Here is a 57,671-nt window from a genome sequence, read left to right as displayed (position 1 = left end):
TAACTTATCTTTAGCGTGATTAATCTTGATTCTCTGAATATATGCCATTGGTGTTTCATTTGTTGCGGCCTTAAATCTGCGCTTCATTTGCCGCTCACTTAAATGACATTGCTTAGAGCATTCAGCAACGCTTAGCTGGGTTACGTCCTGGCTGTGCATCCAGTCTTGCAGCTTAAAAATCAGGGCATCGCTGTGCTGTTTGTAAGGCCTGAAGGTATTATCGCCGTCATGTTCAGGAACCACATCTTTTCCGTAGAAATACTGTTCGCATAGCGTCTTGTGCTCACATCCCCACAGTCCTTCAATAACAGCAAGGATTGCTTTGTCGTGTGAGTGAATGCCTGAAGTGCACAGTACATTATTATCCTGGGTGAAACATTGATCTGTCACCAATGTCGCTTTGGGATAGTTGTCGCGAAATAGATCAGTATACATCCAATGTGTTGTGGCAGTTCGGTAGTTCAGAACACCAGCTCTGGCCAGCAAGAAAGCGCCAGTACAAATGGAGATAGTAAACTGGGCCTGTTTGCTAAGTGAATTTATCCACTCAAACGTCGCGTTGGTGCATTTATCGATATGTTCATTGGGATCGCCAATCGCGCTGATCAGCAAAATATCTGTGTCTTTTACATCAGTAATTTTTGATGTCGGGTGTAAAGTCAGTCCCCCAATGCCCTGCACGTCAGAATCATCAACGGTGACGATAGTGATTTCCGGTGGGGATAATTTTGCCAGTTGGCAAGCGGTGGATAACATTTCCAATGGACCTGTTAGTGAGGTCATCGGAAATCCCGGAAATGCAAGAGCAGTAATGTGTAATGGTTTTTCAATATTGTTATTGTGATTTAGTCCCAAGGCTTTTTCCCCTCATAATAACGCCATTTGATAATGAAAAAACGCAGGGGTAAACACCAATCATGTTTTATCAACTTTTCTAAAATTTCCAATACAATATCACGCTCAGTTTTAAATATGATGAAATAACAAACACGGCAGTGAAAAGGATTGCACTATTGTTAGCGTAATCGCTTATATTTAATAAACAGATACATATAGTAGATTAATTACTCTAATTTGGGGTTTTTACCAATTCTGTGTATTGATTATTAGATTGATTACTCTATTGTTGGGCCGCGATTTTTAGTGAGTTTTGTAATAAAGGTGGGGGTGGGGAATCCTTATAAGCCGTCTCATTATCTTGCGCATTGAGAACTCTCTTATAGAGACTTATTACATTCACTGAGCTTGATAATCATGGTTGTGTCTGTAAATTCAACAACCAATCTTAACCTCCAATAAGAACGGTTGGCATACCCATTACAATAGTACCGCCGTGAGCGGTCAGGTCTCCCATTCGAGCGGCAGGTTTATTATTTATCAGAACCGTTGCACTTCCTTTTACGACGCTGTCAGGCGGGCCGACACAGACGCACATTTGTCCCATAGTGGCTGCCGGTAAATTGCCAATCAGTACTGTTGTCGGCATAGGGAGTAGTGGACCACCCACATGGGGAATAGGAACCACAGCCGGGGTTTGCATCGGGCACATATGCATGTCAGTGGCGCGTGCGGCAGGTAACATGTTCTCTCCTAGATTTGTCCGTTTCCGCCCATGGCGATATTTAAACCAATGTCGATAAAGTTGCTGTAACGTTCTTTGGCTTCTTCACCATCCGGTAATACTGCTGTTAGGTTAATGCAGCCTGCGACGGCCTGTGCGTAAAGGTATTCAGGTGGAGGGACAACTGGCTCTTCTGGCTTGGTCATACTGCCGCCACTCCAGAAGGCTGCCTGAGCACTCCATCCTGCTCCAGATTCCAATCCGGCGATTTCTGCCATCTGTTCAGCAAATCGACGACTGGTTTCATCCGGCGTATGTACCCATGCTTTAGCTGCCCGGATAGCATTCCATTCATCTTCCTTCCAGTCATTCCGGCTTGCAGCACAACAGCAGGCCCACCATACTGCTTCACGTACCGGTAATGCGTGGGCAAGGTAAGTAATGGCATCTGCAAACAGCTCAATTGCCATTGCGGCTTCAATCAACGCCTGCGGTGTTGTGCTCTCCTGTGCCAGTTCACAAAAAGGTGCGTTTGGCGCATACAGTTTTAAGATGTCCTGGGCATTCTGATAAGGGACTTTAAGTAATTTCATTAGTTGATCTTTGCAATTGCACCTTGAATTTGTACCATGGCTCCGGCTTTAACCTGGGTCATTGCGCTGCCATTAATTGTTACCATCGCGCCTTTCAAATCGGCTTTACCCTGACCTTCAACACTTACCATTGCGGCTTTCATTTCGGCTTTGCCCTTACCATTAATAGCGATCTGTGGTGCATCGATTTTGATCCCGCTGGCGCTGATTTCGATCTTGCTGGCACCAACTTTCAGCTCGATTTTACTCTTGCCGGTAATCGATACTTTGCTGCCATCAACAGTGACAGAAGATTTCGCTTTCAGCGCCATATCGGAACCTGCCTCAAGCTCCAGATTCTTATCACTATTGGCTGACAGATTGTCTTTGCTGCTCGCTTTAAAGGTTTTCTCAGTGCTGACCGCAATATCTTCTTTGGCTGTCAGTGTGGCCGTTTTTTCAATTTTGGTTAATGTCTTACCTTTTACCGTTGCCGTGCAGTCATTATTGATATCGAGTACCAAATCTTTCTCGGCATGCAGAAAAACCTGCTCTTTGTCTTTTTGATCCTCAAACCGCAGCTCATTGCCCTGTTTACTGCTGCCCTTCGGTGTTGAGCGGGTTTTGAGCCCACTTTGTGTTGCCGCCGAGTAGGGGGCTGCGTTTGCCTTGTTGTAGATTGAGCCGACAACAACCGGACGATCCGGATCTCCATCAATATATTGGACTAGTACTTCGTCCCCGACCCGAGGGATAAACTGGATGCCGAATCCTTTACTGGCAAGCCCCTGAGAGACTGGAAGCCAGCAGGATGTGTTTTCATCTTTCTTGCCCAGCCTGTCCCAGTGGAACTGAACTTTAATTCTACCGAGCTTATCGCGGTAAATTTCTTCGCCTTTCGGCCCAGTTACCGTAGCGGTATGGACACTATGAACTCTCGGTTTGATGATCGGAGTTGGTCGATAAGGGGAAGATGCAGGCAGGCACTGAAAATGATTTTTATAAAGCACCTGTTTGCCTGACTCTTCGCAGACAATGGAATGTGTGATTTGCGTGACCACATATTCTTGGTTGAAGCTACTGACCGGGTGCTTCGCAAGTTTGAATTTTTTCCCGCTGGACAGGGCGGCGATATGAGAGCTGGAACTGGCCGTACTTTTATCGACATCCATGGCTTCCATTTGGCGCTTTACCGCAGAGCGGATTTCACTCTTATCTTCAAAACCATTGCCGAAATGATAAGCGCTCAGGCCGGTCGGGGAGTGATTGAAGGCACTTTTTCTTTCGCCACTCTCGAAGACTTCAGCCAGCGCCTGGGTATGATCGGCCAGCGAGACTTTAGCTGTACCGATACTGGCTTTTTTCGTCCATTCGCTGACAACTCTCGCTGTATCGCCAGAGCCGTCGAGGTAGTGAATCGTACTACTTTTAATTGCATCAAAAGATTGGTTTGAATCTGCAATGACAATGACGGGCTTACTTCCCTTATTATCAAGATGGTAGTGCCAGCCTTCGGATGCTAACAGTCGTTGTACGAATGCCAGATCGGTTTCATCAAGTTGTACACAGTATTCATGTTTGCTGCCGTTACCGGAAACCGAGAACTTGAAGTGGCTTTTAAAATCAGACTCACCCAACAGTTTTTCAATGATCTGGCGGGTTGTCATCTTCTGGAATATCTGGCGGTTATGGCGAAAAGCCAGTAATGAGAGTGGATCGGCAGCCTGAATACTATAGAAGAACAACTCTTTCTCTATGCTATAGCCGATGAGTTCGAGGCTGGTTACCAAACCAGGGAAATGTCGGGTTTCGGTAGCTTGTTCAAAAGTCACGTTCATGACTTTACCCAGCACTTTGTCGCCAATTTCATCGTTTGACGCAACAGATAGAGATAAATGCGTACCGTGTGAAATTGATTCTTTGCACTCAAGCTGGGTTACGACATAACTCTTGTTATCTGCGAGCTTGACGGTCAAAGGACGAGATTGATAAAGCAATTTGCTATTGGCCATATTCGTCGTAATTCCTATCTGTAAAACACAGTCAATGTTTCTAAATTAGCTGTTGCCATTAAGAAACCTGCTCGCCAATAAACACTCTGTTGAGTAATGAAATATGACATGAAAGGTGTAGTAATTATCTTAATCCAGTACAGGTCTAAATTAATTAGGGCTGATTGCGTAATTAATCTATTTCCTGTTGCAATTAAATTCAAGAAATATCGATGTGATTTCTATTCAGCCTTTAGATTAAGTTAAAAGTTACTAAAGATATATTTAAATGGCAATTTAAAGTAGAGCAAAAGTTCTAATTCGTAGCTTGAACAAGTGGTAACCCTAAAGTGGTATGTGAGTGTTTAAATATATATGCATCATTGTTTAGTGCTGCGTGTTGATTTGCTTGTATGACAAAATAATGCGTCAAAACTGACACCCTTAGATGGCATAAATGCCCCCTTTTTAATGCTTGGGTGATAGATATAATCGTGGTGAATCAACAATTCGTAATGATACGTTTCATCGGATTACATTCAGAACAATTAAAGCTTAAACGTGTCGGAAATATGTCTTTGCAGTTGTCCGCTTCATTTAATTCGTAAAATAAGATCGAAGTGAACGTTATTGTATAAGCATTAAAAATATGAATTATTAAAGCCTTGCTAAATTAGCAAGCCCTAACGTTCTTTTATTTGGCTATAAGTCATGGTGACTCGAACAAATATTTTTAGCGTAGATAATTTATCCTGATTGGAATGACATTGGACTCTGAATTAAATAAAACCATTACACGTGCAGAGTTGATGTGGTAGCAGCCTTTTTTATCCCAAGGAAATTTCATCTGAAACATTATTCAGGTGATATAAGAAGAATAACAAAGCAGGTCCGAATGCTTTTCTCACAGCAATATATTTCTGAGTTACTGACTCCGATTAATGAGGCGTCAGCATGTGGCGTTTATTTGAAAGCGGATCGGGGAGCCTTCCGACCACTGAGAAACGAATTTAACGTTGCGCAAACATCTTTACGAAAGTTAAGCCAAAACCCGAGCAGCGAAGAAATTGAACAGCTGCAGGAAGAAAACCTGCAGAACTGGAATGTGCTGTCGGAAAGCCTGATGAATAATTTTCGTCATGTTACCAGAGATATTGAACTAATCGCCTGGTTCATTGCCTCGCAGGTGGTGCTGGATAACTCCTTAGACAGTACAGCTAACAGCCTTAACTGGCTGGCGGATCTTATTGAACAAAACTGGGATGAGTTAAACCCGGTTTTACCGACCGCCAAGCTGAAAAGTGACAGCGAGTCCGGTCAACAGGCTGAGCAGGCAGAAGCAAAGGTTAAAGCATTCTTCCAGTTAGCGGGAGAAAGTGAAGAGAGTACTTTGTTGTATGCGCCTTTATTACTGTTGTCATTGATCGGCGATGTAAGCTTCTTTGATTATCAAAGTGCTGAACGTAAAGGCGAAGTTAGCCAGCTTAAGCAACAGGTTAGCAGCATGGTTGCTCATGAGCGCAGCGCAATTCAGAACAAGCTGGAAAATTCAGCTCGCTGCCTAGAGCAAATCGAACGTCTGGGCAATGTTGTCAGACTTAAAGCTCAGGCTGCTGGTGTTCAGGCCGCAAATTTCACCTTCCTGAAAACACTTTTCACCAAGTTCGACAATGCACTTCAGCAGTTGTCGGGAATGAAAGTTACCCCGAAAACGGAGAGTCCGGTGGCAGAGCAAAAGACCGAAGCTACGACGGTTGAATCTGTTCAGCCTGCGCCGACGGCCGAAGTCGCTACGGTGAATACAATGGCTAATGCGGTGGTTAATATGGTTCCTGCCGAGCAGGGTACGCCACTGACACTCAGCGCCGGCAATCTTTCTCAAATCGCACAAGCGAACAATATGAATCGCGATCTGGCCTTTCATTTGTTGCGCGAAGTGTCTGATTTCTTCCGTCAAAGTGAGCCACACAGCCCAGTTTCCTTCCTTCTTGAGAAGGCGATTCGCTGGGGTTATATGTCATTGCCTGAGTTGCTGCAGGAAATGATGGCAGAACAGGACGGTGACAATTTAAGCAATATTTTTAATGCCGCAGGGCTTAACCATCTCGATCAGGTTTTGTTACCGGATGTCGGGATTCCCGCTGCTGACATTAGAAACTCTTCAGCGCCTGCTGAGGCTCAGCCTGCTCCTGTGGAGGCAAGTGTTGAAGCTCAGGTATCAGAATCTTCCAGTGCTGATACTCCATCAAAACAACAAAGTGACAACAGCACATCATCAGGCTTAACAGCTCTGAGTTGGTGAGTATCTTTGTGAGAAATTAAGGAAAGAAAATTATGGCAAGTATTTACATGCGTGTTGACGGTCTTGACGTTAAAGGCGGTGCAACAATCGAAGAGCTGCAAACTGAACAGGGTAAAAAGGAAGGCTGGTTTGCAATCAAATCTTACTCATGGGGCGGTGTACGTAACGTAGCGATGGATATCGGTAACGGTAACAACGCTGACTCAGGCATGGTTGCTCTGAGCGAAGTTAACGTATCTAAAGAAGTTGACGGTGCGTCAGAAGACCTGCTGTCTTTCCTGTTCAACCCAGGTAAAGAAGGCCGTACTGTTGAGATTGCATTCACTAAGCCTTCAAGCGACGGCCAGGGCGCAGACGTTTACTTCCAGGTAATGCTGAAGAATGCTCGTCTAGTGTCTTACAACGTAAGCGGTTCTGACGGTTCTCAGCCATACGAAAGCCTTTCTCTGTCTTACGTAGATATTTCTCAGAAGCACCACTACGAGAAGGAAGGTGGTGAGATGGTTTCTGGCGGTATCGTTACTTACAACCTGCCGACCGGCAAAATGACTTCAGGTGCTAAATAACACCTTTGGCACACCACCTCGTGTGGTGTGCCTGTTTAGCGATAGAAAAATTCTTAACTAGGACACCGTTATGGCATTGAACTCACAACATAAGCGCGTCAGCAAGAACCGCGTCAGCATCACTTATGATGTTGAAACGAATGGCGCAGTAGAGACGAAGGAACTGCCGTTTGTCGTAGGCGTGATCGGTGACTTCTCGGGCCACAAACCAGAATCTGAAAAAGTGGATCTTGAAGAGCGCGAGTTCACAGGTATCGACAAGGACAACTTCGATACAGTGATGGGCCAAGTCCATCCGCGCCTTTCATACAAAGTCGATAACAAGCTGGCGAATGACGACAGTCAGTTTGAAGTAAATCTGAGCTTCCGCTCGATGAAAGACTTCCACCCTGAAAATCTGGTTGAGCAGATCGACCCGCTGAAGCAACTGGTGGAAACCCGTAACCAACTGAAAGTGCTGCTGAGTAAAGCGGATCGCTCCCGTGATCTGGAACGCCTGCTGAAAGAAGTACTGCAAAGTGCTGATGCTATTCAGGGTCTGGCTGAAGAGCTTGGTCTGAACAAAGAGGGAGCTGAATAATGTCTACTGAACAACAAACTGCTGCCCAGGGCGCAGCAGAAGCTGAAGCGTCACTGAGCTTTCTTGATCGCGCCATTACTGCAACGGCTCAAACACCGGTAGATACAACCAAAGAGCTGCTGAGCATTCTGACGTCTCAGGCGCTTGACGGTACGGTGACCTGGGATAAGAACCTGACCCTGACGATTGAACAAGCTATCAGCGCAATCGACAGCAAAATTTCAGAGCAGCTGTCTGCCGTTCTGCAAAACGGCGACTTCCAGAAGCTGGAAGGTACCTGGCTGGGAATGCAGAAACTGGTTAAGAACAGCGAGCTTGGCCCTGATCTGAAGATCAAGATGGCCGACTACACCAAGGATGAGCTGCTGGAGCAGTTCGAAGATGCGCCAGCAATCGACCGCAGCCGTTTCTTCACCATGGTATACCAGGAAGAATTCGGTACAGCTGGCGGTCAGCCATACGGTGCCCTGATTGGTGACTACGAATTTGGCTACGGTGACGAAGACGTTGCCCTGCTTCGCTACATGGGTGAAGTGGCTTCAGCGTCACATGCTCCGTTTATCGCTGCAGCAAACGCTAGCATGTTTGATTTCAACTCATTTGCGACATTCGCAGATGGTAAGCCTGTTGCTGCCGGTTTTGATTCTCCTGCATATGCAAGCTGGAATGCTTTCCGTGAAAGCGATGATTCCCGCTATGTTGCTCTGACGCTGCCTAAGACAATTGCTCGTCTGCCATATGGCTCTGCAACTGTGCCTGTGAAATCTTTCGACTTTGAAGAGCTGAAGACTCGTGAAAACGGTCAGCAGATTGTTAGCTCAGACAAAGATTTCGTTTGGAGTAATGCTGCTTATGAATTCGGCCTTCTGCTGACTCAGGCATATACCAAGTACGGTTGGTGTACTGCAATTCGCGGTACTGACAACGGCGGTAAGGTAGAGAACCTGCCTAACTTCACTTACTACTCGGATGCCGGTGATCTGCTTCAGCAGTGCCCGACAGAAGTGAACCTGACTGATGAGCGTGAAAAAGAGCTGAGTGACCTAGGCTTCCTGCCGCTGGTTCACTACAAGAACACCAACTACGCAGTGTTCATGGGTGCTCAGACGACTCACAAACCAAAGACTTATACCGATCCTGATGCAACGGCGAACGCAGCAATTTCTGCACGTCTGCCATACACCATGGCTAGTAGCCGTATTGCACAGTACCTGAAGGTAATGGGTCGTGACCGTATCGGTTCAAACCTGGATCCAAATGACGTTGAAAAAGAACTGACTACCTGGATTGACCAGTACGTGAACCCGAATGCGATCGGTAACGATGCAAAAGCTAGCCATCCTCTGGTTGAAGCGAAAGTGACAGTTGAAGAGCAGGCGGGTCGTCCGGGTGCTTACTCTGCTGTGGCATACCTTCGCCCATGGCTGCAAATGGAAGAACTGTCTACCTCTCTTCGGATGGTGGCAAATATTCCTGGTTAATACGATTCGGGGATGTATGTCCCCGAATGGTTTTGAATTGGACCGTCGATGCATACTCATAATCAATCAACGTCGATTTCAACTTTGCTTGCTGAGTTACCCTGGCATGAGCTGCTGTCGCTTGCCCGGGGGGATTCGACGATCCAATTCAAAGCGCTTTTGACCAAACTGATTGCCGGTCTGGATTCGGTGATTAGCGAACAGCTGTCGGAAGTGATTCAACATCAGCATTTCAAACAGCTGGAAGCCAGTTGGCTTGGTCTGGCGTCCCTGACTTCACTGCCTGTTTCCCAGCGTCGAGTAAAAGTAAAGCTGCTGGATCTAAGTTGGCTCATGGTATCGAACGACTTGAATTACTCGTTTGATATCAAACAGACCGCGCTGTTCAAAAAGTTGTATTCCAACGAATTTGATACTGCCGGTGGTACGCCGTTTGGCTTGGTGTTAGTTGATCATAAAGTCACCTCAGATTACGGCGAGGATGCAGATCACGACGATCTCTATACGCTGCAACTGCTTTCAGAACTCGGTGAGATGTCCTTATGCCCGGTAGTGATGGGCGTGGATGAGTTTTTCCTCGGCGATGATCCTAATCGCCAGCTTCATGACGATGCTCGTGCCGAACGTATTCTTGAAAGCCGTGACTTTCTTTCCTGGCAGTTGCTGCGAGATAAAGCGTCAGCGCGCTTTCTGCATCTGGTGTTGCCTGAATATTTGTTACGAGAGCCATACCAGCAATACGCAGCCGGCTTTTTGTTCAATGAACTCAATAAGCGTGAAAACGCTTTGTGGGGAAACAGTGCTTACCTGTTGGCTGCCAATGTGATCAGTGAGTTTGACCGTATCAGTTGGTTCGGTTTCCTGCGTTCTTACGACGAATACGGCTCGCATGGTGCCATTGTCCGTCAGTCTGATTTGACAGCCAAAGTCGATATTTACAGCGAAGAAGACGGATTCTGGTCTGAACAGGGTTTTGTACCGCTTTGTAGTTTGTATCTCAGTGGTCAGAAGGGGTTCTTCAGTAATCAATCGGTTTGGAAAGCACCGGATGAGGCTTCCCAGCTGCTGGGTATGTTGCAGACCAACTTAATGGCATGCCGCTTTGGTCATTACATCAAGTCACAGATCCGCGATCAGATTGGTCGTTATGACAGTGTGGATGATTGTAAACGTAGCCTGGAACGCTGGCTGCAGAACTATATCAGTGAAGTGGATTATGGCGAAGATGCCATCATGGCGCGCTATCCGCTGAAAGCGTGTGAAGTGCGTATTGAAGAAGCGCCGCATGATAAGACCCGTTATATGTGCCAAATCATGCTCCAGCCTCAGTACCAGTTTGAAATGATGGATGCGCAGGTGGTGCTGACCACCGCGGTATCCGGTGAGGAAGTGGGGCAGGCGTCATGAGTTTGATTGCAAAACTAACCCGGACTTGGAGCGACGATGTGGATAGTGCGCGAGATGCCATTATCGACAACGTTTGTTCGTTGATCTCATGCCGTGCCCCGATCTGGCCGCAGGGTGCCGGGGATGAGACCGGAGTCTCTGACACTATTGCACACCTTGGGATCCGTAACGTGACCCGTTCACAAAGTAAATCGAGCAGTGATGTGTTGGTGGCTGAAATTACCGATCTGATCCGCCGTTATGAACCGAGGCTAAGTCAGGTAGAGATTGACGTTCAGGAATCGTCTGAAAGCCACAATCAGCTTCGCTTTCGTATCTCTGCGGTTATGGAAACCCGGCAGGGTGATGAAGCGATCGTGCTGGATTCTTTTCTCGACCTGAGCAGTAACAAATTAGATGTAAGGAAGTCGAATCTTGTCTGATACTTTTCTCTCTTATTTTGAGCAGGAGCTGCGTTTCATCCGGGAAGAAGCCTCGCAATTTGCCGAGCGTCATCCCGGTGCAGCCCGTTCACTCGGCATCAGCAAGGACAGTATCGACGATCCTCAGGTTGCACGCCTGATTGAGAGTGTGGCACTGCTTAACGGTAAGCTGCAGCACCGCCTGGATGAATCTTTTCCTGAGCTGACCGAAAGTTTGATCAGCCTGTTGTTTCCCCATTACCTGCGTCCGATCCCGTCATACAGCATGCTTGATTTTGAGATGAATGATGATGCAAACGCCGTTCACCAAATCCCGGCCGGTACAGAATTTGAAGTTCGTGATGAGCAGGGCGAAAGTGCGGCATTCCGCACGACTGAAAATGTTGATCTGCTGCCTCTACAGATCGAGCAGGTCAGTGTGGCTTTTGCACCGTTTGAGCAGGCAAAGCCACGCGGGGCGGAAAACGCCAAAGCTCTTATTGAGCTTTCTATTTCTGCAATGGATGAAGGTATTGAGCTGTCTGAGCTGCCAATCGACATGCTCAAACTACACCTGAAAGGAGAAACTCATTTTGCACTGCGTCTTTATGATCTGCTTTCTCAGGGCGTTTCTCAAATATGTTTATGTGCCAACGGTGAGTGTACAGAACTGGGACGCCAGGCTATGCAGCCAATCGGTTTTGATGTGGAAGAGACTATTCTTCCGTATCAGGCCGCGAGCTTTGGCGGCTTTAAGCTGCTGACTGAATTTTTCATGTTCTCTGAGCGTTTCAACGGCTTTCGCTTCGAGCTAGGTCAGGCGCTGAAGCGTGTGACCGGGCATCAGTTTAAGTTACAGATCTTCGTTGATGAACTCAGTGTTGATCTGGCACGCAGTCTTTCAGCTCAGCACTTTTCCCTGTTTACGACGCCGCTGGTGAATCTGCACCAGATGGTGTCGGATCCGGTAGAGATCGACTTTTTCAAGAAGCAGTACCCTATTGTCCTTGATGCCAATCAGGGCAGTGTTCTTGAGCTGTTTGCCGTCGATCAGGTGTTGGATGTTACCGATGCAGAGCCAATTGAGATCCCGCAAATCTATGGCGAAAAATACCGTGGAGCCAACAGTGGTTTGCGCTGGCAACTGATGCAGACAATGCATGAACGTGGTGTGCTCGACAGTGGGCTGAAGGTGGCTGACCTTAGTCATATCAGTGCTGACAGTCAGCCGCGCACCTGGGTCGTTAATGCCACAGTGACTAACGGTATTAAAGCAAGCCACCTGCCAGTGACCAGCGAAGTCGAATGTCGAGAATCCTTGACGATTCCTGCAACAATGCAGCTGCTTCGCCGACCGTCACTGCCTGTGCGTAGTAAAGATTCCAATAAGAATGTCTGGGCGCTGCTATGCCATTTGCATTTCAACTACCACGCAATTCTTGGAACTGACGATCCAAAGTCGACGCTGAAGAATGTTTTTGATCTTTACAATCATAGTCAGAGTTCGCAGAACCATGTCTATATCGAGTCGATTGTCGGTATCGATCAGGAACAGGTAGTCGCGCCGATCCGCGTGTCGGGAAAAACCTGTTTTGCTTACGGCACAAAAATCACAGTGACACTGGATCCGACGAATGTGAACGGCGGCATTGCCCTGTTCAGTCACCTGCTGGATCACTTCTTTGCTTATTTCGCCGGCTTCAACAGTTTTACCCAGGTCGATATCCGGCTTGAGGGTCAGGACGGTCTGTATATGGCTTTCCCAAGGAGAACCGGATGCAAGAATCTGCTCTGAATCGTCTGGCGGGCACGCAGTACAAGGCTGAACTCAGCAGAGCCTGGCAGCTTTTTAAGCACCGGGCTGAGCGTGCAGGTATCCGTCCGTCGGTACGTTTCAGTGCTGAGTTGCTTCCGGCTCACTACCGTACAGAGGTGACTCAGGTTTTTGCTGGCCAGGGGCAGGAATATGTACTGAAAACGCCGTTGACCGCACTGACAGGTAATCAGGGCGTTATGCCACGGGCTATGTTCCGTCAGGCCCTGAGTGCGAAGTTCGATTTGGGTGATGAAGCACCGATCGATTTCTTTGACACCTTTAATAACCGCTATTTCAGGTTGTATTGCCAGACTGAGCTCAAGCATGACCTCACTGCTCAGCTGGAAGAAGAGACATTCAACTGGAATCGCCATCAGCTGTCAGTTTCAGAAATGCTGTCGAGTCTGTGCGGACTGGGTGAAGGCACCAATGCTTTGCCTAAGCAACACATGATCCAGTACACCGGTTTGCTGGGCCTAAAACTGACTTGTCCGATGGCGCTTAAATCGCTGCTTGAAGATTATTTTGAAGCCGAGTTTGAGATTGACCGCAGTGAACTTGAATACCTGCCTCTGACGCCCTGTTCACTGAGTCAGCTGGGACCAGGTGGGCAGAACAATCAGTTAGGGATGGGCGCACTGCTTGGAAAAAGCACACCGATGGCCGGGCAAAAGCTGAACATCAAAGTGTGTCCTCGTGATTACGGTCATTACCTCAGTATTCGTAATGACCAAAAGATGATCCGAGCCATTGAGCATATGGTTCGTAGCTACATGGGTGTGAACACCAAATTCAAGCTCTACATGAAGGTTAACAGTCATTACCTGCCACGTGTCAGGCTGACCAGTGACAGTAATCACGGCCTTAAAGTGGGGCAGTCTGCATGGATGAATAACCAGTCCGGTGCCAAGCAATTTGTGGAAATGCCACTTACAGCAAGTTAGGAAACGTCATGATAAATATTGAATTACAAAGCCTTGTTAAAAGGTTGACGCCAACCCTGAAAACATCTCTTGAAGCAGCAGCCGGAGAGTGTGTCAGCCGTGGTCATTTCTCAATTGAACCTGAGCATTGGTTCATTCAGTTGTTGCAGCAATCCGGCTGGCAAAAAGCAGTTGAGCAGGTATCAATGGCGAATGAAGCCCTCATCGAGCGATTGAGTGATCATCTGTCAGGTCTGCCGCGAGGTAATGATGCCGCTCCATCGTTGTCTCCGCAGCTGGTTGAGTTGCTGAAAGACAGCTGGATGGTGGCTTCGCTTAATCACAAGCAACTGGCTGTGAATGAATTCCACCTGCTGATGGTGCTGAAACAGCGTATTGAGCAGGGTGCTTATAACGGTGTACTTAGCCAGTGGATCAATGCACTTTCTTCAGAATGGTTGCGTAGTCAGGCGGTTGCGCAGACAACACCCAGTGAAATCCCGGCAAACGCTGCCCAGGGCATGGTCAATGCCGAAACCGGTGACATCAGCACACCAGCGTTGGATAAGTACTCGCAGAACCTGACTCAGGCGGCGCGAGACGGTGAACTTGACCCGATTTCCGGCCGTGGTGATGAAATCCGCAAAGCTATCGATATTCTTTGCCGCCGTCGTCAGAACAGCCCAATCCTGGTCGGTGATCCTGGTGTCGGTAAAACCGCTATCGTAGAAGGTCTGGCACAACAGATCGTCGCAGGCAATGTTCCGCCGTCACTGGCGAACGTTGAGCTTCGCAGTCTGGATCTTTCTTTGCTTCAGGCTGGAGCAAGCATTAAAGGTGAGTTTGAAAACCGCCTCAAAGATGTAATTAGCGAAATCAAACAGTCGCCGACGCCGATCATCATGTTTATCGATGAAGCTCATACCCTTATCGGTGCTGGTGGTGCAGCTGGTCAGAATGATGCAGCGAACATCCTTAAGCCAGCGCTGGCGCGTGGTGAGTTCCGTTCTCTTGCTGCAACGACCTGGGCAGAATACAAGCAGTATTTTGAATCAGATGCGGCCCTGACCCGTCGCTTTCAGGTGGTAGCAGTCGGTGAGCCGAATGAAGAAGATGCGGTTCACATGCTGCGTGGTGTGAAGAAAAGCCTTGAGAAACACCACAACGTTAAAGTGATGCAAGAAGCAATTGATGCGGCGGTATCACTGTCTGTCCGCTACTTGCCGGAGCGTAAGCTGCCGGACAAGGCTATCAGCTTGCTGGATACTGCATGTTCACGTATTGGCCTGAGCCAGAGCGCAACACCACGCCAGCTGGAATCCATCGCCGAGCAGATCCGTTATGTCGAGAATGAAATCGAGACTCTGACTCATGAAGCGGCGCTGTGGTCGATTGAAGATGGTCGCACAGATGAAGCGAAGCAACGTCTGGAAGATCTCAAACAGCAGCATGATGAGCTGGAAACTCGCTGGGGACAGGAAAATGCGCTGGTAGCTGAAATCATTGAGTTACAGACGCAACTGGATAAGCAGTTCCTGGCTGGTGAAGACCTGAGCCTGAACGAAGAAAAAGCACAGCTGGCTGAAAAGATGGCACAGCTGCATGAGATGCAGGGTGAACAACCGTTGGTGTTGCCGCAGGTAACACAGCAGACAATCGCGGAAGTGATCTCACTGTGGACCGGAATTCCGGTGGGCAACATGCTTAAGCAGGAAGTTGAGCGCCTGATGCACCTTGAAAGCCATATTGGCGAGCGTGTTATTGGTCAGGTAACGCCGATTGCCGAGATCTCACAGGCGATCCGTATGTCTCGTGCCGGTCTGACCGATCCGCGTAAACCTGTCGGAGTATTCCTGATGTGTGGTCCGAGCGGTGTGGGTAAAACTGAAACGGCCCTGGCACTGACTGATCTTCTGTATGGCGGTGAGCGCAATATTACGACCATCAACATGACTGAGTTTAAAGAAGAGCACAAAGTTTCCATGCTACTGGGCTCTCCGGCCGGTTATGTCGGTTACGGTAAAGGTGGTGTGCTGACTGAGGCTGTACGCAAGAACCCGTACTCTGTTCTGCTGTTGGATGAAATGGAAAAAGCACACCCGGGCGTGCATGACATCTTCTACCAAATCTTCGATAAAGGCTCGATCTCTGATAGTGAAGGTCGCGAAATTGATTTCCGCAACACCATTATCATCATGACATCGAATGCGGCAGACAGCGCGGTGGTAAATGGTTGTGCAAATGGCCGCCCTTCAGTACCAGAGCTGACACAGGAGATTTTCCCTGAGTTGCAGCGTTTCTTTAAACCGGCATTCCTGGGCCGCGCGACTATCGTACCGTACTTCCCGCTTAACGATGAAGAGATGGCTCAGATTGCACGCTTGTCGCTTGGTCGGATCGAAAAACGTGTCCGTAGCCATTACGGTGCCAGCTTCTCGTATAGCGAAGAGTTAATCGAGCACCTGATTGGCCTGAATCACTCTCCGGAAACTGGTGCTCGTGCTATCGAGCAAATCATTAATCGAACCCTGATGCCAGAGCTGGCAACTCAATGCATTGTTCGTATGAGTGAGGATAAGCCTGTAACGAACATTACTGTCACTATTTGTGATGGCTCGATTCAAACCACCATTAATTAAGAAAACTGGCAGAAGCGTGGCTGTACATCTTTGTTAAGACGCTTCTGCGGGATTTCTACCTACGTGAGGATATTTTATGCATGAGAATTTAAGTAAAGCTTATGACTTTGGTAAAGGAATCAATGATTTTGCTGGTAGCGAGGGTAAGTTAAAAGATCGCGTAGACCTTGCCGGTAATGTTGTTGATTTAACAACAAATATTGTTGATTCAACGCCGCTATCTGAGGTTTTGAAAAAACCTATGGCTAAGCTTGATGAAAATGCCGCCAAGCTTGAGCGAACCAAAATTGTCCAGAATGTAAAAGATAAGTTTTCATCGAATATCAGCCGAGTTGTTGCTCAGAAAATGCACGCATCAACAATGGTTAAAGCCACTGCTTGTGATCGTGTTGGTTATATGATGAACGCCCATTCTGCTCAAGATTTTATGGATCAGACTTCGGCCACTTATTCAAAATTCCAGCAATCTCGTGGATATAAAACACGACGGAAACTACATGATCAGTTCCGCGTTGCTAAGAAGAACCCTCAAAAAATTGCAATGCTTCCTTTAGGCCTGATTCCAGATGGTGGCATTACCAAAAAAGTAGTTGGCGGTCTTGTTTATTTAGGTGGTAAAGGGACAGAAGCTCGCAAAGCTCGTAAGAAGAAAGAGTACTCATCAGGTAACAAAGCGGTACTTGAGCAGCAAATGGGTGCAAGGGAAGCTCAACGTAAGGTTGCAAAATGGCAAGCGAAAGACATCGCAGAGCTTGGTCCGAAACTTCAAAGGAATCTGTATAAGTTAAAGCAGTCCATTGCAATGCTCGAATCCCGGGAAGCCGATGTGAATGCTAAACGTGCCCACGCAGCATCAATTCCGTCAGCAGCGGCAGCAGCGGGTGCTCTGGGTCAATTGCAGGTTAGTAATGTTGATTTGGCAATGAGTTTTCACGAAAGCAAGCACTACATTGAAAAAATAACCCAGATGTGTGAAGTGATGGAAAAAACAGCTTTCGAAACTCGTGCTCATATGGCTTTTCTTGAGGAGCTTCTTGAGCAGACCGAGACTACGATTAGGGCTAATGCCGAGGCTCTTTATGATTAAGTAGCCTGCTCGAAAACCCTTTTCTCCCTCTTTTTAGTAATAAATAAAAAGGGGGAGATAGGTTTGTTGCTAGTTTTAGTAACAGTTTTCGGTTTGAGTTGTTAATAACGAAAGAACTGAAAAACGATTTGATGTGCAACTAAATATAAAAAACAAGAACGAACTTAAGCGCATATTAAAAAGCAGTAATTATATTGAATTTATGATTTGAGTACGATAGTGAAGAAAAATCCATTTACACCACAGCAACTTCAATGGTTACGAAGTTCACTTAAAATTGCAGTTGTTCACGGTGGCGAGAAAACAGAACCTGATAATTTTATCTATGAAAATTTAAGCCCGCGTTCAACCAAAACTTACGAGCCGGTTGCTCACGATATTGCCAATGCATTGCGTGAGTCCGGTTTTTGCCACGTTGATGTGCTGCCGGAAGATATCCAGTTGGCACATGCTCTGCGTGAAAAGCAGATTGATTTAGTAATTACTAACAGTGGTGGTTTGCAGGGTTTTGACTCCATGTGCCACCTGCCTTCTACGCTGGAAATGCTCGGTGTGCCTTATGTCGGTCACTCACCGATGACAGCGGGTATTCTGGATAACAAGCACCTGTTTAAACACGAAATTAAATCAGCCGGTTTGCCAACCGCACCTTTTGTCACTGTCGGCATTGATGAAGATTTTTCCAGTGAAAGTAAGCAACGCGCTATTGATGAGATCGAAGCCCGTTTTACGGAAGGTTTTATTGTTAAACCGGTATCCGGTCGTGCGTCGATTCATGTTTACCCGGTATTTGATCGCAGCGAGTTGGCATGTGTCGTTGAGCAGGTTCGTAAGGCTACCAACAACACAGTCATGATCGAACCCTTCCTTGGCGGTCGTGAGTTTGTCGTTGCTGTTGCCGGTGAGTATGTATTCAAGCAAGGCAAACTGGAGCAGCTGTCTAATCCGTTGGCATTTTCGATCACTGAGCGTGTATTGGAAGATGGTGAGGCAATTTTCACATCAATGGATGTTAAGCCGATCACTCAGGATCGCCTGATTGCTGTATCTGATGAGCCGCTGCGCAGTGAACTGGCTCAAATCGGCCAGAAGATCTTCCGTCAGTTGGGCCTGCAAACATTGGTTCGCGTCGATCTGCGAATGGATAAGGCCGGTAACCTCTACGTACTGGAGACCAATCCAAAGCCGGACCTTAAGCGTCCTGAAGGCAATAAGATCAGCTTGGTTTGTCATGACCTGAAACGTGAAGACATGAGCTACACCGACCTGATCCAGTCAATGGTTTTCAACCGTCTGTCTTTCCTGAAGGAAAAACGCCCGCAAACTGTGGCGCATTGCCTGGATGAGCGGTTCGATTCACTGGCGCAAGCCTAGGAGCCGTAGTTGGACACGATTAAGCAATACAGCCGACTTTTGCTGGGAGCACTGTTAGTGGTGCTCTCCCTGTCACTGATTTTTGTGGTGGGGTATGCCCAGGCACTGAAAAGTTACCAGCAGCAAAGCCGGGATGCGGTTTTGGCTCAGACGGAAGCCGCCCGTATCGGTATCGAGCAGATCCTGAGCTCCGGCGTGCCTCTGCATGATATCGCCGGGCTGGAAAAGGTGCTGTCACCGATTGTTCAGGCTGATCGTTCGGTTGTAGACATCCGGGTGATCTCCGGCCAGCAAGAACTTTACCGCTACACTACCGATGATTTTGACGGCAGTCTGATCACCATTCCACTCAGCAATAAGTTTGCTCAGGTCGGTGTGCTTGAAATCCTGCTCAGTGACAGTGAAGTGGAAAAGGCGATCAATGAGAGCTTTCGTCCAATGATCGGTCTGATTGCGATTTTGGTTGTGCTATTCGTGTTCATGGTGCTGCGCAGTGACGATCCGCGCATTTACTTCACCGCTTTTGGCATGGTGTTCCTGACAATGTCAGTTTGCGTGATGATGATGGTGGGGGCGCTGTATAAATCCGGCCTGGAAAATAAAGCTAACTCCATGGCCAATATTGTTACCCAGCGTCTGGCTCCGGTACTGACTTTAGGCATCAATCCTGACCATGTCAGTGGTATGGATGCCATGCTCGACAGCTTCCGCCAGTCGAACAAAGAAGTATCCGGTATTGTCGTAGAAAGTCAGTCTCGCCTGATTGCCCGCAGTCAGGGTGACCAGGCGATGGCAGCAGTTGAAAGTGTGGCGGAGTTCCCGGTTGCCGACAGCAAGGGGAACAAGGTAACCATTTCATTCAATCCGAAGGCTTTGGTTTCTAAGCTGTTACAAATCCTGAAAAACTTCGCCATCTTGTTTGCCGGTTGTGCGTTTATCTGTTTTGCCTTTATTCGTTTGCTCAGTCAGTCGAAAAAGAAGCGACGCTCAGATGTGGTACTGGCACAGATTAAACCTTTGCTACTGGTGACTGTGCTGATGGAGTCACTGATGGCGCCTGTGCTGCCACAGTATCTGACTCAGGTTGCGCTGGAAAATGGCGGTACTGAAGCCTGGTCGTCGTACTTTTTTACTGTCTACTTTGTTGGTTTTGCCGCGACCTTGCTGCCGGCTTCTCGCTTGGTGGAAATTTTCGATATCCGTCGGGTGCTGACAATTGGGATCATGCTTTCGAGTTTTGGTTGCCTGATGCTGGCTTATGACTCGCACTTAGTGACGGTGTTGGCGGCGCGTCTGATGTCCGGTGTTGGCCAGGCGGTGATCTTTATTTCCGTTCAGGGCTATATCCTGCGTTTTAGCGATCAGTCTAATAAAACCCAGGCTGCCGGTATTATCGTGTTTTGTTTCAATGCCGGGTTTATCTCCGGTGCCGCGATTGGTGCGCTGTTGGCTGATTCGCTGGGTGAAAGCGGTATCTTCCAGCTGTCTGCGCTGGTGGGGGGATTGATGTTCCTGTTCAGCATGGTGCTGCCTTCGATGAAGGCGAAAAGCGGCAATAAAGGCACTCTGGTTGATAACCTGAAATCCATGATGCGTGATTCGGCTGAGCTGATCCGCGTTCCATCCTTTATTCGTACTATGCTGCTGGTGGGGATTCCGACCAAGATGATGCTGACGGGTGTGGTGTCGTTTGCTGTGCCGATTTTGCTGAGCCAGAAAGGTGTTGCTAAAGAAAGCATCGGTCAGGTTCTGATGGCATACGCATTTGCTGTGTTGTTTATCAGTGGCAAAGTGTCACCGCTGATTGATAAGTTCGGTTCAAGTAAGTGGGCACTGTGTCTGGGGAATGTGATTGCTGCGTTGTCACTGGTGGTGCTTGGCGTCGCTTTTGCGTTGGAAGATGCCGGATATACCGTTTATGTCGCGACAGCCTCAATGCTTGTCATGGGGATATCCCATGGCTTTATCAATGCACCGGTAGTCACCCACGTAGTGAGTTCCACAACCGGAAACAGTGCCAACTCTGTTGCATCAACTTATCGCTTCCTTGAGCGCCTCGGCCATGTAATGGGATCAGTGGTGGTCGGTCAACTGATCGCGTCTTTCGGCAATCAGTCGGCGTTTTGGGGGCTGGCAGGCTTTTTTGCCTTCGCTGGCGTCACGATGTGGTTGTTTGACCGTCCGGCAAAGCAGGAGGTAATGGCATGATCAATCGTTACCTGATGTCGTTGATTATCTGTTGCCTGCTGGCCTCGGGTGCTGCAATGGCGAACTGGCCTCAATGGCTTGGTGAAGAAATAAATACACACCACCAAGCGGACTGGAAGATTGAACCGGCAGGTAATTCGGTCACATTCATTCCCCGAGGTGAGCAGCCGAAAGTCTGGGTGCTGATTTCCCGTAAAGCTCATTCTTATGACACAGCACTGTCAACCATGTTGACGGTTTTTCGCCGTGAGCTGAGCAGTGCGACGTTCCGTGTTTTTTTGCTTCCGGATAATCCGGCGACATTGAAGCGCTGGATTCAGGTTGCTGAAGAAAATGCCAACCTGATTTATACCGTCGGATCTAAAGCAACTGTCGCTATGCATAAGGTATATGCAGGCGGCAAGCTGCCAGTGGTGTCGGTCAATGCCAAAGATCCGGTATTGCTTGGCCTGACAAACAGCTATGAGACCAGCGGTGACAATTTTGCGTTTACGTCACTGAACCTGCCTGCTGATATCACTTTCAGTTTCCTGCGCCGCTTTAAGCCGGAGCTGACTCAAATCGGCATCCTGTACGCAAAAAGTAATACCAGTGCGTATTTGACGCAGTACTTGCCGCTGAAAGAAGAAGCGGAACAGCATGGTGTGCAGGTTTTCCCGATAGAAGTTGATGAGGGCGTGCGGGGCGGTTCATTGCAGGCTGTTATGAAGCATCAGGTGGCTGCTATGAAAGCAACTGATCCTGAGTTGGAAAACTCTTTGCTCTGGCTGACAGGCAGCTCAAGCCTGCTTGATCGTGTCGATGACATCTACACCTTTTCTGACAAGTTGCCAATGCTGACTGTAGTGCCGGATGCGGTAAACGGCAGTGAAAACAGTGCGCTGATGTCAGTTGGTGTCAGCTTTGAAAATAACGCCCACCAGGCGGCCTTGTACGGCATCCGAATTTTGCGGGATGGTGAAGAGCCAGCCTCTTTGCCAGTTGGCTTGCTATCACCGCCTGATATTTCCATCAGCTTTAAACAGGCTGAGCGGATTAATGTGCAGATCCCGTTTGTATTGATTGAAATGGCCAGCGACATCTACGCCCATAATGGCGGGATGATTCGTGCCGCCGGTATGAGTATGGAGACCTCCGACCTATGAAGCAGTGGCTTTCGATTGCTCTGATGCTGACATTGACCGGTGCCAGTGGCTCAGCTCTGGCTGATAACCGACCAGAGCGCCTGTTGTTGGCGACTCAGGAATGGTTTCCTTACCAGTATCAGGAAAACGGAGAGATGAAAGGCTCCGGTATCGAAAAGATCAAATGTGTACTGAAGGTGATGGAACAGCCTTATCAGCTGACGATGACCCGATGGGACCGGGCTCAGTTGCTGACAGAAGTCGGCACTCAGCACGGCTTTTTCCTCGCTTCTCATAACGTCAAGCGTGATGAATATGCTGTTTATTCTTTACCTGTATCCGAGCAGAACTGGAGCTGGTTTTCGCTTTCAGGTCTGACGGATATTAACAGCAAAATGTTCAAACGACAGATTGAAGTTGCGGCGTTATTCGGCTCCAACAAATGGTTCTGGCTGCACAAGAACGGCTATCGCGTCACTAAGAATCCGCGCTCACCAAAAGCCATGCTTGAGCTGATGCTCAATGGTGAGGTTGGGGCAATCCTGGGTAATGATGCGGTGATTGAAGAAACCATCAAAAAGATGGGCATCAGTTACCGTGCTATTTCTAAAACCCGGGTTCAGTCTCAGCCGTTGGGTGTGTATTTCTCGAAAGCTTTTGTTGAGAAATACCCGCAGTTCTTAGTTGAATTTAATCGCGCATCGAAACAATGTAAGGGTAACTAATATGCCTCTATCAATAAGAATTATCAGTTCTCCTGAAGGCGAGAGCATTTCGGAATGGAACAAATCGTTCCCGGAAGACGGAGGAGATATTGGTCGCGCTTTCGGCGCCACCATGCAGCTAAGTGATGCGCGACGTGAAGTTTCTGGTACTCACGCCATTATCCGTAAAACCTCGCGCGGCTATCAGGTCATGGATAACAGCACGAATGGCTTGTTTATCAATGGTTCCGCTTCCCCGCTGGGTAAAGGAAACCAGTCAACGCTTAACGATGGTGATGTGCTGGATATCGGTAAGTACCGCTTGCTGGTGTCGTGCTTTATTCCGGAGCAGGCGAAAGCACAAGATTTCTCAGCTGCCGTACAGGGTAACTCAGTATTCGGTGATGACCCGTTCAGTAACGAAACAGAAGCTTTTCCTGAACCTCAGGTTGTTCAGGCTGAAGAGCCTGCTTTTACTTTTGCAGCGGCCACTCATGAAGTAGTTGCCGATGACCCGTTTCTGGCTGAAGAAGTTGAAAAGCGGACTGAGCGTCGTGAGTTCGATTTGAGCTTCTCTGCCTTTGATGATGATCCTTTGGCAGACGCAGAGTTGCAGGTGAACCTGCCGACTCATATGTCCGAGTCTCAATCAAAGCCTGAACTTCAGTCTCAATCGAATATGGGAGCTCAAATGGGACTGACGGAGTTTCGTCACCATGAGCAGCGGATGCAGGAGCAGATGGATAAAGCGCTGGAAATGGCGCTGAACCGTTTGCTGGCAGATATCTCGCCTGAGGCGACAGAATCTATGTTTGATTACCTGACGACACCAGGTTTCTGGTCGCGCAAGCCAAAGTACTGGGATATGTACAAGCGCCATTTCAACCGTCAGGTAGAAAGTCGTGACTGGCACATTAAGTTCCATGCGTATTTTCATGATGCGCTTCGTCTTCAGCGCAACATGGACGGAGGTAGCTAATGATTAGGGTAATCACTTCGCTGTTGCTGGCAGCATTGCTGTCCGGTTGCAGCTTTTGGGGCGATGAGGTGCTGGCACCTAGGCTGGTACTGAATATTCAGGCTGCCTCAAATATCAATCCGAATGTCGAAGGGAAGCCTTCTCCGGTGGAAATCAGGGTTTATCAGCTGACGGATAGTCAGGCTTTTTCGCTGGCGGATTTCATTCAGATTTATAACGACGAGCAGGGCGTACTGAAAGCCGAGTTACTGGTTGCGCGCCAGCTTGCCAGCGTATTGCCGGGAGAAACCCGTCAGGAAAGCTTACCGTTGGCGGCCAATACCAAATTCATAGGTGTGATTGCCGGGTTTGCCGATTATCGCGAAGCGAAAAACAAAGTGATTTATAAGCCGCTGATTGTCGGATCGGCTGCCATCAATATCGAGCTGGATGGCATCAACCTGTCTGTTTCGGGTGAAGAGGAAGAATAATGGATAGTAACAAAGTCGTCTGGAGTGAAGGGATGTTCCTTTCTCCGCAGCATTTTCAGCAGCAGGAACGCTATGTTGAAAACTTTACCCGTGAATTCGCCGGTCAGATGGTGCCACAGTGTTTTGGTTTAACACAGCTGGAGCTGGACCGCTCAATGCTGAACATCGGTAAGGTGTCGGTACGCCGAGCAAGAGGTATTTTCCCTGACGGAACGCCGTTTGAAATCAAACAGGCCCTGGTGCTGGATATCCCTAAAAATACCAATCACAAGAAAGTGTACCTGGCTCTGCCTGTGTCCCGTTCAGGTGCGGTTGATGTCGGTGAGGACCAGCGTTTGCGCCATAAACCGCTTGAACACAATGTTTTTGATACCAGCCGAGAGCACAGTGATGCGGTTCAGTTAGAGCTGGCTGAACTGAATATTGAACTCAAACTGGAAGGCGAAGAGCTACAGGATTACACCCTAATTTCGGTGGCTGATGTCAGCGAACATAAATCAGAAGGGGCGGTAATACTGAACCAGGCTTTTGTTCCTCAGTGTCTGCATTTTGGTGTGTCGAATTACCTTAAAGACTGCGTTGCAGATGTGTTTGCTCAGGTGCAGTACCGCGCCCGGACAATTTCGACTCGTTTACAAGCCGAAAGCAACAGTAAGAGCTATCAGGCGCTGATGCGCGATTATCTCTGGTTGCAGGTGCTGGGTAAATGGATGCCGTTGCTGGAGCAGTGGAATGAAGATGCCACTTTGCTGACCAAACAGCTTTATCTCGAATGTACTTCAATGGCAGGACAGATGCAGGGGCTGGAAGGGAAGATGCCGAAGTCTTTCCCGACTTGGAATCAGAATGATCTGTACGGGATTTTCTCTTCTGTGTTCTCTGAGTTGTTGGTGCTATTGCGTGAAGTGCAGATCGACAATGTTTCTACTTTGAAATGGGATACCCAGCTATTTGCTACACGCCGCTTGTTGCGCACTCTGGTTCAGGATCGCAGCCTTTACAATGAAGGCCGTTTCGTTCTGGTTGCTACGTCCTCAATCGGTGCATCCCGTCTGGGCGAAGAGTTCCCTAAAGCGACTAAGCTGGCGGGTAACAGTGATATTGCCGGTCTGGTGCGTAATGCCCTGTCCGGTGTGCCGCTGCGCCACCTTCCTTATGCGCCTTCCGAGCTGAAGTCACGCCATGATGCCGCTTATTTTGAAGTTGATACTAAATCAGAGCTCTGGCAGTCGCTGGTGAAAAAAGACGAAGCGATTGCGCTGCATATCGACGAGCGTATCGAAGACATTCACGTTGAGTTTCATGTGATTAGGTAGGTGAGTCGTGTCCGGATTATTTAATGAAGAGCCAACCATTCAGGTTCGCCGTACCCAGGCAAGTGCGCAGCCGACACAAACAGCGAGCCGACCAAGTGAGGTGGATCTGTCGGGCACAGAGCGCCTGATTGAAAACCTGGCTGTTTATGGCAGTCCATTGCTCAATGCCGCTACTGAATTGTTGGGTATTCTGGTTACCGTGCCGCGTCAGGGCTCACCGCGCGATGTCGATCGTTTCCGGCAGAAGCTATTGGATGCGATTGCTGCTTTTCGCCAGCGTGGTCTGTATCTCGAATATCACCCGAGCATTATTGAGAAAAGCTGTTTTGTGCTGTGTGCCGCTTTTGATGAGGCAATTCTCTATACCTCATGGGGTGAGCGTACGCGTTGGGAAAATCACTCTTTGCTGAGTAAGGTTTTCTCGCAGCGAAACGGTGGTGAAGTCTTTTTCGCTTTGCTCGACAAAGCCGGCCAGCAACCTGCCAAGCTGGTGGATTTTATCGAGCTTCAGTACGTGTTACTGATGCTGGGATTCAAAGGTCGTTACCGTCACGGTGATGAAAGCCGGTTGCATGAGATTAAATCTGATGTTTACGCCCTGATCCGCCATTACCGGGCAGAAAGCCCGATGCCGGTTCCGCGCACACCGGAACTTATTGAAGGCAAGCAGCCGTGGCGCATGCTCAGTATGGGAAAAATGCTGGCGATAGCCACGTTGGTGATGGCTTCCGGTTATGGGGCTTCTGAGTACTGGTATATGAACCGCAGCCAGCCGATTTTGCAGCAGTTCAGCACTATCGACATGTCAGGCGTGAGCCTGAAAAAAGCCAGTCAGGATCTGATTTACCTCAGTACAGAGGCCGATATCGGTCATGCAGCTGTAAGCGAAAAACTGGAAGAGGAGAAGCCAAAAGCCGCTCCGGCTCAGCAATGGGAAGTGGTATTGGCGGTATTCTCGCGATCAAGTGACGCCGTGCGTCTTTCCTCTGAGTTGAAGCAGTCCGGTTATGACGCCTTTACCCGAGAAACTGACCATGGGATAGAGCTGTTTATTCGTGCTGGTGACAACCTGGCCGTGATTCGCAAGCTGAAGAACGAGCTGAACGTTCGCTACGGTCTCAACGCGACGATTCGAAGAGCGCAGAAGTAACATGATGAAAAAAGTATTGGCAATTTTAGCTGCTGTGTTGGTTGTAGGTGCAACCATTGGTCTTTGGTTATTGCTACCGGCAGAAGAACTGAACTGGCTGAAATACACAGCAACTACTATCAGCACCGTGACTGTTATCCTGGTGCTGTGGTGGTGGTTGAAAACACGTAAAAAACAGCAGCAGGATACGGAGCTGCACGATCAACAGGTACTGCTTAAGCAGGATACCCGCGTTATTCAGCAGTTGTTCGCTCAGGCGACCAGGAAAATTCGAGGTCATGGACGTAATAAGCTCGACAGCTTGTACAGTCTGCCGTGGTACTTGGTTCTGGGCGGCGAGAAAGACGCAAAAAGTGCAGTGTTACAGCAAAATGGGTTGGAGCCTGTTATTGAACATCATCTTGATGAGAGCGATACCGAGCAGTACCTGCGATTCTGGAGTAACGATCATGCCGTGGTTGTCGAAGTAGGTCACCGCATTTTTGATAGCGAAGGGGTAGATGAAGCGCTGTGGCAGGTGTTGTCTCAGCAACTGTTGAAGTACCGTCCTCGCCAGGGTCTCAACGGCATCATCACCATCATTGGCTGTGATCGTCTGTTAAAAGGTGACCGTAAAGAGCGCCAGAAGCTTAGCAGCATCTATCAGGAAGCAGCTCTGTCGATGAGTGGTGCGCTACAGCTGAACTTGCCGGTTTACAGCCTGTTTTCTAAAGCCGACAGTATTGCTGACTTTATCGAGTTTTTTGAAAGCTTTTCGGGATGTGACGTTGAGAATCCATTTGGTGTGACGTTCCCGTGTGATGCTTCCCGTCGTTTTGATAAGCATTACTTTGAAGGCCAGATAAAGGAGCTGTTGAAGTCTCTGGGTCAGCAGCAGTTCGAGCTGTTGAGAAATATCAGCAGTGAAAAATCCGGTTCAGTGATTGGTCTTCCTTATCAGCTACGCATCTTTTTTGAGCGTGCTAATGAGTTACTGACGGAAATTGGGCGTGAAAACCGTGTTCGGGAAGCAGTCTGGATCCGTGGTGCTTACCTGCTTTCTTCAGGACAAAAAGGGCCGGTGCATGATCTTTTGTCTCAGGTGGTTGCTGATCGCGCTGAGTTCAACACCCAAAGTACTCGTGAGCAACTTCCTTCTCGCCGCAGTTACTTTACATCTCGTCTGTTCAGCCATGTGATTTTACCGGAAAAGGGAATTACGGGTGTAAACGAATGGCGCCATGCCGGTTATCTGGCAGCCCGAACAGTGATCCTGTTGATGGTTGTCAGTGTTGTTTCAATGGCTGGTTTGCTCCTGAAGAACAACTGGAACAACGACGAGCTGTGGCGTGCCGATGCAATGGCTCAGCTACGCCTGTATGGCAGCGATATTCAAAGACTGGAGAAGAATTACTCTATGTCGGAGATGATTGCGGTGCTTAACGAGCTTCGTAGTGTTGCTGTTCAGGGCATTGAGCCTAAAGCCTGGTATCAGCAGGTTAGTGTTAAGCAGAGTGATACTGCCGAGCGCATCTACAGCACGTATGAGGAACAGTTGAACGTAATTTTGCTGCCGAAGCTGGAAGAGCTAATCAGTAGTGAGTTGTATGTTTACGTCAACCTGGGGAACCCGAGTAAGATCTTTGAAATCCTGCGTTACTACCAGATGCTGTTTGATCGTCAGCAACTGGATATCAACGAGATGCAGACTTATTTGTTAGATAACCTGAAAGATCAGGGGGATATCTCTTCAGATGATATCAATATTCTTTCGCTGCTTATCGATGATCTGTTCAACAGCAATTACGAGAAACACCTCGATCCGAATCAGGAACTGATTGCTGTCGCATCCAACAACCTTGAAGGTTTATCACCGGAGCGACTGATTTACGCGCGTATCAAGAGTCTGCCGGAGTATCGCACTCAAGTTGATGTTCGCCGTCAGCTGGGTGATAAGTTCGATACCATGTTTGAATTTTCAGACGACTTCCACGGCTACCTGATCCCGGAGATCTTTACTAAACAGGGATACAGCCAGGTTGATTTGACGGCAAAGTCAGAACTGTTACGACGTCAGCTAAAAGAGTTTAAGGCGATTCAGGGCGATATGTCCGGTGCTTCGGTTACTGAACTGACGGACTTAAGCAAGCAGATCCAGCGTCTTTATTTTGCTGACTACATTTACTACTGGAAAGATCTGGTTAACAACATCCACATCAAACAGTTCGGCTCACCAACAGAGTTTGCGTATGCACTGAAGAGTGCCCGAGAACCAGCAACCAGCCCTGTTCTGGATGTATTAGGTGCAGTTGTTGTTAATACAACGTTGGCAGTAGAAGAGCAGCCGGATACCAAAGGCAACAAACGACTGGCTCGACAGCTTGGTCTGAAGAAAGCATCAAAAACGTTGCGTAAAGCTGATCGGATTAACCGTGCAGTGGGTGACAAGTTACTGCGCCTGCAACCGTCTTTTGTAGTTAACGAAGCTTTCATCGCATTCTCCAATTATGTCAATGGAGTCGGTAAATCAGGTGAAGTTGTACCGCTGGATAACCTGATTCAGGAATTCGATGTGCTTAACACCTACTTTGATGTTGCTTTGTCGAGCTCTGAGCCGGGTAAAGCGATGCATGAGTATGCGCTGGCGCATGCGAAAGGTAGTCAGGATGCAATTGTTGAATTCCAGCGCCAGAGCGGCAAAGCGCCTGGACAGGTAGCGAAATGGACGAAAAGCATTGCTAAACAGGCTTGGGGACAAGTGGTTAACGGCAGTGTGGGTTACCTGAATAAACAGTGGGATGAGCGTGTATATGAGTTTTATGTAACAGCAATTGAAGGACGTTTCCCATTTGCGATGCAGGGCCGTGGTGAAGTTGACCTTAGTGACTTTACTCAGTTTTTCAAACCGAAAGGCCGCGTTGATCAGTTTGTTGATGAACTGCTTAAGCCATTCGTTTATTGGGATAACGGCGTACTTAAGCTGAACCATGTTGATGGCCTCACGCTGCCAATCAGCCCTGAATTGCGCTCTCAGCTACGTAAAGCTCGTAAGTTGAGTCGGGCATTTTTCGGGCCGACCGGGCAGGAACTAGCGCTTAAACTGGAGCTGAAAGCCAGCTCAATGAGTACGTCGGTAACAGAATTCCAGATCCGTGAAGCTGAGACTGTGTTCGGATACCGACATGGTCCTCGAGTCTGGAAAGATATCAGCTGGCCGACAACCAGTGTTGAAGGGTATTTGAGTACGAATTTCTACCAAGGCAAGAATCGGGTAGCGATGCGATCTTACTCAGGTCAGTGGGCATTATTCCGAATGCTGTTTGATGGTGAGTCCAGTGCAACTGCCGCGCGTCTTGTGCGCAAACTGAATTACAAGGTCAGCGGAAACAACATTGTTGTTGATTATACGCTGCGTGATTCGAATCAGACGCTGGATAAGTCGCTGTTTACCGCGTTTTCACTGCCTGGCGAGATTTAAACTTTAATGCCTGACATAAAAGAAATAGAGACAGGTCCGGTTGAAGCCAGTGTGCTTCAACCGTCTGATCCGGATTGGAAGTCAGAGCAACTGGGTAAGCGCTACGCCCGTTGGGATGACATGATCCGTGAGTGGCAGGCATTGCAGGAGTGTAGGGGCTTTCGTGTTCAAAAAACGTTGGAAATGGATGAAAAAAAGCAGCTCATCCATTTTGAGTTTGACGCGAAAGCACGCCCTTTGAGCTCATTTGGCAAGGATGAGCAGGCACTGTTTATTGAGTTGTTGCCGGAAATAATCAGGGCCATTAATCATTGTCACCAGAACGGATGGGTTCATGGCGACATTAAGCCATCCAACATTTTGTTTATTCCTCAAAACAGAACCGTCCGATTGGTTGACTTCGGTGCAAGTTATCGAGTTGGGACAAGTCGAAGTGATTTGCCGACCTGGCAGGTTACACCAATGTTTGCCTCTGCTAATCAAATTGATGGGTGTGGTGTTGTGGATATAAAGGATGACTGGTTTGCATTGGTGAAATTAATTGAAATTTTTATTCGATCTTGTGCGGATGAAAAGTGTAAAGAAAAAGCGATATCTGTTCGAAGTATCGTAGAACGTTGGCTTTGAACATTGATCTAACCCTATTTAAGAGGGAAAGGGGTAAGTATGAATGCACATGATATAAAGACCGGTATTGTCGGTGCTTATAAAGAAGTAAAAAGAGATGCAAAAGACTTGTTCTTTGGGAATACTCGGCACAATGCATTTGGGATTCAGGACTCTCTGCTATTAGAGGCAAGGGAGTCAACTCTTTATGTGCTTGCAAATACCAATATTGAGCGCTCATTAACATTTGATACCGGTTTGATGGGGAACTACCTTGGTAGCACAACGCCATTGGAAGACTTGAAATCAGGTTGTACCTGGGTATTGGATAAAACAATTGGCCCTTCGATAACTCAATCAGCAGCAGGACAAAAAATCGCGGGTGCTGTAAGTTTTGTCGGTGAATCTATTTCTGCCGTTATGGCAAAAATTAAAGCATTAGTTGCTAGCTTTTTTCAAAGCGCAATTCAGAAAATGAAAAAGCATTATGAATGCTTTAAAGCTGCTGAATACTTAACTGAAGCTGGAACATGGTTAGCAAGTGAGTTTGCTGACAATTTAACGAACTTGATTCCCGGACTAAGCTACGCGCAAAATGCAGCAGACTTATACGAAGGTGTAAAAACCGCGGTTTTAAAGTCCAAGGACTTTGTGTCACAAATGTATAAGGGAATTGGTGTAGAGCTACTGAATGGCCATCCTTCAATCATATCTAAAGCACTGGCTAGGCATTCTCTGACTGGGGCTGCTGGTGGTATTGCAAAAGCAGGTGTTGCTTCAGCCAAAATTGGAATTGAGTCAGCCGCAAATGTGGCAGCAGGTGTGGGAACACTTGTAAGTGTGATAACTGGCTTAATTCAACGAATCCTTACGTTTATTGATAAAGTTGTTCAGTCATATCAGCTTAACAAAATTCTTGAAGATGCAAGGAATAAATATACCTGGAGTAAAATGGGTATGTCACTGAACCTGACTACGAATGAGCATAAGCGCTTTTGTGAGTGGTTCCAGGGGGCAGTAATTACCACTCCAATCGTTGCTGCGCTTGTTATGGGAAGTGGTTATGTGAGTCATCCATATTACTTCCTGAAACTTATAGATAGCAAAGATATGGTGCTGACTCAGAAGAAATTTAATAAGGGTGTTCATTATATACAAGAATTACAGAAACAATCTGGTAGTTATATTCGTGAATACTCAGATGCTTATGATATAACCTTTACAAACAGAGATGGCGTATTGGAATCGCAATTTAAATCATTGCGAGAGGGTACCAGGAAGTATTAATAATATTTATTTTAATACTAAACCACCGCCAATGGCGGTGGTGATTTTTTATGACATATCGATGACTATAACGTCGATATTTGAATGTTGTAATTCCGTCGGTTCTTATAAAAACAAGTAAAGCTTGAGGAATGAATGACCGTAAGCACAAAAATTAATGAGATTGAAAGTATCGCCGCCAGCCTTTCTTCAGATAGTACGTTGAAAAAGGTATTAACGGAGCTTTCTGGTATGTATCGGCGAGGCGATTTTCGCCTTAGTTTTAGTCTAACTAATGGCACGGCTAACACCATGCCGCTTTATTCCGCAGATGACCGCAAATTGGTTGGTGCTCATGTCTCTTTTCGGGATGATCTTCCTAATCTTATTCACGAGATGACACATGCCAGAGTACTTGAGTGCTACCGTTCAGATCTTGTGAACTATTATTGCCCCGACAATAACCCGATCGCTTTAGAGTTTGGTAAAGGCTCTGTTCCTGGTGCGCCAATTGATACAGTCTCGCTTATAGATACCTCCCTGAATAACCGCAGAAGGGCAAGATATCGTACAAACTGCAAAACGACGCTCGAAGGAAACCTGAATTGGTTAGCGAGAGTTGCTGAATCTGTCGATTATTCTGAGACTAACCATAAGTTCATGTCAGCAGAGAACAAGAGGCTACTTAAAATGCCTATGCAGACAGAAGAGGATATGAAACGTCATTGTTCACTAAATGCGATGATGATGGCTTCTGGTTTTGTACAAAAGTCACGTAAGTTTATGAAAGCTAATCGTATTAATGCGGACAGACTTGGTCAGGAGCAAGGACGAAAGAAAAGCTGGATTAAGGAGCGAATTAATTACGGTATGAACGGGATGGGCGGACTGGGGGACGTGCATTTTGAATATGATACCGTGGTTAACCAAATGCTTTTACAAATGCACCTTTGGGGCTATGAGGAAAGCCACGAGTTGTTTGCTGCTATTGGTAAGTTGGCACAAGAAGCCCATGAGCGTAGAGAGAGTGCATTTAATTCAACACTCCCAAGTATAAAAGAGCCTCGGAGTGTTATAGCGTCTTTATAATGCTTATAAAATTACCGATGATTAAAAGCATCGGTAATTTTAGCTCAGACCAGATCGGTAATTCAGTCTAACTATTTAGATTTATATTATCTTGCCTGAACTAATACACACTTATGCAGTTATATAACTTTTACTTTTCCTTCCAATGCTGGCTCGTCAGACTGCTCGTGGAAGCAGTTGATGAACTGACCCTTTTCAGCGTACATGGTGAGGAAATCAATAAGGTCATGCATTGAAATGGCCCTGACACCCAAATCAATCACACAACCTGCGTGGTGTCGATTGAAATCAGAGCCGACACGAATAATTAACTTATCTGGACTGATGATTTGTTTCGCGCGTTGCAAAAATGCCCGAACTTTACTTTTCCGTTTTGTTTTATCTCTGAATACCGGGGTTTTTACAGGAGTTCCGGCAAAGCTTCTGTCAGAATCAGCTTTACTGACCGCTGAGCGAATATTGCCACCCAACGCGATAGCATCTTGCGCCATACCGCTAGCCAAGCTGAGTCCTGTTGCATCACTGCTTGTTGAGGCAGATTTGTTTTTTGCTACTGGTGAGAACTGACTGGCACCCTTTTCCAACATTGTATTCGCAGCCTTCCCTAACATCTCGGCATTATTACTGCCGATAGAGCCACTGAGTGCGCCTTCTAAAACAGGAACAACTGTGTTGGCAAAACCAGCAGTTGCTCCCGTCATGACTAAATGGCCCGCATTGTTGATAACAGCACTACCAAAAGGACAAGCTGTTGCGGCATTCAACTCTTTGCTGCTGCGGTTAATCCAAATTTTAATGCTCTGATAGCGATTGGTGACGTATAGGTATTTTTCTTGTCTGGTTTCAATATAATCGAGTTCTGCAATAATGGACTCAATTACACCGGACATGAAAATGTCTTTTACTGATACGTCATAGGTTGATTTGTGAAGGTTCCTGATTGGTAATGCACCACGAACAGCAATCCCCATTTTTTTATCCGCAGTACAACCATTCATTTCATAACAAACTGTTGCATCTTCAAGTTGCCAGGGAAGTTTCATTCTTACCTTCTCCCATTAATATTATTTAATTCATAATGAAAGAGTAACGGATTTTATAAGTTTTCGGCGAGGGGGGGATTAGGACAGGTATGGGAAGCATTTAGGTCATATTTAATGGTTGGATAAGGAGCAATATACTGTATATTGCTCCTTCACATTAAGTGGATTGATTTATAATTACTATTACTTATCTTTCCATAAGTCTTTGTTATGATGCATTCTACAAAAGAAGTAAACTGAGAGCATTAAATGTTACTGTCAGCTTGTTTATGCTTACTTTAAAATACTAGGATCAGGTTTTATTTGTCTGACCACCTAAAAGGTTAAGATAACACTCAAACTCTGCGGTTTTTCTTAACGCATTAACAAAGATCGTTGGCTGAAACTGATAAGCTTCCATTAATATAAAGTCAAAGTGATTTTCGTTGATTTCATCTAGAATTAACAGTGAGATGATGCAGGCTTTCACATTGTCATCTTCAATATTAAGTTGGTTTGACTATACTGATTCAATTAACTTGTTAATTCTCTGAATCTGTCGATTATGATGCTCTTCGATCAACTGCTTCACCTAGGATATACAGTATTTCAAGGAATATATCATTTTGTTTGATGGTATCAGAAATTAGTTTGCACTGTTTATGATACACATTCATTAGAGCTTTCTTATGGCAATCTTCAATACTGTTATAATTACTTACAACGATAGCAATGCTGGTTTTTGTTATATCTTTCTGTAAATCCAGATCAAGTTCTTTGGCTAATACTATAGTTTTTTGTATTAAGCCTTTTTGTTCCGCTTTCTTTAAAGAGTCTCTAACATTTTCTTCATTAAATTTAATTCCGATATTTCTTAATTCATCAACTTTATGTTGCCAATTCATCATAAAACCTACTCTTATCTTAAAATATTTATTAAATTAAAATGCTAATTATTGAAACAAGCTTCAATAGAGCAGCATTCAAAGTGCCGAGTGATTTTATGGTTTCCAGTGACAGATAAAAGTCAACTTAAGTAAAGAACAATAAAGTCTTTTGAAACAATGACTTTATTTAGATTAATTACTCTAATTGTTGGTTTGACACTTCTCGACAACTAGTAAGATGTAATCCTACTCCTGTTATGCATATGAAATTACCATCATCATATAAGATCTTGAAAAACTCTCTTTTAGGAAATAGATGTTGGATCAACTTACTTTGAACACTTCTATTATCAGGACGGGTGTTTTGTGGATGAGTTAGAAAGGTATTTTCATTTGTAAAAAGTACAGAGTAAGAAGTATGGCGTAAGGTATTATTGTTATCATTTGAAATGGAAGTTGATACGGTCATAAAACCAAGATCATCTCTATTTATAGTATCACTCTCTGTATTTAAGTAAGTTTTATCTTTTTGATATGAGATACTTTTTGCATGTATATTTACAATTCCTGGCTTTTTCAAAGTATCAGGAGTATTACTGACGTTGGTTAATGCTATATATGAAGACATTAAAAAAGAGCATGTCACATAAATGATAATTCCTGTTTTAACTGCACTTCTCAACGATTCTCTCCAGAATGTAATCAAATTGATACTCTGACGTGAATGATAAGTTGGTTATATCTTTTTCATTCAATTGACTGGTTGTGAAAATACAAGACACATAAAAGCTGTCTGGATTTTTTGAAATAAATAGATTGTGAATGTTTTTAGGAAGTTTATTGTTTAAGTACTGATAAAGGTCATTACTCGCTTCTGTGTGATCGAGTATAAACGTTATGTTGTTATTGTTGATCTTGACCTGTTTATATTCAGGTGGATTATTTACGTTGTAAATAATGTCGAAAGTATAAAAGATATTAAGAGTGGCTATGATAAATACGGTGCCGTAAATCCAATCTTTTAGCTTTGTTGAGGATGATAAACCTGCGCTTATTTTTTGTTTTTTATTAAGTTTGGCGGGTTCATCTTCTTGTGAAGGTTTTACTTGTGTAGTTTGGGCTTTACGTTTGAGGTCATCCTGAAAAGCGATATGTCCAGGAAGTAACATGTAACCTTCCTTAGGCTTTGTTTTGATTATCTTTTGTTCTTTTCCGCTATCACCGAGCACCAAACGAAGCTGAGAGATTGATTGTGTTAAGTTGGCTTCAGATACAACACGCTCCCCCCATACCTGACTTAATAAATTTTCCTTACTAACATAGTTTCCTTCGTGTTGCTTTAAGATTGTGAGGATGTCGCTTTCTGTTGATTTTATTCGTTTGATTTGCTGTGTGTGGACGTTAATTAATTGATTATATGACGTTGGATTAAATTTCCACATACTATATGGCTATGATCTCATATTCTGATATTTTTATTTATTATAAATCATTTCATATTACGATAGTAGTTGTAATTGATAGTTAACTTATCCCTTCTAAACTAAGCCTCCAGTATGCGTGTTATCGATTACATTCCAACGTTTTCAATGACTAAGGTTAATTTATAAATTATTACAAAATTTATTAGCAACTTACTTTCGTTTAGGAAATTCGAAATGACTCTTTAAAAGCTATTGCTAAATGATTGTTCAATAGGCTTATTTGAATAAAAAAATACCGCGTATAAAATTATAAGCGGTATTGATGATGTTATTTGATAATCAATCAGAGGTCGCGATTTAGCTCTTCAGCAACTGCCAGTACTTCTGGTAAATCTGAATCGCATCGCCAACTTCGTTGGTGAATTCACCTTTATTGATATCTTCTTCTTTAGGGAAGATAGTCTGATTGTCTTGCACTTCTTTAGGTAGGAAATCTTTCGCTTTTTTATTTGGAGCAGGGAAACCGAATTCTTCTACAAGTTTCGCCTGATTTTCAGGGCGATAGATAAAGTCGATGAACTTGTGTGCAAGATCTTTGTTCTCACTACCTGCTGGAATGATGAAGTTATCCATCCACAGGATAGAGCCCTCACTCGGGTAAACGAATTCCAGTTCGTTCATTTCTTGTTTGGCAAGGTAAGCATTACCGTTCCACTGCATACCGACGTTTGCTTCACCGGTAACATAAGGAACGTGAGGTGCATCTGAGTTATAAACAACAATATTCGGACGTAGCTTCAGCAGGTACTCGTAGGCCTGCTTAATTTCTGACTCATTGATGGTGTTGATGCTGTGACCCTGTGCTTTCAGTGCCATACCGAAAACATCGCGAACATCATCAAGAAGCATTACTTGAAGGGCAAAGTCTTTATTCCACAGATCTTTCCAGCTGGAGACCTGCTCTGACTTGATGATATCTGAGTTATAGGAAATACCGGTTACGCCCCATACATAAGGAAGGGAGTAATCGTTTTTTGGGTCAAATTCCTGTCCAAGCAGGCCCGGATAGACATCGGCAAGGTTAGGAATTTTGGTTTTATCGATTTTGGCCAGCATACCTTCGCGGGACATTTTTTCGATAAAGTATGTTGAGGCAAAAACAACGTCGTAGCCTTTGTTATCAAGCAGTTTTAGCTTGGTATACATGCTTTCGTTGTTTTCAAATGTAGAGTAATTAACGGTGACGTCATATTGCTTCTCGAAAGCTTTCAGAACGTCAGTAGGCATGTACTCAGCCCAGTTGTAAACGTTAAGCACATCATTTGCTGCCGAAACATTAAATGCTGATAGTGCGAATGTTAGTGTGGTCACCCCTTTAAGAACTTTGTTCATCAGTTTGTCGTCCTATCGACTGGTAGAGTCAGAAATTGAAGGCGAATCATATGTAAGGCTTCAACTCTGTCAAAGAACAAAAGTTATTAATTTGACATCCGTCACGTTAATAAAATGCTTGTTTATTATATGAACCCGTGACAACATGCGCGCGTTTTTTTTCCGTGTATTTTTGTGAGCAATTGGAATGTCCAAAGACAGTCAATATATCGATAGTTATTATCAGGCGACCATCAATCCGTTGCCTTTGCAACCTCAACTGGATCAAGACGTAGAAGCTGATGTGTGTATTATCGGCGGTGGGATGACTGGTTTAAGTGCAGCCATTGAGCTACGCCAGAAAGGCTATTCAGTGGTGGTGCTGGAATCGAACCGTCTTGCCTGGGCGGGTTCCGGCCGAAATGGTGGTCAGTGCCTTGTTGGTTACTGCCTCGGTCTGCGTGAAGTTGATGAAACTTATGGTCCGCAGTGGGGTAAACAGCTTTGGGACCTGTCTTGTGAAGCTGTCGATATTGCTCGTGACCGTATTGAGAAATTTAATATTGATTGTGGCTTCCAGGAAGGTTACATCGAACTTGCTCTGAAAAAGAGTCAGGAAAAAGAACTGAAATCCTGGCTTGAGCTGAAGCAGACCCGTTATGAATATCCAAGCGCAAGTTGGTGGGATAAAGATAAGATCAACGAGGTAGCGCATACAGAACGTTACCTGGGTGGTTTGTACGATTCTAACAGTGCTCACATGCACCCTCTGAACTATACGCTGGGTCTGGCAAAGGCTGCGATGGAGCTGGGCGCTTCTCTGTATGAAAACAGTGCAGCGGTGAAGATTCAAAAAGGCCAGCCTCATGTAATTCGTACTGCTAAGGGTAGCGTAAAAGCTAAGCAGGTACTTCTGGCTTGTAATGCTTACCTGGATGGACTGGATCGCAAAGCTCAAAGTGTTGTGCTGCCGGTTGCATCTTATATTGCCGTTACCGAGCAACTGGGTGACCGTCAGCCAATCAGCAATATGATGGCGATGTCGGATCTGAATAACTGTCTGGATTACTATCGTCCGACACCGGATGGCCGCATCCTGTTTGGTGGTGTTAACCATCCTTTCAACGGTGAATACAGCGATTCTATGGAGCGTCTGCGCCAGCGCATGATTAAGGTGTTCCCTCAGCTGTCAGATGTGAAGATGGAATACCACTGGGGTGGTTTGTTTGCTGTAACCCGCTCTTACATGCCGCAGATCGATCATTTGGGTAATGATATCTACACCGCGCACGGTTATACCGGCCACGGTGTTGGCCTGACGAATATTGCCGGTAAAGTTGTAGCTGAGGCGATGTCCGGTAATGCAGAACGCTTTGATGTGTTCGCTAAAATTAAGCACGGCTGGATCCCTACGCCGCAAATTCTGCGTACACCGGCACTGGCTATGGCAATCTGGAAAGCCAAGCTGGAAGATGCACTGGGAAGCTGATATTTTCCTTTGTTATATAAGGGCGGCCATCAGGTCGCCTTTTTCTTATATCAATCCTCATTTTTTATTCCCCCAAACAGCCTCAAAAAAAGCTCAAAAAACTTGTGATGTGTTTGGTGGCTGACTCTTTGATTATTCAGTTTTATTTCCTGATTTTATCCTTATTTACTGTGCTTGATTAAATACCCTGACCATCTGACTTAACAGGAGATGTTAGATGGAATTGAAAGTATTGATGGCAGAGTTTTGCCAGGACTATGGTATCGATCTGATCGAGCCGAATGAGGAAGGTATTGTCACTCTGGCAATCAATCAGGATACAGTTCGTCTGCACCTGCAGGAACACAACGGAAACCTGGTTATCTTTTCTCAAATCGCGACATTATCGGAAGAAACAACGGCAGAGCAGCTTAAGCAGATTTTGTCAGCTAACTATTTCTGGCTGGGTACGAAGGGCTTTACTATTTCACTGGCTCCGGAAACCGATATGTTGATCGCAAGCCGTCAGGATGCCCTGGTTGCAGTTCAGTATGAAGGCTTCGCGGCCATCATCGAAGCTGCGGTTGAAGTGGTTGAACACTGGCGAAAAGTGATTGCCGATGGTTTCAAATCGGTGGAAAGCCAACAGGCTCAACCGACATTTACGGCCACGATGGTGTAGGAGACGGTTATGAATCCTTCATCAGTAGGCAATGCGTCGGCACAGGTCCCGCTACAGGACTTTATGAAGTATGCCAAAGACTCCGAAACGCGCTTGCTAGCGAAAGACGGTACGGTCGTAAAGGCAGATTCGAAAATTGATGATATTCACAGTCTGGTTTCCAGCAGCAAGGCTGATCAGCTAAAACAAGAAAACAAAATCACCGGACAGGCGTTCAAAGATGCGTTGGTTCGTGAGCACTCAACAGATGGTCGCGATGCTTTCAGTCCGCTGGAATATAATTTGCGCAAAGGTGAGCCGATCACCCGTCGCAATGTTCAGGAAGTTAAGCAGGTGCTTCAGCAACTGAAAATTTCGCCTGACTCTTATAAATGTCTGCAGGATTGCTTCAAAACAGCCGGTAAAGATCCACGGATGATTGCCTTGCTTGAAGACTACAAGCCGGGCTGCTTTGACGGCAAAGTGAAGAAGCTGGGTAAAGAGCATGTTGTTAAACCAGCAACAGATGTGCTGAACGATACCCGAGAGGGGAAAGTCGGTAAAACCGCATTGAAAGCGGTGAAGTACGTACCTGTTATCGGCAATTTCGTCAGTATCGCTGACAAGTGTGTGACCGCCAATAATGAATGTGACAAAGAGCTGTTTGCCGGTCGCATTGGTGAACTGGCTGAAAACGATGAAACCCGCAACTCATTTGCTCATAACCTGACAGATGTGCTTTATGAAGGTCATGAAAAACAGGCGCGTAAAGCCATGTTCTCGACTGCGGTGGATTTCATTTTCATGCCGCTTGGTGCCATTAACATGGGCCCGGCAGGTAAAGTGGGGATCAAGCCGATCGTCAACAGCGCGGTTGATGCCACGGTGACCAATACTGTTGGCAATATGGCGGCCAAGCAGGCTTATTCGTTAGGCCTTAAAGGCGCCAAAACGGCTGTGAATTATGTGGCTCCTGAGGCGGCAAATAAGGATGACAGCTACAAGCGCATCGAAATTGGTATCCTGCCTCATATGGAAGCCACTCATAACGATAAAGAAAAATCGTTTGATTTCACGGATGTCAACGTCGTCAGAGCGTTACTTCGCTATCTCGGCCCTGCTGAAGATAAGGTGATGACCGAAGGTGAAGCCGGTTTCCAGCCGAAAGATCAGGACAAAGAACTGGAGCTTAACCGTATGGTTCTGAAGACCATGCTGGGTTCCTCAACATCTGAAGATTTAGTTTTTGGTGAAAAAACAGGCAAAGCTTCGGATAAAGCACTATTGTCATTAATGAACGACATGGATGGTGTGCTAGGTAAAGTGATCCACGGTGTAAATACCGGGGAATCACCAAAATTCCCTGGTCGGGGCGAAGAGCTGAACCAACAATTCGAAGCTGTGAAGGCTGATGGTGTACCGAGTTACCTTCGCATGCTTTACCTCTCTGAGGGATGGATGCGCCCGTAGTTTTGAGACAATACGGAAGCTGTTCGTGACAAAACATTTCGGATTGTCAGGGACATCGGTTCCTCTGGCACAAAGCGACCTTCAGTGAGCTACTGTCGGTCGCTTTTTTTACTTCTGAATAACCTCATTCCTCTGTTTGAGTTTTCTCAAGCCATCAAAATTGCCTCAAAGTTAAAAACCTTAATATATCAATTGCTTGGTAAATAATTTTGAACTGTTGGCAAAACATGATTCCAACTTATTTGAGCCTTTTTTGAGGATTTGCCTGCTGCGTAATGTTGCAATGGTTACCCGATAAATCAGGTGTGGAATCAATAGTGATGACGTTGGCAGCACAGCTTAAAAACTTCTCTGCAAAGTATCAGGTTGCGACTCAGTCCCTTGATGATGTCGAGGTATTGCTGGTCGACAACGTATTGGTACAAGTTTTTTCAGATGAGGCAAAAGTAGTGGTTCCTGTCGTTACGTTATCGCCACTGCAAAAGCATCCGGAGCAGCTAAATCAGATAATGCTTGGCATCCTGCAAAAAATGGCACTGGTTGCACATCAGACTCAGGTTGAATTAGTTGCCGAAAATAATCAGCTTGTGCTGTTACGCCGCCTGTTCTCAGATGCAGGTGGTGAGTGGGATCTTGAATTGGCTATTGAACAAGTTGTCTGGGCTGCTGAGGTTATGCGGGCACAACTGCAATTATCAGCGGGTTCCTCGGAAATTCGGCCGCTGTTAGCTGAATCAGTATTGCGCAGTCATATGGTGTTTGTTTGATGTTACAGAGCTTGTTTGATGTATTGCCCTATGTGCTGCGCCGCTTATGTACGGTTTTGCTGATTTTGTTGGCCACTTGCGTGTTTTATTTGGCATCAGCCAGTTCTGTGCGTGCTCAGCCACTCCCGAGAGGCGGATATCAGCATCTTGGTCAGAACGAGCCACTGGCTGATGTCCTGAAAGGCTTTGCTGCAAATTATGGCCTGTCAGCCGTGATCAGTGAGTGTATTACGGACAAGTTTAATGGTCAGGTTTCCGCAAAAACGGCGAACCATTTTTTGAGTCAGCTTCAGGCCGCTTACGGATTTATCTGGTTTCGCTATGGCAATACAGTCTATTTCAACTGCGGGAGCGAAATGCAGACTCAGGTGCTGAGCCTTAAGCGCTTGTCGCCGATGGTGCTGAAAAAAGGGATGGATCAAATCGGCCTCGATCTGAACCGTTTTGGCTGGCGTGCTTTGCAGGATAAAGGCTTACTGCTGGTGTCCGGCCCTCCCCGTTTTGTTGATATTGCACAGCAGGTTGCTATCGGTCTGGATGAGCAGGCGAAGGTGAAACAAGCAGAAGAGATGAAAACGTTTGTGGTTCCGCTCTATTTCGCCTGGGCTGATGATCGCCAAGTGGGGGACGGAAAGGCGGTGCCTGGCGTGGCGACCACACTGAGAAAACTGATGGGCTATGACGCACAGGATGCAGTGGGGCGGATTGAAGCTGACGCCAGCCGTAATGCGGTGTTGCTGCGGGATACTCAAGCCAATATCGATAGGTATATCAGGATGATCCGGGCCATGGATCGGGCGCTGAAGCAGGTGGAAATCGGCGTCACCATCATCGATATCAAAGAAGATGCGTTGGAGGAGTTTGGTATCGATTGGGGCATTAACGGCTCTTTCGGGAACGTTAATGTTCAGGATGGGGTGATCAGCGGCGTGCTGGGTGACGGACTGAATATTTCCACCATTCTTGGTTCCAATATCTCCTCGCTTTTGTTTCGGATTAAAGCACTTGAAAGCGAGAATAGGGCGCAATTGCTTTCCCGTCCGTCGTTGCTGACTCAGGAGAATACCGAAGCTGTGCTGGATAACAGTGAAACCTTTTATGCCCGTGTGACGGCGAAAGAAGACGCACAGCTGGTGCCGCTTACTGCCGGAACACGATTGACTGTGACACCAAGGGTGATTCCGGATCGCAGCGGCGAAGTGGTGAAGCTTGATATTCAGATCACCGACGGAAAAACCACCGAAGAGCGGGTAGATGATCTGCCGACAGTTAAATCCAGCTTTATCAAAACCGAAGCCATGGTGCGAAAAGGCGAAAGCTTGTTGATTGGCGGCTATTTTGTTGATTCACAAACCAAGGGAACAGACAAGGTTCCGATTCTGGGGGATATGCCTGTAATCGGTGCGCTGTTCAGTAAAGAGAAGAATATGACCAGCCGTATGGTGCGATTGTTCCTGATCCGCCCGAAAGTCCTGGCTCCTGGCTTAAACAATATGGCTGAGGCCAGACAGCAATATCCTGAACTTGCTCTGGTTCCCGAGACCGAGCTTGCTGACATGCACCTTCAAAGCAGAAGAGCGATGACTTATATCGCCGAAATTGATGCATTGCAGCGCGCATTCACTCTGTCTGGCCAGCGTAAATTGGCAGGTAACTGACATGACGATATGGAAACTGAAAATACTCTCCGGCAGTCATTCCGGTGCTGAGATGACAACTGAACAGACCGGTATTTTACTGGGGGCTGACCGCAGTCAGGCTGACTGTGTGCTGTCTGATTGCGGTTTTGCGCCAGTGGTGTGCCAGTTGACACTGACAGATGAAAACCAGGTGATGAGACTGCTGGTAGATCAACCCTGGTATCTGGATGGCAAACGACAGAAAGCGAGTCTGGCACGAATTAAGCCTTATCAGGTGATTCAGGTTTGCGGTGTGGCATTTGCGATTGGCCCGGCGGAAGAGCTTTGGCCGGTTTTGAGTGTGCCGACAATCCGACAGCGGCGTGTTCCGTGGTTGGGGCTGGCACTGTCCGGCGTATTGGTAATGGGCAGCTTGTCGGCATCCTTGGTGATGTCTTCTAAGTATTCCCGCACTAAGCGTCCGACGGCGGAACAGCTGTTGGTAGGACTTGAGTATGACACGGTAGAACTCAAGCCGTTGAATGATCGCTGGGTCTTATCCGGCTATGTCAAAGATAAACCGAGTTTACAGGAACTGCAGGAATCGCTGACAGAATCCGGACAGCCGATTGAGTGGCGGGTTTACCGGACAGACAGCGTACTTGGTGCTGTCATGACCTGGCTTGATGAGCACGGCTTGGCCCGACTGGATGTCGAGGTTGATACCCATGGAGTAGGGCATATCCGCGGGGTATTGAAAGACAGTTTTGACAACAAGTTATTAAGTGAGTCTTTGCTTGCTGATGTTCCCGGCCTGCGCCGGATTGAGTGGCAGACGGTTCGAATTTCAGAACTGATCAGCTGGCTGCAACAGGGGCTTTCAAAGCATCGCCTTAATCGGCTTATGGTTGCTGAAACTGACGGCCACATATACCTGACCGGTAAGCTGGATGATGAGGGGAAGACACGTCTTTCAGTCATGTTAAAGCAAGCTTCTGATCTGTTTGGCAAGCAGTTACCTGTTACTTATCAGGCGTTTTTATTGCCGGACAGTAAACTGCCGTCGATACGGGCAGTCAGTTTAAGCCGGACGCCTTATGTGGTGATGTCGGACGGTCAGAAATACCTGACCAATGCCGTTATCGGTGACGGTTATGTCATTCGGGAAATTACAGCAGAAGGGATCGCCATTGCCCGTCAGGGCAAGCAGTGGTGGTTACCGACAGGAGGTTAAATGTTGTCAGATATTTCTGCTGTTATGCAGCACTTTTCCCGGTTTGAACAAGCATTGGTTTACGCCGAAAGCCAGTTATCCCGTCCTTTGCCTCCTGCAAAATTTGCACAGATGACTCGCTGGCATCAGGCGTTGTCTCTTGCTGTTGACACTTTATTGAAGCAAGGGGCGTCTGAACAAGTCCAAGGCAACAAACAAGTTATCGCCGGGCAAGATTTATTAGTACCAAGCGATTCAAGACAAAAAAGCGCAAGACAAGGAATGAGTGATAATGAATTTCGACACCATCAATCAGGGGCTTGGCAAAGTTATGGAAGCCAAGGATGCGGAGCTGACCCGCTTTTCGACCGAAATGGACCCGCGCCGGCCAGAGGATTTATTGCAGTTCCAGAAACTGGTGAGCGAGTGGTCTATGGTGATGGGGCTGCAAAGTGCCACGATCAAATCCGTCAGGGATGCGTTACAGGGCATTATTCAGAAGATGTAGTGCGCGGACTGGCGGATTTGGCTTTGTATCTCGGCGGTCAGGCAAGGTTTGCCGATGCGGAATGCCTGCTTGCTCCGATCTTTGAGAACGAGGACGACGACTGTGAACTTGTGCCGAATGACCCGAAGCAAAAAAGCTACCAGCGTAACGTTGCCACGATCATTCGTGCACTGTGTCTGTGCCAGGTAAATGAACACCGGCAGGCGGTGACTTTACTGGCTCAACAAGATTGTAACGAGGGGCAGGTGTTTATAGCGCTTGCTCAGCTATTGAATGGTGAGAACTTTGCGGCAGGGACGACATTACTCAATTCCGGCCAGGTGATACCGGAAAGCCTTATACCGCTTGGCGAACAACTTTCCAGGGAGATAAACCATGGTTGATGCTATAGGACCGATCCAGTCGTCATTTGTTCTGCCGCAGCAGAGTGTTTCCAGCGTCAACCTGGAGCAGTTGTTTACACATCAGCTGGAACAAAGTACTCAGCCGATGGGAGAGGCGATGGTTGAAGGGATCCAAAATATCAGAACGGATCTGGATGCTCAGGCGGAGCAGATTCAGGCCCGTCTTAATGATAATCCGGAAATGTCACTTCAGGATCTGATCCAGGTGCAAATGGATCTTTCCCGCCTGGTACTGGTGGAAGAAACCCTTGCCCGCTCGGTGAGTAAGTCGAGTCAGAATGTTGATACCTTGCTTAAGAGCCAATGATGATGTTTGTTTTTTCTCGTTTATTTCGCCCGTTTTATTTTGAGAACTTGTCCGGATTTGAATTCTGTCGCTTCCTGCATTCTCTGAACAAGCTTTTCAAGATTAAGACCGGCCAGGTATTGCTGCTATCTGTATTCTTGTGCCTGACTGGCTGTAAGGAAAACCTCTATTCCAACTTATCTGAATCTGATGCGAATCAGATGCTGGCATTGTTGCTTAATAACGGGGTGGATGCTGAAAAAATGGGGGCAAGCACCGGCACTATCAGCCTCAGGGTAGAGAAGTCACAGTTTGCTTATGCGGTTGAGCTGTTAAAACAAAAAGGTTTTCCCCGTCAGCAGTTTGCCACTGTGGAAGACCTGTTTCCTCAGGATGGTCTGGTGGCTACACCGACTCAGGAAAAAGCCCGTTTCGTCTACGCCCTTTCTCAGGCACTAGCTGAAACACTCAACCAGATTGATGGTGTGATCAGCGCGAGGGTACATTTGGTGATGCCCGAAACTGAAAGGGGACAGAAAACACAGCCATCCTCGGCAGCGGTCTTTATTAAGCATGCTCAGAATACCGATGTGAATCAGTTGATCCCGCAGATCAAAAGTCTGGTTCAGAGCAGTATCGAAGGCCTCAAGTATGACGATGTTCAGGTGGTGATGGTCGCCGCTTCTGCACCATCTCAGGTGCTGGCTCCCTTGAATATTGAGGCTGCAGCATCACCGCCGTGGATGTTGTACGGCATTATTGCCGTGCTGTGTTTGTTAGCGCTTTCGCTTACCGGTGGGCTTTGGTGGCAGAAGAGGCGGCAGGATAAGCAGGAACTGGAGGCGTTAGAGCGTGTTACTCAAACCCAGTGACAGCAAGCAGACACTTTCGCTGAAACACGTACTGCATTTCAGTCAGGTTATTCCCCCCAGGCAGGTCTCCAGGCTATTGGATGACGCCGGGCTTGGTGAATTAAATTGGCAAAACTACTCAGCAAGGCAGCAATCATGGCTGAATCAGGGACTGTTGGAGTCCTGTCGGTTAATGGAAGACCTGCCTCAACTTGATGCTCGTCTGCCTGAGAGTTCGCCTGACGCTCATCAAGCTCCTGGAGATGACCTGCCATATTTTTGGAGCTTATTGCCCTGGGTTGTACTGGAAGATGTGTTGACCCTGTGGTGCGCCTGGTATCACCTCGGCGCTATTTCCCTCATTATCAACCGCGCTGATCTTGATGCGTTTCAGAACTTGCTGGGGGATGATTATGAATGGCTGATGGCGCATGGAAGACTTCATCCTGCGAACCCCAACCCAGTTATTCATGCGTCTTCAAGGTCATTTCGCTCGCTGTTCCAGAAAAAGCTCGGGGAAAAGCTCGGCAGAAAACATCGAACCAGCGAAATGACTGATAACTCCCACTCCCCGATTCTCAATGCCGCACACTGGCCGCAACAAAAAGCCCGTACGATTTCTTCTCTTCTTCATTCTGTTACCCACTCCTGGCCTCACTTTTGGAAGGAAATGATGTTTTTGAAGTGTGCTGTTAAAGCTGATACCGCAAGTTCAGGCAAGGGGCGACAAATAGCGTTTTCAGCGGCAGTGCCGAATGGGTCAGAGATGCAACTTGTTCAGGGCGTGACAGTATCACCGAGTTTAATGTTTTGTCTTGAAAGGAAATATCCCGAATGGTTCGAGTGGTTGAAGCAGAGTCTGCAATAAGTGCAGGAATGCATGGACAGAAGATTGTTACGGCGAATGAGCTGGGATGCCGCAGGCAGGCAAAGGAAATAGTAGAGCAGGCGAATATCTCGGCGCAGGCCATTGAAGCTAAGGCCAGGGATCAGGCCGATGCCTTATTGAAAAAGGCCTGTAGCGAAGCAGAGGCCCAAAAGGCGCTGAATCTTCTTGAGCTGGAGCAGCAACACAGGCAGCGCTGGCAGGAAACGATGAACAGCCTTGAGTCATCATTGTCCGGCATTGTCAGCGATGGAATGCAGGCACTACTTGAACAGACGCCGGACGAGCAAAAAGTTCAGGCTTTGGTTTCTCATGCTCTGCGTAATGTACGTGAAAGGCAGAATCTGATCGTTCGGGTTCCGGAGTCCTGTCTGCCGTTAATCAGCAGTGCGTTTCCGGATCTTCAGTGTGAAGTGAGCAGCAATCAGCTTCTGGCCTGTGAGGTCGAGCTGGGCGACACCCTGATTGTGGCTTCAATGACACACCTGGAACAACAGCTTGAAGCGCGTTTACTGACTGACTCTTCCGGTCAGTAAACGTCAGCGAAAAAGAAAAACACAATAACGACAATAGAAGAGGGAAATATGAACAAAGAAGCATGGCAACAAGCGCTTTCCGATGTCACAGGTGTGATGCTGGAATTTGACGAAAATGATGCGGCGTCACTGCAACTGCCGGTTTATTCGCTGGTCGCTAATTTCTATTACCGACGTTCCGAAGTGGTGTTATACAGCGAAGTTGGCTGGATTGGCGAAACGCCGCCAATGGAACTGTTAAAGGCGAACTGCATGTGGCAGCAGACTAATGGTGCAACCCTCTCTGTTTTTGAGGAAAACCGGGTTTTGCTCGCCGTAACGCTACACGAGGCAATGGCACCGCACTGGCAGGCAATGTACGACAGATTTGTTCAGGCTGCTGCTTATTGGGCTGAGCAGCTTTCAGGCAGCGAAAGCGATGATGGAATATCGACCGACAACGAGTTAACCATTGCTCAGCTCGCCGGCGCATTTTTCGTATGATAAGGAGATCACCATGGTTAATGGAATTAATACCGGCTTCACCCAGGCTCTGAACCGAACTCAGCTATCAGATAATCATTCGTCTTCCGTTCAAAGCGCTGGATTATTACCTCCGGCAAACGCGACTGAGTTGCCCTCAATTGAAATACCTTCCACCAACGATACCGCTTCACGAGTATTATCAGGTTCGCACTTAGAACACTTCAACCATCTGCCTCAGATGACCCGAGATTTGCTGATGGCAACACCATTCATTCAGCAGCAGAAAGAGCCGCTGGATGATAAAGCGTTTAAGCAGATTATGGCAGCCGCCGGGCAGCTTGAAACGTATGATGGACCCAAAGAGCGGCTGCAACTGACAGCAGATACCTTGTTAGGGAAAACTTACTCTGTCGGTGATTTAAATTTAATGAGCAAAGCCTTGGCTCATCTTGAACAGCAACCATTTTCCGCGGATGTAAAAGAGAAAATGGGAGATGCGTTATATGCGCTGCGCAAGCTTGATGTTAACTCAGACGCAAAAACTTACAGTAGTGCTTATGAACGTTTGAGTGAACTGGCTGATGCAATGCCCAAGGATCAGGCTCAGACGGTGTCAGTTCGCCTTATCGCTGAACAGGTTCGTAGCGGAGGGATGGAGAAACTCCGCGATGAGTTTAAACAAAGCCTCCGGGAGCAAATGCAACCGCTGACGAAAGGCGGGTCAGAAAGAGCGGCTTCATTCTCATTTAATATCGGTGGTGCGCTGGGGTTGCTGGGTATTAAGGCTGGCTCGGCGACCGTTGGGCTTAAGTATGATGTTAAGGTCACTGGCAATGACGACACCCGGATTCGAGCCAGCCATAAAGGTACGCTGGAGCTTGGTTTTTCCGCTGGTCCCGAAGCAGACGATAAATCGAAACTGAGTGTGGCTTTGAAAGGCAGTCTGGGGGTAGGTAAAACACAAGCTTTCTCTAATCTTGATGGTTTTATTGATTACCATGCCAACGATATGTTGGTTTCCTTTGCCGGTGACGGGGTGAATAAACTGGCGAATATAAAAGGGATCAGGCAAGTCCGTCAGGCTGATGCTCAGATGCGTGAAGTGATTAGCCACCGTCCTGAACTGGCTAAACAGCTTATACATCAGGGGCTGCTGTCTCCGGGAGAGAAAATTCAAGTCATACCTAAGCATGCACCGACGCCAATAGAGGTTAAGAGTGTTAGCCTCGATGGCAATGTATCGATTGAAGCGACGCTGGCAGAGTTTGCTGGTATCACCACCGGAGCACAAAGTTCGATAACCAATACGACTTTCACTAAGCATGCTAATTTGCTGGATGTGCTGATGACAGAACCGGGCAGAATTGAAAGTCGTCCCGACAAGTTTTTCTCTGTTTCTGTTCCTGAACCCTATATGGCTTCAAATGCGAGTGAGGCTTTGGGGCAGCGCACAACACTGGCTGGAAACAAAGGTAAACAGTGGATAGAAAAAATTCAGCAGGAATTGGAATTCTTGGCAAAGAAACATGCCGAAGATCCGCTAGGGCAAGATGATCACCGTGTAGAGATGTACATGGATCAGCTCGCAGCAAAGCGTAATGAACTGAAGAATGTAATAGTCACACTCAAGCAAGAATACGATGCGTATCTGGATGTGGTTAACCGTTATGATGCCGTACGTCAGGATAAGGAAAGCCATACTCTTAAGGGTGATTTAGCTCGGGTAAAACATGCTTTTGAAGGTAATCGTGGTGTGGAAGGTCGAGGTGAGTACCTGCGAGCCGTGATGTGTACTCATGCGAAGTTAAATCAGGCTTATATGGCCAGTTTCGTAAATGGTGATGTGCCGCATCTTATCCCACATGAAGCGCCGTTTAATGAGTATTTAACTAGTGTCGTTGATGACTATTCTACGCCGCAGTTGAATCTAGAGCAGAAAAAACATATCGATAAGAACCTGACGTTGACATCCGGCGCACAAAGTACGGATAAACAAGCCAGTAAATCTTTTTCTGCAAAGCTCGATATACCGCTGGTGGGCAAGAAAGAGGTCGGGATAACGGTACGTTATAACAAGATTGAGGGGCATATTAATCCTGATAATGATGGCGATTACCTTAATGTTGCTATTAAGGCTGATATTCCGGCAATGACGGACAGGGCAACGGCAATTAAAGGCTTGTTTAAAGAAGGAATAGGCAAGTATCTCAGTAATAACAACCTGAGTTATCAGGAAATCGCGGGGCTGGACGAGTTAAGTGTCAGTGGTTCTCTGGGCAGTAGTACCCAATTGGAAGGGAATTTTGTTCGCGGAGAAGACGGTAAGTACCACTTGCAATATGTTCGGGCGACAGATTCTACATCGTTAGGCGCAAGTGGTTCAGTCACCGCCGGGGTTGTAACAGTTGGTGGTGGTGTCTCTATTAGTGGTAATGATCACCTTGCTGAGTGGATTGGTGATAACACGCTTTCTTACCTGCAAACCAAATATAATGGCTGGCAGAATGGCCAACAAATGCAGTTGTGGGAGCAGTACACAGCAAACCATCATTCAGGGCTGGGGAACATTTTTGACAGGGTTAATGACCATTCCTCAAACCTTGCTAAGGAGCTGGATAAGCGAGCACAGGAAATACCAAATGGTAATGAGCTAAAAGCACTGTTGCAGGAAAAAGCCGCTCAGTATCATGAAGCAAAAACGCCGGAGCACTTTGAGCATGCAATGGATGCGCTTAATGCATATTTCAAGTCTGAATATCAGGCATATAAAGACGAGAGTCAGGAACGGTTATATCCCAAATATAATGACAGCTAAGCGAGTCTGAGAGTTTGTCCGGCCAGTAAGTTACTGGCCGTGACAATTCGATGGAGCAGAAAATCAGGCGGCAGATTTAATATGCTTCTTCACTTTTTTTAGCGCCATTTGTCTTTTTAACGGCGACAAATAGTCAATAAACAGTTTGCCTTTGAGGTGGTCAATTTCATGCTGCATTGCAATAGCAAGAAAATCATCACGCTCAATTTCGAATTTGTTACCCTCACGATCCATGGCGGAGATTGTAACTTTTTCAAATCGCTCAACATCTGCGTAATAACCGGGAACAGACAAACAGCCTTCCTGGCCGGAAACCGGATTTTCGCCGCTGACGATTTCAGGGTTAATCAAAATGAGTGGATCGTTTCTTTCTGGTGAGATATCAATAACGACGATAGCTTCAGAGCGACCAACCTGCGGAGCCGCAAGGCCGATACCGTTGTCAGTGTGGTACATAGTATCCAGCATATCATCAATCAGTGTTTGTACGGCACTAATGTCTTTAACTTCAGTCGCTTGAACCTTAAGTTTTGGGTTTGGAATGGTAAGTATATCTAATACTGCCATGTCACCTTGCCTTGTCGTAGTGAATTAAAATTAGCAAACAAAATACATTAATTCCGCAATTGATACCAGTCGATGACGTTATCAGTGAAGATAAGAAAACGAGGACACTGGATATAATATAGCGAGTGATAGCTTAGTTGTTCTGACTTGAATATATAAGTTAAATAAGGCCTCATAAGAGGCTTTATTTAATTACCCGTTTTTTGCTTGTTATCAGAGGCTTTATTTTGTTGTTTCACTTCTTCTTTATTTTGTTCTGGTTTTGCAGTTAATTGCTGACCACCTTCATTACCGTGAAAAAGCGGGACAGGAAAGTCTGCTATATCTGACTCGAATAATTTATATCGCTCGCGCCCTTTTTCTAAATCATCAGGGCTGGGAACTGGAGCATCTTCCAATAATTTATCCCGAGCTTCCCTTATATTAAGGAACTGGTCTGTAATTCTGAATAACTCTTCTTTATCGTCATCAGTAATTTGGATTAAGTGTACATCGCGTAAAGCATCCAGTTTCCCAGATAAGACTTTCAGCATCTTATAAGCAGTTTTGCTTGATTCAGCATGCTTCGCCGGCTCCATAATAGCGGCAATGGAAGCAAGAATTGCGACAATAAAAGCGATAAACCCCGTGATAAAGCCGTTCTGTGCCAGCAGGCTTCCGCCAGTGACACCACCCAGGATACCAATGGTGATATTAAGGATCAGGTTAACTCTGTGCCAGTGACGATAGCGGGCATGATGGCTGTAAGCGGCCATCAGCATCCTCTCTTTAGTATCGGTTATCTCTTTTATCAGGTTCTCTTTCAGGCTCATTTTCACGCACTTAATCGAAATGATAGGGATGAATAAAATATAGCTTAGTTCAGAGACAAGAACGTATGAGGTCAAATATAAGAAACTAAATTCTCATAAATTATATGCGCACTCAATTTAATAAAACTTGGTTTATATGCTGATGATGTAGAATGAATAATTTGAGTTTAATTTATACGGTGTTGATCTTTTTCACAAAAAACTTGCGTCTAAATGTTTCTTTTGTTTGTTTTTGAGTCGTCTTTTCTATATTTTTGTGCGCTTTGGTCGCTATTTATAATAAAGAAACGACTGCAGTTTTGTACAGATAATTAGTCAGGGAAGTCATCTGGGGAAATTTCAAATAATAAATTAGGTGAAAATGTTTAATTTCAGAAATTTAAAAGTAGGAGCCAAATTAACCATTGGTTTTGGCTCCGTGCTGTTGTTGACGGCTTTTGTTGCCTTAAATGGCTTAATGGGTTTTTCGACCTTAAGTGAAGATGTCAGCATTGCAGATGATGTTAACCGTATGGTGAAGTTGATCAAAGAAGCTCGGATCAATGAAAAAAACTATGTGTTACGTGAGACTGTAGAATCTGTAAATGGTGTTGATTCTGCAGTAAAAGATATCAATGCGTTAGTAATAAAGACGAAAAAAGGGATCAACAATCAGCAGGAATTGTTGACTCTTGATCAAGTAGATGACGTTACCCGCACTTATCATCAGGAATTTAAGCAATTTATTGTGCTGAAAAAACAGGCGAATGAAGCATCAAGTGAAATGCGCAAGCAGGCTCGGGATGTTGATACTTTGCTTACAGAAATTCGTATTGATCAGAAAGCGTCATTTGAAACCTTGCTGAATGCAAATGCGAGCGCTGGTGATATTCGTCAAGCTGTTGAGATTGCGGATGCCGCTAACCGTATGATTAAGTGGATGCTTGAGGCTCGAAGAGCGGAGAAGAACTATATTCTGTCTTTGGATGAGAAGTATGCCGCAGCGGTTAAGAAGCACATTCGCAACATGAATCAACTGATGGCAGACGTTAAAGTGCAAAGTCGCTCAGCTTCTGGTGATCAGAGAATTAACTCAGTTACGTCTGCGGTCAGCCAGTATCAGCAGGCGTTCACTAACTATCTGGCAACGCAACAAAAGATGGAGCAGGCTAACGAGAACATGTTGGTTCAGGCTCGTAAAGCGGAAGACCTGCTTAACGAAGCTCGCAGCGTTCAGAAAAAGCATTTGGCTGAAGATATCAGCAAGGTAGAAACCATTAACTCAGCTTTGGCGCTGCTGGCGATTATTGCCGGTGTCGCGGTTAGTGTTTTGATTACCCGCCAGATTGCACTTCCGTTGCAGGAAGCGGTAGGTATCACTCAGCGTATTTCTGATGGCGACCTGACAGTCGATGTTAAAAATGACCGTAAAGATGAAATTGGCGAGCTGTTTGCTGCAATGCAGACGATGGTGCTGTCACTGCGTGAAATTCTGGCTGGCTTATCTGACAGTATCAACCAGATTGCGACTGCGTCTGAAGAGCTGTCGGCAGTAACTACCCAGACGAGTGCAGGTGTTAATGCCCAGCGCGGTGACATCGAGCAGGTGGCTACGGCGATGACTGAGATGAATGCGACTACGCAAGATGTAGCTAATCGTGCAGACATGACGTCAGACGCTGTAAAACAGGCCTACGAGGAGACTCAGAAGGGTAGTCGTCTGGTTGCTGATACTGTGCAGGGTATGCGCACGCTGGCCGATAATGTTGAGCAGTCTGCTCAGGCCATCGATCAGGTTCGTGCTAACAGCGAAGAGATCGCCTCTGTATTGGATGTGATTAAGAGCATCGCTGATCAGACTAACCTGCTGGCACTGAATGCAGCAATTGAAGCGGCCCGAGCTGGTGAACAAGGGCGTGGTTTCGCTGTCGTTGCAGATGAAGTTCGCTCATTGGCGCAGAAGACTCAGGATTCGACGGTTGAAATTGAAACCATGATTAACACCCTGAAGTCGGGTACGGTAAGTGCTGTTGATGAGATGCAAAGCAGCCAGACACAGGTTCAGCAGATGGTTAATATGGCCGAGCAGGTGAACGTATCTCTTGACGTTATTACCAAAGAATCAAGCACTATCAATGATATGAATATGCAGATTGCGACTGCTTCCCGTGAGCAGAGCAGTGTGGCGGAAGATGTGAATATTCGTGTGAATGCGATTCAGGAAGTGGCAGACCAAACCGCCGCAGCTTCTGAGCAGACATCAGCTTCAAGTGCGGAGTTGGCTAAACTGGGTGAAGCTCTTCAATTGCTGATTCAGCGTTTTAAGGTTTAACGCTCTTACTATTTTGTGAATAAACAGGGCTGCAATATTTGCAGCCCTGTTTTTTATTTCAAATACGGGTTTTCCGACCACAGATACAACAATTCATAAGCGATCGTTGCCGCAGCCAGCGCAGTTATCTCTCCGTGATCATAGGCTGGCGCAACTTCTACAACATCCATGCCCACGACATTAATTCCCTGCAACTGTCGAATGATCTTAAGCACTTTATCACTGGTCAATCCGCCACAAACCGGAGTACCAGTTCCCGGGGCATAAGCAGGATCCAGACAATCAATGTCAAAAGTCAGGTACACAGGACGGTTGCCCACGGTTTGCCTGATTTGTGCCGCAATCTCTTCTGCGGACATGTTATTTGCCTGCATGGCATCAATAACATTGAAGCGATGGTCAGGAACGTCATATTCAGTACGGATACCCACTTGCACAGAATGATCAGCCGATACCAGCCCCTCATTAGGAGCGTGGTAGAACATGGTGCCGTGATCATACCGGCTGCCGTTGCTGTAAGTATCGGTATGGGCATCAAAGTGAACCAGTGCCATTTTACCGTAATGTTTTGCATGGGCTCTCAGTATCGGCAACGTAATGAAATGATCCCCGCCAAAACAGAGAGTGGTTTTACCCTGATTGATGATTGCGCTTACTGCTGCTTCAAGCCGGGTTGTCAGATCTTCGGCATCGCCCAAGTCAAATACCAGATCCCCGGCATCAACCACTGTTCTGCGCTCAAACAGGTTATATTCCCATGGATATTTTTTGCCTTCCCATGCCAGGTTCACCGAGGCTCTTCGGATAGCGTCCGGCCCCATTCTGGCACCGGAACGCCCTGACGTTGCCAAATCCAGTGGCACGCCCAGCACGACGACATCAGCCTCTGAGACCAGCGGATTAGAGACCAGAGGACGGCGCAGAAAGGTCATCGCATTGGAATAGAGCGAATAATCTGTCTTTGAGAATAGATCTTGCACTTAAAATCCCTCCAGATAAGTATATCCGGCCAAACCCTGCTCAAGTTCATCAAGCACATTTTGCTGTTCATGTTCCGCAACCTGACTGCTTACCAGTTGCTTATAGTTTTCTCTGATTGCATCCACATCAAGGTGAACGTAACGCATCATGTCTTTCACTGCATCACCCTCACTTACAGATTCAATATTGGCTGCCCCTGACTCATCAACATTAACAACAACGCTGTGGGTATCACCAAAAAGGTTATGCATGCCTCCCAGGATTTCCTGATAGGCACCGACCAGGAAAAATCCAACCAGATACGGCTTATCACTGCGCCATGGCGGAACCGGTAGTGAGTTTTCAATCCCTTGTCCTTCTACATACTGTTCAATCGCACCGTCTGAGTCACAGGTAATATCCAGCATTACCGCCCTTCGCTCAGTCGATTGACCTAAACCGCTTAATGGCAGAACAGGGAAAACCTGATCAATACCCCAGACATCCGGCAGAGACTGGAACAACGAGAAGTTAACGAAGAACTTATCAGCCAGTCTCTCACTCAATTCATCCAGAATCGGACGGTGGAAGCGGTTTCTGGTGTTCATTTGTAAATTCAGTTCGTAACTGATCCTCAGTGCCAGTTGTTCTGCCCATGCTCGTTGATGGAGAATGAGCACACCGGTGGCGAATTGGTTATGGGCTTCAGCCAGGTCGCTCTGGGTATCGTTATAAATCTCAATCAGTGCTCTGTCGTCGTTTTTCTCTTCCAGCAATTGCCAGTTACGCCACATGTTATGAAGCAGCAGAGGGGCTTCACTGTCCGGCGCTGAAATGTCTTCAGGCCGATATGCTTCATTGCCAATTACGTTGGTAACCAACACTGCGTGGTGAGCTGTGATTGATCGGCCTGACTCTGAGATAATGGTCGGCATTGGCTGCGAGTATTCCCGGCAGACATCACCGATTGTCATCACAATATTCCGGGCATATTCAGCCAGGCTGTAATTCATCGAGTTATGGGACTGGCTTCGGGTTCCGTCGTAATCTACAGCCAGACCACCGCCCACATCCATGTATTGAATCTGAGCGCCGATATCACGAAGTTCACAGTAGAAGCGAGCCGCTTCACTTACACCATTGCGCACATCGCGAATGTTTGCCAGCTGTGAACCCAGGTGGAAATGAACAAGTTGCAGCACATCAAGCTGTTTTTCCTCTTCTAGGCGTTTCAGTACAGTCAGTACTTGTGAAGCCGACAGTCCGAACTTGGATTTGTCGCCGCCACTTGCCTGCCAC

Annotated in this window: 49 protein-coding genes (2 of these 49 cut by a window edge); 36 read left to right on the top strand and 13 right to left on the bottom strand. The window is 46.6% G+C overall.

Features of this window, described 5'->3' with window-relative positions; all coding sequences use genetic code 11:
- The 4 genes from C942_RS04100 to C942_RS04085 all read right to left on the bottom strand — a co-directional run.
- Positions 1-783 carry the 5' portion of a GlxA family transcriptional regulator gene (locus C942_RS04100; protein ID WP_051035708.1) on the bottom strand. Its footprint begins 168 nt before the window's first position, so only the first 783 of its 951 coding nucleotides appear in the window; its start codon is at positions 781-783; the stop codon falls past the left edge of the window.
- Positions 784-1,285: 502 nt separating this feature from the next.
- A complete protein-coding gene (locus C942_RS04095) occupies positions 1,286-1,582 on the bottom strand; it encodes a PAAR domain-containing protein (RefSeq protein WP_007462761.1) in 297 nt (98 codons plus the stop codon).
- 8 nt (positions 1,583-1,590) lie between these two features.
- A complete protein-coding gene (locus tag C942_RS04090) occupies positions 1,591-2,154 on the bottom strand; it encodes a DUF6931 family protein (protein ID WP_007462759.1) in 564 nt (187 codons plus the stop codon).
- Complete coding sequence (locus C942_RS04085) at positions 2,154-4,145, bottom strand: type VI secretion system Vgr family protein (protein ID WP_007462757.1); 1,992 nt, start codon at positions 4,143-4,145, stop codon at positions 2,154-2,156. Before C942_RS04085 ends, C942_RS04090 begins: the two co-directional genes overlap by 1 nt.
- Before the next feature lie 874 nt (positions 4,146-5,019).
- On the opposite strand from C942_RS04085, the gene C942_RS04080 reads away from it, so the two are divergent.
- From C942_RS04080 to C942_RS03975, 22 genes are all read left to right on the top strand, one after another.
- Positions 5,020-6,426, top strand: a complete 1,407-nt coding sequence (locus C942_RS04080) for a type VI secretion system protein TssA (protein ID WP_007462755.1) — start codon at positions 5,020-5,022, stop codon at positions 6,424-6,426.
- A 32-nt stretch (positions 6,427-6,458) separates the two neighbouring features.
- Positions 6,459-6,992 (top strand): Hcp family type VI secretion system effector, encoded by a 534-nt coding sequence (locus C942_RS04075; RefSeq protein WP_007462753.1) that lies wholly within the window; start codon positions 6,459-6,461, stop codon positions 6,990-6,992.
- Positions 6,993-7,062: 70 nt separating this feature from the next.
- A complete protein-coding gene (gene tssB, locus C942_RS04070; protein WP_007462752.1) occupies positions 7,063-7,572 on the top strand; it encodes a type VI secretion system contractile sheath small subunit in 510 nt (169 codons plus the stop codon).
- Entirely contained in the window at positions 7,572-9,053 is a 1,482-nt protein-coding gene (gene tssC, locus C942_RS04065; protein ID WP_007462750.1) for a type VI secretion system contractile sheath large subunit, read from the top strand. The genes tssB and tssC overlap by 1 nt, the downstream gene beginning before the upstream one ends.
- Positions 9,054-9,101: 48 nt before the next feature.
- Positions 9,102-10,460, top strand: a complete 1,359-nt coding sequence (locus tag C942_RS04060; protein WP_007462748.1) for a type VI secretion system contractile sheath domain-containing protein — start codon at positions 9,102-9,104, stop codon at positions 10,458-10,460.
- Entirely contained in the window at positions 10,457-10,882 is a 426-nt protein-coding gene (gene tssE, locus C942_RS04055; RefSeq protein ID WP_036798685.1) for a type VI secretion system baseplate subunit TssE, read from the top strand. The genes C942_RS04060 and tssE overlap by 4 nt, the downstream gene beginning before the upstream one ends.
- A complete protein-coding gene (tssF, locus tag C942_RS04050) occupies positions 10,875-12,656 on the top strand; it encodes a type VI secretion system baseplate subunit TssF (RefSeq protein WP_007462745.1) in 1,782 nt (593 codons plus the stop codon). Before tssE ends, tssF begins: the two co-directional genes overlap by 8 nt.
- Complete coding sequence (locus C942_RS04045; RefSeq protein ID WP_007462743.1) at positions 12,638-13,621, top strand: type VI secretion system baseplate subunit TssG; 984 nt, start codon at positions 12,638-12,640, stop codon at positions 13,619-13,621. Before tssF ends, C942_RS04045 begins: the two co-directional genes overlap by 19 nt.
- 8 nt (positions 13,622-13,629) lie before the next feature.
- The gene (gene tssH, locus C942_RS04040; protein WP_007462741.1) at positions 13,630-16,239 is read left to right on the top strand and encodes a type VI secretion system ATPase TssH; all 2,610 of its coding nucleotides are present in this window, start codon (positions 13,630-13,632) and stop codon (positions 16,237-16,239) included.
- A gap of 76 nt (positions 16,240-16,315) precedes the next feature.
- Positions 16,316-17,326 carry a hypothetical protein gene (locus C942_RS04035; RefSeq protein WP_007462739.1) on the top strand — a complete coding sequence of 337 codons (1,011 nt, stop codon included), beginning with the start codon at positions 16,316-16,318 and terminating at the stop codon, positions 17,324-17,326.
- Between the two features lie 219 nt (positions 17,327-17,545).
- Complete coding sequence (locus C942_RS04030; protein ID WP_007462736.1) at positions 17,546-18,700, top strand: D-alanine--D-alanine ligase family protein; 1,155 nt, start codon at positions 17,546-17,548, stop codon at positions 18,698-18,700.
- Between the two features lie 9 nt (positions 18,701-18,709).
- Entirely contained in the window at positions 18,710-20,908 is a 2,199-nt protein-coding gene (locus C942_RS04025; protein WP_007462734.1) for an MFS transporter, read from the top strand.
- On the top strand, positions 20,905-22,053 hold the full coding sequence (locus C942_RS04020) for an ABC transporter substrate-binding protein (protein WP_007462732.1): 1,149 nt from the start codon (positions 20,905-20,907) through the stop codon (positions 22,051-22,053). Before C942_RS04025 ends, C942_RS04020 begins: the two co-directional genes overlap by 4 nt.
- A complete protein-coding gene (locus C942_RS04015; RefSeq protein ID WP_007462730.1) occupies positions 22,050-22,757 on the top strand; it encodes a type 2 periplasmic-binding domain-containing protein in 708 nt (235 codons plus the stop codon). The genes C942_RS04020 and C942_RS04015 overlap by 4 nt, the downstream gene beginning before the upstream one ends.
- A 1-nt stretch (position 22,758) precedes the next feature.
- Positions 22,759-23,715: a type VI secretion system-associated FHA domain protein gene (locus C942_RS04010; protein ID WP_007462728.1), complete on the top strand. Its 957-nt coding sequence runs from the start codon at positions 22,759-22,761 to the stop codon at positions 23,713-23,715.
- The gene (gene tssJ, locus C942_RS04005; RefSeq protein WP_007462726.1) at positions 23,715-24,185 is read left to right on the top strand and encodes a type VI secretion system lipoprotein TssJ; all 471 of its coding nucleotides are present in this window, start codon (positions 23,715-23,717) and stop codon (positions 24,183-24,185) included. Before C942_RS04010 ends, tssJ begins: the two co-directional genes overlap by 1 nt.
- Positions 24,185-25,501, top strand: a complete 1,317-nt coding sequence (tssK, locus tag C942_RS04000) for a type VI secretion system baseplate subunit TssK (protein WP_007462724.1) — start codon at positions 24,185-24,187, stop codon at positions 25,499-25,501. Before tssJ ends, tssK begins: the two co-directional genes overlap by 1 nt.
- A gap of 7 nt (positions 25,502-25,508) precedes the next feature.
- Positions 25,509-26,651: a type IVB secretion system protein IcmH/DotU gene (gene icmH / locus C942_RS03995; RefSeq protein WP_007462722.1), complete on the top strand. Its 1,143-nt coding sequence runs from the start codon at positions 25,509-25,511 to the stop codon at positions 26,649-26,651.
- Position 26,652: 1 nt separating this feature from the next.
- Positions 26,653-30,108, top strand: coding sequence for a type VI secretion system membrane subunit TssM (gene tssM, locus C942_RS03990; protein WP_007462720.1), 3,456 nt, complete (start codon positions 26,653-26,655; stop codon positions 30,106-30,108).
- Between the two features lie 6 nt (positions 30,109-30,114).
- Positions 30,115-30,735 carry a protein kinase domain-containing protein gene (locus tag C942_RS03985; protein WP_007462718.1) on the top strand — a complete coding sequence of 207 codons (621 nt, stop codon included), beginning with the start codon at positions 30,115-30,117 and terminating at the stop codon, positions 30,733-30,735.
- Between the two features lie 39 nt (positions 30,736-30,774).
- Positions 30,775-32,001 carry a hypothetical protein gene (locus C942_RS03980; RefSeq protein ID WP_007462716.1) on the top strand — a complete coding sequence of 409 codons (1,227 nt, stop codon included), beginning with the start codon at positions 30,775-30,777 and terminating at the stop codon, positions 31,999-32,001.
- A gap of 135 nt (positions 32,002-32,136) precedes the next feature.
- Positions 32,137-33,069 (top strand): hypothetical protein, encoded by a 933-nt coding sequence (locus tag C942_RS03975; RefSeq protein WP_007462714.1) that lies wholly within the window; start codon positions 32,137-32,139, stop codon positions 33,067-33,069.
- Between the two features lie 119 nt (positions 33,070-33,188).
- On the opposite strand, the gene C942_RS03970 is transcribed toward C942_RS03975, so the two are convergent.
- The 5 genes from C942_RS03970 to C942_RS03955 all read right to left on the bottom strand — a co-directional run bounded on the left by C942_RS03970 (position 33,189) and on the right by C942_RS03955 (position 37,794).
- Complete coding sequence (locus tag C942_RS03970; RefSeq protein WP_007462712.1) at positions 33,189-34,112, bottom strand: hypothetical protein; 924 nt, start codon at positions 34,110-34,112, stop codon at positions 33,189-33,191.
- Between the two features lie 542 nt (positions 34,113-34,654).
- Entirely contained in the window at positions 34,655-34,999 is a 345-nt protein-coding gene (locus C942_RS03965; RefSeq protein ID WP_007462708.1) for a hypothetical protein, read from the bottom strand.
- A gap of 175 nt (positions 35,000-35,174) precedes the next feature.
- On the bottom strand, positions 35,175-35,660 hold the full coding sequence (locus C942_RS24980; RefSeq protein ID WP_157372547.1) for a hypothetical protein: 486 nt from the start codon (positions 35,658-35,660) through the stop codon (positions 35,175-35,177).
- The gene (locus tag C942_RS24280) at positions 35,644-36,420 is read right to left on the bottom strand and encodes a winged helix-turn-helix domain-containing protein (RefSeq protein WP_007462706.1); all 777 of its coding nucleotides are present in this window, start codon (positions 36,418-36,420) and stop codon (positions 35,644-35,646) included. Before C942_RS24280 ends, C942_RS24980 begins: the two co-directional genes overlap by 17 nt.
- A 339-nt stretch (positions 36,421-36,759) precedes the next feature.
- Positions 36,760-37,794 carry an ABC transporter substrate-binding protein gene (locus tag C942_RS03955; RefSeq protein ID WP_007462704.1) on the bottom strand — a complete coding sequence of 345 codons (1,035 nt, stop codon included), beginning with the start codon at positions 37,792-37,794 and terminating at the stop codon, positions 36,760-36,762.
- A gap of 187 nt (positions 37,795-37,981) precedes the next feature.
- Here C942_RS03955 and C942_RS03950 point away from each other — a divergent pair, with 187 nt between their 5' ends.
- The 13 genes from C942_RS03950 (at position 37,982) to C942_RS03890 (ending at position 51,722) form a co-directional block, all read left to right on the top strand.
- Positions 37,982-39,262 carry an NAD(P)/FAD-dependent oxidoreductase gene (locus C942_RS03950; protein WP_007462701.1) on the top strand — a complete coding sequence of 427 codons (1,281 nt, stop codon included), beginning with the start codon at positions 37,982-37,984 and terminating at the stop codon, positions 39,260-39,262.
- A 217-nt stretch (positions 39,263-39,479) separates the two neighbouring features.
- A complete protein-coding gene (locus C942_RS03945; RefSeq protein ID WP_007462699.1) occupies positions 39,480-39,923 on the top strand; it encodes a type III secretion system chaperone in 444 nt (147 codons plus the stop codon).
- A gap of 9 nt (positions 39,924-39,932) precedes the next feature.
- Positions 39,933-41,372 carry a hypothetical protein gene (locus C942_RS03940; protein WP_007462698.1) on the top strand — a complete coding sequence of 480 codons (1,440 nt, stop codon included), beginning with the start codon at positions 39,933-39,935 and terminating at the stop codon, positions 41,370-41,372.
- 275 nt (positions 41,373-41,647) lie between these two features.
- Positions 41,648-42,139: a hypothetical protein gene (locus C942_RS03935; protein WP_007462696.1), complete on the top strand. Its 492-nt coding sequence runs from the start codon at positions 41,648-41,650 to the stop codon at positions 42,137-42,139.
- The gene (gene sctC / locus C942_RS24275) at positions 42,139-43,797 is read left to right on the top strand and encodes a type III secretion system outer membrane ring subunit SctC (RefSeq protein WP_007462694.1); all 1,659 of its coding nucleotides are present in this window, start codon (positions 42,139-42,141) and stop codon (positions 43,795-43,797) included. Before C942_RS03935 ends, sctC begins: the two co-directional genes overlap by 1 nt.
- Before the next feature lies 1 nt (position 43,798).
- Positions 43,799-44,992, top strand: coding sequence for a type III secretion system inner membrane ring subunit SctD (sctD, locus tag C942_RS03925; RefSeq protein WP_007462692.1), 1,194 nt, complete (start codon positions 43,799-43,801; stop codon positions 44,990-44,992).
- A complete protein-coding gene (locus C942_RS25785) occupies positions 44,993-45,862 on the top strand; it encodes a hypothetical protein (protein ID WP_036798679.1) in 870 nt (289 codons plus the stop codon).
- Complete coding sequence (gene sctI, locus C942_RS03915) at positions 45,855-46,190, top strand: type III secretion system inner rod subunit SctI (RefSeq protein ID WP_007462687.1); 336 nt, start codon at positions 45,855-45,857, stop codon at positions 46,188-46,190. The genes C942_RS25785 and sctI overlap by 8 nt, the downstream gene beginning before the upstream one ends.
- Positions 46,187-47,041, top strand: coding sequence for a type III secretion system inner membrane ring lipoprotein SctJ (gene sctJ / locus C942_RS03910; protein ID WP_083882301.1), 855 nt, complete (start codon positions 46,187-46,189; stop codon positions 47,039-47,041). The genes sctI and sctJ overlap by 4 nt, the downstream gene beginning before the upstream one ends.
- Positions 47,022-47,888: a hypothetical protein gene (locus tag C942_RS03905; protein ID WP_007462682.1), complete on the top strand. Its 867-nt coding sequence runs from the start codon at positions 47,022-47,024 to the stop codon at positions 47,886-47,888. Before sctJ ends, C942_RS03905 begins: the two co-directional genes overlap by 20 nt.
- Positions 47,855-48,442, top strand: coding sequence for an HrpE/YscL family type III secretion apparatus protein (locus C942_RS03900; RefSeq protein WP_007462680.1), 588 nt, complete (start codon positions 47,855-47,857; stop codon positions 48,440-48,442). Before C942_RS03905 ends, C942_RS03900 begins: the two co-directional genes overlap by 34 nt.
- A gap of 48 nt (positions 48,443-48,490) precedes the next feature.
- Positions 48,491-48,925 (top strand): type III secretion system chaperone, encoded by a 435-nt coding sequence (locus C942_RS03895; protein WP_007462678.1) that lies wholly within the window; start codon positions 48,491-48,493, stop codon positions 48,923-48,925.
- 13 nt (positions 48,926-48,938) lie between these two features.
- Complete coding sequence (locus C942_RS03890; RefSeq protein WP_007462677.1) at positions 48,939-51,722, top strand: hypothetical protein; 2,784 nt, start codon at positions 48,939-48,941, stop codon at positions 51,720-51,722.
- A 63-nt stretch (positions 51,723-51,785) separates the two neighbouring features.
- On the opposite strand, the gene def is transcribed toward C942_RS03890, so the two are convergent.
- Together def and C942_RS03880 are read right to left on the bottom strand one after the other, a co-directional pair.
- Positions 51,786-52,289, bottom strand: coding sequence for a peptide deformylase (gene def / locus C942_RS03885; RefSeq protein WP_007462676.1), 504 nt, complete (start codon positions 52,287-52,289; stop codon positions 51,786-51,788).
- A gap of 188 nt (positions 52,290-52,477) precedes the next feature.
- Entirely contained in the window at positions 52,478-53,101 is a 624-nt protein-coding gene (locus C942_RS03880) for an SLATT domain-containing protein (protein ID WP_007462675.1), read from the bottom strand.
- Between the two features lie 361 nt (positions 53,102-53,462).
- On the opposite strand from C942_RS03880, the gene C942_RS03875 reads away from it, so the two are divergent.
- The gene (locus C942_RS03875) at positions 53,463-55,412 is read left to right on the top strand and encodes a methyl-accepting chemotaxis protein (protein WP_007462674.1); all 1,950 of its coding nucleotides are present in this window, start codon (positions 53,463-53,465) and stop codon (positions 55,410-55,412) included.
- Positions 55,413-55,465: 53 nt separating this feature from the next.
- Here C942_RS03875 and speB read toward each other — a convergent pair whose 3' ends face one another.
- Together speB and speA are read right to left on the bottom strand one after the other, a co-directional pair.
- The gene (gene speB / locus C942_RS03870; protein ID WP_007462673.1) at positions 55,466-56,392 is read right to left on the bottom strand and encodes an agmatinase; all 927 of its coding nucleotides are present in this window, start codon (positions 56,390-56,392) and stop codon (positions 55,466-55,468) included.
- A protein-coding gene (speA, locus tag C942_RS03865; protein ID WP_007462672.1) for a biosynthetic arginine decarboxylase crosses the window boundary here: on the bottom strand, positions 56,393-57,671 show its 3' portion. It continues 632 nt past the right edge of the window; 1,279 of the gene's 1,911 nt are visible here — the last part of the coding sequence; the start codon falls outside the window, past its right edge — the gene reads right to left on this strand; the stop codon is at positions 56,393-56,395.

The organism is Photobacterium marinum, from assembly GCF_000331515.1.
GTDB lineage: Bacteria > Pseudomonadota > Gammaproteobacteria > Enterobacterales > Vibrionaceae > Photobacterium > Photobacterium marinum.
Note: the sequence above shows the minus strand (reverse complement) of the source record. Positions and strands in the feature narration are given on the sequence as shown.

What these genes read in the sequence shown, in the direction of transcription:
- C942_RS04095 (WP_007462761.1), bottom strand. Translation starts at nt 1,582, where the DNA reads ATGTTACCTGCCGCACGCGCCACTGACATGCATATGTGCCCGATGCAA.
- C942_RS04090 (WP_007462759.1), bottom strand. Translation starts at nt 2,154, where the DNA reads ATGAAATTACTTAAAGTCCCTTATCAGAATGCCCAGGACATCTTAAAA.
- C942_RS04085 (WP_007462757.1), bottom strand. Translation starts at nt 4,145, where the DNA reads ATGGCCAATAGCAAATTGCTTTATCAATCTCGTCCTTTGACCGTCAAG.
- C942_RS04080 (WP_007462755.1), top strand. Translation starts at nt 5,020, where the DNA reads ATGCTTTTCTCACAGCAATATATTTCTGAGTTACTGACTCCGATTAAT.
- C942_RS04075 (WP_007462753.1), top strand. Translation starts at nt 6,459, where the DNA reads ATGGCAAGTATTTACATGCGTGTTGACGGTCTTGACGTTAAAGGCGGT.
- tssB (WP_007462752.1), top strand. Translation starts at nt 7,063, where the DNA reads ATGGCATTGAACTCACAACATAAGCGCGTCAGCAAGAACCGCGTCAGC.
- tssC (WP_007462750.1), top strand. Translation starts at nt 7,572, where the DNA reads ATGTCTACTGAACAACAAACTGCTGCCCAGGGCGCAGCAGAAGCTGAA.
- C942_RS04060 (WP_007462748.1), top strand. Translation starts at nt 9,102, where the DNA reads ATGCATACTCATAATCAATCAACGTCGATTTCAACTTTGCTTGCTGAG.
- tssE (WP_036798685.1), top strand. Translation starts at nt 10,457, where the DNA reads ATGAGTTTGATTGCAAAACTAACCCGGACTTGGAGCGACGATGTGGAT.
- C942_RS04045 (WP_007462743.1), top strand. Translation starts at nt 12,638, where the DNA reads ATGCAAGAATCTGCTCTGAATCGTCTGGCGGGCACGCAGTACAAGGCT.
- tssH (WP_007462741.1), top strand. Translation starts at nt 13,630, where the DNA reads ATGATAAATATTGAATTACAAAGCCTTGTTAAAAGGTTGACGCCAACC.
- C942_RS04035 (WP_007462739.1), top strand. Translation starts at nt 16,316, where the DNA reads ATGCATGAGAATTTAAGTAAAGCTTATGACTTTGGTAAAGGAATCAAT.
- C942_RS04020 (WP_007462732.1), top strand. Translation starts at nt 20,905, where the DNA reads ATGATCAATCGTTACCTGATGTCGTTGATTATCTGTTGCCTGCTGGCC.
- C942_RS04015 (WP_007462730.1), top strand. Translation starts at nt 22,050, where the DNA reads ATGAAGCAGTGGCTTTCGATTGCTCTGATGCTGACATTGACCGGTGCC.
- C942_RS04010 (WP_007462728.1), top strand. Translation starts at nt 22,759, where the DNA reads ATGCCTCTATCAATAAGAATTATCAGTTCTCCTGAAGGCGAGAGCATT.
- tssJ (WP_007462726.1), top strand. Translation starts at nt 23,715, where the DNA reads ATGATTAGGGTAATCACTTCGCTGTTGCTGGCAGCATTGCTGTCCGGT.
- tssK (WP_007462724.1), top strand. Translation starts at nt 24,185, where the DNA reads ATGGATAGTAACAAAGTCGTCTGGAGTGAAGGGATGTTCCTTTCTCCG.
- tssM (WP_007462720.1), top strand. Translation starts at nt 26,653, where the DNA reads ATGATGAAAAAAGTATTGGCAATTTTAGCTGCTGTGTTGGTTGTAGGT.
- C942_RS03985 (WP_007462718.1), top strand. Translation starts at nt 30,115, where the DNA reads ATGCCTGACATAAAAGAAATAGAGACAGGTCCGGTTGAAGCCAGTGTG.
- C942_RS03980 (WP_007462716.1), top strand. Translation starts at nt 30,775, where the DNA reads ATGAATGCACATGATATAAAGACCGGTATTGTCGGTGCTTATAAAGAA.
- C942_RS03975 (WP_007462714.1), top strand. Translation starts at nt 32,137, where the DNA reads ATGACCGTAAGCACAAAAATTAATGAGATTGAAAGTATCGCCGCCAGC.
- C942_RS03970 (WP_007462712.1), bottom strand. Translation starts at nt 34,112, where the DNA reads ATGAAACTTCCCTGGCAACTTGAAGATGCAACAGTTTGTTATGAAATG.
- C942_RS03965 (WP_007462708.1), bottom strand. Translation starts at nt 34,999, where the DNA reads ATGATGAATTGGCAACATAAAGTTGATGAATTAAGAAATATCGGAATT.
- C942_RS24280 (WP_007462706.1), bottom strand. Translation starts at nt 36,420, where the DNA reads ATGTGGAAATTTAATCCAACGTCATATAATCAATTAATTAACGTCCAC.
- C942_RS03955 (WP_007462704.1), bottom strand. Translation starts at nt 37,794, where the DNA reads ATGAACAAAGTTCTTAAAGGGGTGACCACACTAACATTCGCACTATCA.
- C942_RS03950 (WP_007462701.1), top strand. Translation starts at nt 37,982, where the DNA reads ATGTCCAAAGACAGTCAATATATCGATAGTTATTATCAGGCGACCATC.
- C942_RS03945 (WP_007462699.1), top strand. Translation starts at nt 39,480, where the DNA reads ATGGAATTGAAAGTATTGATGGCAGAGTTTTGCCAGGACTATGGTATC.
- C942_RS03940 (WP_007462698.1), top strand. Translation starts at nt 39,933, where the DNA reads ATGAATCCTTCATCAGTAGGCAATGCGTCGGCACAGGTCCCGCTACAG.
- C942_RS03935 (WP_007462696.1), top strand. Translation starts at nt 41,648, where the DNA reads ATGTTGCAATGGTTACCCGATAAATCAGGTGTGGAATCAATAGTGATG.
- sctC (WP_007462694.1), top strand. Translation starts at nt 42,139, where the DNA reads ATGTTACAGAGCTTGTTTGATGTATTGCCCTATGTGCTGCGCCGCTTA.
- sctD (WP_007462692.1), top strand. Translation starts at nt 43,799, where the DNA reads ATGACGATATGGAAACTGAAAATACTCTCCGGCAGTCATTCCGGTGCT.
- C942_RS25785 (WP_036798679.1), top strand. Translation starts at nt 44,993, where the DNA reads ATGTTGTCAGATATTTCTGCTGTTATGCAGCACTTTTCCCGGTTTGAA.
- sctI (WP_007462687.1), top strand. Translation starts at nt 45,855, where the DNA reads ATGGTTGATGCTATAGGACCGATCCAGTCGTCATTTGTTCTGCCGCAG.
- sctJ (WP_083882301.1), top strand. Translation starts at nt 46,187, where the DNA reads ATGATGATGTTTGTTTTTTCTCGTTTATTTCGCCCGTTTTATTTTGAG.
- C942_RS03900 (WP_007462680.1), top strand. Translation starts at nt 47,855, where the DNA reads ATGGTTCGAGTGGTTGAAGCAGAGTCTGCAATAAGTGCAGGAATGCAT.
- C942_RS03895 (WP_007462678.1), top strand. Translation starts at nt 48,491, where the DNA reads ATGAACAAAGAAGCATGGCAACAAGCGCTTTCCGATGTCACAGGTGTG.
- C942_RS03890 (WP_007462677.1), top strand. Translation starts at nt 48,939, where the DNA reads ATGGTTAATGGAATTAATACCGGCTTCACCCAGGCTCTGAACCGAACT.
- def (WP_007462676.1), bottom strand. Translation starts at nt 52,289, where the DNA reads ATGGCAGTATTAGATATACTTACCATTCCAAACCCAAAACTTAAGGTT.
- C942_RS03880 (WP_007462675.1), bottom strand. Translation starts at nt 53,101, where the DNA reads ATGAGCCTGAAAGAGAACCTGATAAAAGAGATAACCGATACTAAAGAG.
- C942_RS03875 (WP_007462674.1), top strand. Translation starts at nt 53,463, where the DNA reads ATGTTTAATTTCAGAAATTTAAAAGTAGGAGCCAAATTAACCATTGGT.